General features: G+C 56.2%; 39 protein-coding genes and 1 other RNA gene (2 of these 40 only partly in view). 17 read left to right on the top strand and 23 right to left on the bottom strand.

Going from position 1 to position 57,671, the window contains the following annotated elements:
• The 9 genes from Poly24_RS13150 to Poly24_RS13110 all read right to left on the bottom strand — a co-directional run.
• Nucleotides 1-702, bottom strand: partial view of an HNH endonuclease gene (locus Poly24_RS13150; RefSeq protein ID WP_145095824.1) — the 5' portion only. 360 nt of this gene lie to the left of the window's left edge; the window shows 702 of its 1,062 coding nt (coding positions 1-702); it begins with the start codon at nucleotides 700-702; its stop codon lies beyond the left edge, outside the window.
• Nucleotides 699-1,085: an HIT family protein gene (locus Poly24_RS13145; protein ID WP_145095821.1), complete on the bottom strand. Its 387-nt coding sequence runs from the start codon at nucleotides 1,083-1,085 to the stop codon at nucleotides 699-701. Before Poly24_RS13145 ends, Poly24_RS13150 begins: the two co-directional genes overlap by 4 nt.
• A 254-nt stretch (nucleotides 1,086-1,339) precedes the next feature.
• On the bottom strand, nucleotides 1,340-1,870 hold the full coding sequence (locus tag Poly24_RS13140; RefSeq protein WP_145095818.1) for a hypothetical protein: 531 nt from the start codon (nucleotides 1,868-1,870) through the stop codon (nucleotides 1,340-1,342).
• Nucleotides 1,857-2,708 (bottom strand): zincin-like metallopeptidase domain-containing protein, encoded by an 852-nt coding sequence (locus Poly24_RS13135; RefSeq protein WP_145095815.1) that lies wholly within the window; start codon nucleotides 2,706-2,708, stop codon nucleotides 1,857-1,859. Before Poly24_RS13135 ends, Poly24_RS13140 begins: the two co-directional genes overlap by 14 nt.
• Nucleotides 2,709-3,022: 314 nt before the next feature.
• The gene (locus Poly24_RS13130) at nucleotides 3,023-3,259 is read right to left on the bottom strand and encodes a hypothetical protein (protein WP_145095812.1); all 237 of its coding nucleotides are present in this window, start codon (nucleotides 3,257-3,259) and stop codon (nucleotides 3,023-3,025) included.
• Between the two features lie 126 nt (nucleotides 3,260-3,385).
• Nucleotides 3,386-5,281, bottom strand: coding sequence for a hypothetical protein (locus Poly24_RS13125; protein WP_145095809.1), 1,896 nt, complete (start codon nucleotides 5,279-5,281; stop codon nucleotides 3,386-3,388).
• 84 nt (nucleotides 5,282-5,365) lie between these two features.
• On the bottom strand, nucleotides 5,366-5,581 hold the full coding sequence (locus Poly24_RS13120; RefSeq protein WP_145095807.1) for a hypothetical protein: 216 nt from the start codon (nucleotides 5,579-5,581) through the stop codon (nucleotides 5,366-5,368).
• Between the two features lie 75 nt (nucleotides 5,582-5,656).
• A complete protein-coding gene (locus Poly24_RS13115) occupies nucleotides 5,657-5,986 on the bottom strand; it encodes a hypothetical protein (RefSeq protein WP_145095804.1) in 330 nt (109 codons plus the stop codon).
• Between the two features lie 768 nt (nucleotides 5,987-6,754).
• Nucleotides 6,755-7,621, bottom strand: a complete 867-nt coding sequence (locus Poly24_RS13110; protein ID WP_197452545.1) for a DNA methyltransferase — start codon at nucleotides 7,619-7,621, stop codon at nucleotides 6,755-6,757.
• A 71-nt stretch (nucleotides 7,622-7,692) separates the two neighbouring features.
• Between Poly24_RS13110 and Poly24_RS27400 the strand changes: the two genes are divergently transcribed.
• Nucleotides 7,693-7,974, top strand: a complete 282-nt coding sequence (locus Poly24_RS27400) for a transposase (protein ID WP_231753174.1) — start codon at nucleotides 7,693-7,695, stop codon at nucleotides 7,972-7,974.
• Between the two features lie 53 nt (nucleotides 7,975-8,027).
• Nucleotides 8,028-8,864 carry an IS3 family transposase gene (locus Poly24_RS13105; RefSeq protein WP_231753175.1) on the top strand — a complete coding sequence of 279 codons (837 nt, stop codon included), beginning with the start codon at nucleotides 8,028-8,030 and terminating at the stop codon, nucleotides 8,862-8,864.
• Here the strand turns inward: Poly24_RS13105 and Poly24_RS13100 are convergent.
• From Poly24_RS13100 to Poly24_RS13080, 5 genes are all read right to left on the bottom strand, one after another.
• Entirely contained in the window at nucleotides 8,815-10,995 is a 2,181-nt protein-coding gene (locus tag Poly24_RS13100; RefSeq protein WP_145095799.1) for a DNA methyltransferase, read from the bottom strand. The two genes, Poly24_RS13105 and Poly24_RS13100, sit on opposite strands and share 50 nt — an antisense overlap.
• A gap of 125 nt (nucleotides 10,996-11,120) precedes the next feature.
• Nucleotides 11,121-12,062, bottom strand: coding sequence for a hypothetical protein (locus Poly24_RS13095; protein WP_145095796.1), 942 nt, complete (start codon nucleotides 12,060-12,062; stop codon nucleotides 11,121-11,123).
• Nucleotides 12,063-12,150: 88 nt separating this feature from the next.
• Complete coding sequence (locus Poly24_RS13090; protein ID WP_145095793.1) at nucleotides 12,151-12,567, bottom strand: hypothetical protein; 417 nt, start codon at nucleotides 12,565-12,567, stop codon at nucleotides 12,151-12,153.
• A gap of 401 nt (nucleotides 12,568-12,968) precedes the next feature.
• On the bottom strand, nucleotides 12,969-13,430 hold the full coding sequence (locus Poly24_RS13085; RefSeq protein WP_145095790.1) for a hypothetical protein: 462 nt from the start codon (nucleotides 13,428-13,430) through the stop codon (nucleotides 12,969-12,971).
• A gap of 57 nt (nucleotides 13,431-13,487) precedes the next feature.
• Nucleotides 13,488-13,838: a hypothetical protein gene (locus Poly24_RS13080; protein WP_145095787.1), complete on the bottom strand. Its 351-nt coding sequence runs from the start codon at nucleotides 13,836-13,838 to the stop codon at nucleotides 13,488-13,490.
• A 205-nt stretch (nucleotides 13,839-14,043) separates the two neighbouring features.
• Here Poly24_RS13080 and Poly24_RS13075 point away from each other — a divergent pair, with 205 nt between their 5' ends.
• Nucleotides 14,044-14,925, top strand: coding sequence for a helix-turn-helix domain-containing protein (locus Poly24_RS13075; RefSeq protein WP_197452544.1), 882 nt, complete (start codon nucleotides 14,044-14,046; stop codon nucleotides 14,923-14,925).
• Between the two features lie 429 nt (nucleotides 14,926-15,354).
• On the opposite strand, the gene Poly24_RS13070 is transcribed toward Poly24_RS13075, so the two are convergent.
• Together Poly24_RS13070 and ssrA are read right to left on the bottom strand one after the other, a co-directional pair.
• Nucleotides 15,355-17,073 (bottom strand): helix-turn-helix domain-containing protein, encoded by a 1,719-nt coding sequence (locus Poly24_RS13070; protein WP_145095781.1) that lies wholly within the window; start codon nucleotides 17,071-17,073, stop codon nucleotides 15,355-15,357.
• A gap of 172 nt (nucleotides 17,074-17,245) precedes the next feature.
• Nucleotides 17,246-17,626: a transfer-messenger RNA gene (ssrA, locus tag Poly24_RS13065) on the bottom strand.
• A gap of 376 nt (nucleotides 17,627-18,002) precedes the next feature.
• Between ssrA and Poly24_RS13060 the strand changes: the two genes are divergently transcribed.
• The gene (locus Poly24_RS13060; protein ID WP_231753608.1) at nucleotides 18,003-19,523 is read left to right on the top strand and encodes a phytoene desaturase; all 1,521 of its coding nucleotides are present in this window, start codon (nucleotides 18,003-18,005) and stop codon (nucleotides 19,521-19,523) included.
• A gap of 15 nt (nucleotides 19,524-19,538) precedes the next feature.
• On the opposite strand, the gene Poly24_RS13055 is transcribed toward Poly24_RS13060, so the two are convergent.
• Nucleotides 19,539-20,375, bottom strand: coding sequence for a ThuA domain-containing protein (locus tag Poly24_RS13055; RefSeq protein WP_145095778.1), 837 nt, complete (start codon nucleotides 20,373-20,375; stop codon nucleotides 19,539-19,541).
• Nucleotides 20,376-20,640: 265 nt separating this feature from the next.
• Between Poly24_RS13055 and Poly24_RS13050 the strand changes: the two genes are divergently transcribed.
• The 3 genes from Poly24_RS13050 to Poly24_RS13040 all read left to right on the top strand — a co-directional run bounded on the left by Poly24_RS13050 (nucleotide 20,641) and on the right by Poly24_RS13040 (nucleotide 23,395).
• Complete coding sequence (locus Poly24_RS13050) at nucleotides 20,641-20,997, top strand: hypothetical protein (RefSeq protein WP_145095775.1); 357 nt, start codon at nucleotides 20,641-20,643, stop codon at nucleotides 20,995-20,997.
• A gap of 86 nt (nucleotides 20,998-21,083) precedes the next feature.
• Nucleotides 21,084-22,379, top strand: a complete 1,296-nt coding sequence (locus Poly24_RS13045) for an alpha/beta hydrolase family protein (RefSeq protein ID WP_145095772.1) — start codon at nucleotides 21,084-21,086, stop codon at nucleotides 22,377-22,379.
• Between the two features lie 74 nt (nucleotides 22,380-22,453).
• Nucleotides 22,454-23,395: a putative 2-dehydropantoate 2-reductase gene (locus Poly24_RS13040; RefSeq protein ID WP_145095769.1), complete on the top strand. Its 942-nt coding sequence runs from the start codon at nucleotides 22,454-22,456 to the stop codon at nucleotides 23,393-23,395.
• 46 nt (nucleotides 23,396-23,441) lie between these two features.
• On the opposite strand, the gene Poly24_RS13035 is transcribed toward Poly24_RS13040, so the two are convergent.
• On the bottom strand, nucleotides 23,442-24,713 hold the full coding sequence (locus Poly24_RS13035) for a lactonase family protein (RefSeq protein ID WP_145095766.1): 1,272 nt from the start codon (nucleotides 24,711-24,713) through the stop codon (nucleotides 23,442-23,444).
• 240 nt (nucleotides 24,714-24,953) lie between these two features.
• Here Poly24_RS13035 and Poly24_RS13030 point away from each other — a divergent pair, with 240 nt between their 5' ends.
• From Poly24_RS13030 to Poly24_RS13010, 5 genes are all read left to right on the top strand, one after another.
• Entirely contained in the window at nucleotides 24,954-25,676 is a 723-nt protein-coding gene (locus tag Poly24_RS13030) for a class I SAM-dependent methyltransferase (RefSeq protein ID WP_145095763.1), read from the top strand.
• 164 nt (nucleotides 25,677-25,840) lie between these two features.
• Complete coding sequence (locus Poly24_RS13025) at nucleotides 25,841-27,679, top strand: AAA family ATPase (RefSeq protein WP_197452543.1); 1,839 nt, start codon at nucleotides 25,841-25,843, stop codon at nucleotides 27,677-27,679.
• Nucleotides 27,676-28,314 carry a 4Fe-4S single cluster domain-containing protein gene (locus tag Poly24_RS13020; protein WP_197452542.1) on the top strand — a complete coding sequence of 213 codons (639 nt, stop codon included), beginning with the start codon at nucleotides 27,676-27,678 and terminating at the stop codon, nucleotides 28,312-28,314. Before Poly24_RS13025 ends, Poly24_RS13020 begins: the two co-directional genes overlap by 4 nt.
• Nucleotides 28,311-34,556, top strand: a complete 6,246-nt coding sequence (locus tag Poly24_RS13015; RefSeq protein ID WP_145095755.1) for a protein kinase domain-containing protein — start codon at nucleotides 28,311-28,313, stop codon at nucleotides 34,554-34,556. The genes Poly24_RS13020 and Poly24_RS13015 overlap by 4 nt, the downstream gene beginning before the upstream one ends.
• The gene (locus Poly24_RS13010) at nucleotides 34,553-35,917 is read left to right on the top strand and encodes a coiled-coil domain-containing protein (protein ID WP_145095753.1); all 1,365 of its coding nucleotides are present in this window, start codon (nucleotides 34,553-34,555) and stop codon (nucleotides 35,915-35,917) included. Before Poly24_RS13015 ends, Poly24_RS13010 begins: the two co-directional genes overlap by 4 nt.
• A 191-nt stretch (nucleotides 35,918-36,108) precedes the next feature.
• Here Poly24_RS13010 and Poly24_RS13005 read toward each other — a convergent pair whose 3' ends face one another.
• From Poly24_RS13005 to Poly24_RS12995, 3 genes are all read right to left on the bottom strand, one after another.
• Complete coding sequence (locus Poly24_RS13005; protein WP_231753607.1) at nucleotides 36,109-37,038, bottom strand: DUF1559 family PulG-like putative transporter; 930 nt, start codon at nucleotides 37,036-37,038, stop codon at nucleotides 36,109-36,111.
• 216 nt (nucleotides 37,039-37,254) lie between these two features.
• A complete protein-coding gene (locus Poly24_RS13000; RefSeq protein WP_145095746.1) occupies nucleotides 37,255-37,623 on the bottom strand; it encodes a hypothetical protein in 369 nt (122 codons plus the stop codon).
• Nucleotides 37,624-38,135: 512 nt separating this feature from the next.
• Nucleotides 38,136-38,720 carry a peroxiredoxin family protein gene (locus tag Poly24_RS12995; protein ID WP_145095743.1) on the bottom strand — a complete coding sequence of 195 codons (585 nt, stop codon included), beginning with the start codon at nucleotides 38,718-38,720 and terminating at the stop codon, nucleotides 38,136-38,138.
• 415 nt (nucleotides 38,721-39,135) lie between these two features.
• Here Poly24_RS12995 and Poly24_RS12990 point away from each other — a divergent pair, with 415 nt between their 5' ends.
• The 5 genes from Poly24_RS12990 (at nucleotide 39,136) to Poly24_RS12970 (ending at nucleotide 47,098) form a co-directional block, all read left to right on the top strand.
• Nucleotides 39,136-39,618: a MarR family winged helix-turn-helix transcriptional regulator gene (locus Poly24_RS12990; protein WP_145095740.1), complete on the top strand. Its 483-nt coding sequence runs from the start codon at nucleotides 39,136-39,138 to the stop codon at nucleotides 39,616-39,618.
• A gap of 182 nt (nucleotides 39,619-39,800) precedes the next feature.
• Nucleotides 39,801-41,081, top strand: a complete 1,281-nt coding sequence (locus Poly24_RS12985) for an efflux RND transporter periplasmic adaptor subunit (RefSeq protein WP_231753641.1) — start codon at nucleotides 39,801-39,803, stop codon at nucleotides 41,079-41,081.
• A complete protein-coding gene (locus tag Poly24_RS12980) occupies nucleotides 41,078-44,224 on the top strand; it encodes an efflux RND transporter permease subunit (RefSeq protein ID WP_145095737.1) in 3,147 nt (1,048 codons plus the stop codon). The genes Poly24_RS12985 and Poly24_RS12980 overlap by 4 nt, the downstream gene beginning before the upstream one ends.
• Before the next feature lie 7 nt (nucleotides 44,225-44,231).
• Nucleotides 44,232-45,518: a metallophosphoesterase family protein gene (locus tag Poly24_RS12975; protein WP_145095734.1), complete on the top strand. Its 1,287-nt coding sequence runs from the start codon at nucleotides 44,232-44,234 to the stop codon at nucleotides 45,516-45,518.
• Nucleotides 45,519-45,598: 80 nt separating this feature from the next.
• Nucleotides 45,599-47,098 carry a sulfatase family protein gene (locus tag Poly24_RS12970; protein ID WP_145095731.1) on the top strand — a complete coding sequence of 500 codons (1,500 nt, stop codon included), beginning with the start codon at nucleotides 45,599-45,601 and terminating at the stop codon, nucleotides 47,096-47,098.
• 29 nt (nucleotides 47,099-47,127) lie between these two features.
• On the opposite strand, the gene Poly24_RS12965 is transcribed toward Poly24_RS12970, so the two are convergent.
• Together Poly24_RS12965 and Poly24_RS12960 are read right to left on the bottom strand one after the other, a co-directional pair.
• Nucleotides 47,128-54,867 carry a hypothetical protein gene (locus tag Poly24_RS12965; RefSeq protein WP_145095728.1) on the bottom strand — a complete coding sequence of 2,580 codons (7,740 nt, stop codon included), beginning with the start codon at nucleotides 54,865-54,867 and terminating at the stop codon, nucleotides 47,128-47,130.
• Nucleotides 54,864-57,671: the 3' portion of an AdipoR/hemolysin III family protein gene (locus tag Poly24_RS12960; RefSeq protein ID WP_145095725.1), read on the bottom strand. It continues 831 nt past the right edge of the window; the window shows 2,808 of its 3,639 coding nt (coding positions 832-3,639); its start codon lies beyond the right edge, outside the window; its stop codon occupies nucleotides 54,864-54,866. The genes Poly24_RS12965 and Poly24_RS12960 overlap by 4 nt, the downstream gene beginning before the upstream one ends.

The raw sequence follows: 57,671 nt of genomic DNA, 5'->3' as shown, positions 1-57,671 counted from the left end.
ACACTGTCGATCCTGAACGTCGATTAAAATGTGTTTGTATGCTTCCAGCGATGACCGCTCTTGATCGAACATAAACGTCCCAAGGTCGGTCAGGTTTCCGAGATTGTTGGCGTTGAGCCTCTGAACGAATCTCACCCATGCTCCCTGAATCAGATCTCGCATCAGGCCGTAGAAAGCCCTGAAGCAGAAAGCCACACCGGGCTTCAGTGTGATCGTCTTTGTGGTCGTGTCCAAGTTGTCATACAGGAAATCGAGGCGTTCACTTCCAACAGTCTGCAACTTCCACAGCGGCATCTCGTTGACGACCCGTTTTACAGTTCCTTTCAATGAACGCCACAAGTCCGGTGCGGTTTGTTTGAATTTGAAAAGCGAACTACCGAAATCATCTTGGGCCTTAATGACTGTGGAGATGACCGCTGCCTGTCGTCCTGTGTTCTGCTGAAGAATAATCCCAGTTGACTGACTACCGCTTTGGAATGGCCTGCATTGTTGCCAATAAAGTTCGATGAACTTTTCAGCGATGTCTTTCACATCGAGATCCAAAGAACCCCCGGTATCATCGCCCTTGATAACGCACAAATCGGCAATGGCATGAAGCAGGGCAAACTTGTAAGAGGCCGTGAATTGACCCTCACCAAGCAACCGTTGGATATTTCTGAGGAAGAGAACCTGATCTTCAGGTGTTGGGGGTGCAACGCTCATTCGTCACCCCAGTAATTGGCTTTATCAGGGATGATCCATCGAACACCACCTCGTGGGTCAGGAACGTCATCATTCCATCGAGGAATAACATGGATGTGTGCGTGCATCACAGTCTGGCCAGCAGCAACGCCGTCGTTCAGGCCAATGTTATAACCATCTGGTTGAAACTTCTCCTGAAGCCGTTCCCGTGTTTCAGTTACCAGCCGCCACAATTCTGACTGGAGTTCAGGTTCAAGGTCAAAGAGGCTGGCGACGTGTTGATGATGGACAACAAGGGAATGCCCTTCGGACACAGGGAAGCCATCCCAAAGAACAACACCGGTTTCGTTTTGAAACCAGATATTCTCTGGAGCGAGTTCACAAAACGGGCATTTGCCATCCATCGGTTATTGTCCAATTCAACAAGTTGTCTCCGTCACACGAGATCCAGTCTATCTTGGAACACGCCAGTACAAAAGTTGGACTAGCGTTGATCAAACGATTGGGTCGCCGAAGACAACAGCTTCCAGTCCATCGCCTTCCCACTGATCGAAACCGGTTCAGGTGGTTTCGATCAGGAGAAGAGGAAGGAAATCATGCTTCGCCAAAATGATAATTTTGGATTGTTGCTTAAAGCGACCATCTTTTTGGCAGAAAGTTAGGCACTCAAGAACGCTCGATTACTGCGTCCAGCCTGTTCCTTGAAAATCTTCAGGGCCTTATCCGGGTCAGCAGCAAACGAAGCAAAATATTCCGGCAGAGTGGCATGGAACTTCCATTCCTCTATTTTCACAAGCTCCAATGATTCTTCAGGTGTGTGATCCTGAAAGAGCAAGATATCCATCAGCCATCTTGGTTTCTGCCAATCGTAATCGTAACCGACAACGACCGTATGGAAATTGCTTGAAACAAATCCCCAGTTAAGATTCGGATAGAGCTTTCTTCCAATCGCCCAACAGAAAGGGGCAATATTGTGGCAGCATCTCCTTGGTTGATACCACGATAAACAGCCCTCTCTTGGTCGCCGTCTTTCAAATTCCCCGTCTCCATAGCTGCACGGTGGATCACCTGCCTGATACTCCATGGTGAGCAGCTTCATTCCCAACGTCAGTGGCAACACCACTTCGAGGTCGTCGAGCAAAGGAACTATTTGTTTCCGCCAGCGGTCTGAAAAATCAAATCGTCTCATTTGTTTCACCTCGCTCACTGTTTGCCGCTGGTTCCAATGAGAGCCTTTCGGCTTCATCAAGGATCAACGCAACCGCATCGCAGGTGCGATCTAAGACTTCACCACATTTCTTCAATGCCTTGTCTGTGCTTTCGCCAGCAAACTGTTGGATGTAACTCCAACATCGGCCCAGATCGGCATCATGTTTGAACCCCAGTATTGTTAGGATCACTGAACTACCAAGTTGAGCCACGATTTCTTGACTTGGTTTACTGCTGCCTTGGAGCTTACCATTGCGGTGATCGGCAGCGTGAACCAACTCATGGCACCATGTAGATAAATCTTTGACTCCCAACGCAATCGATTGGTCATGACGATAGACGCCAGCGTAATTCGCACCAGATCCATTGTATGCTTCGACCGAAAGGCCCCAAGCATCAGCGACTTCTCGAAGCGGGAGATCATTTAGCCATGCTAAAACCTCCCGGTCACAACCTGTAATTGGCTTCCCCTCCGTCTGTTCGATTCCAAACACTGGTGTCCCCCGAAAACCGTAAACCATGATTCGATCCTCATCGTTCTTATCCTTAATCGATTTAGAAAGTGGTGAAAGGATTCGAATCGACTTCTCACCTTTCTTGACACGACGCTCGACTTTATCCCATTGCCGAAATCCCCGAGCCTCCGAATAACCGTTGATGGCGACAATGAGTTGATTCCGCCACGACCATTTCCGGCATGGTGATCCGTCTCTCCTGTTCACAATGACCCTCGCTATTGGGCCGGGAAGTGACTCTGGTGATTCGAAAGCACTGAGAATTTGTTTTGCGGCTTCTTCAGCCTTGTTCTTCATTATCATTGCTACTTCCTTGTAGTTTTCTGCGCACGTTCAAGCACAGTTGGTTCGGGAAACATATCAGCCAATTGAATCAGGCTGATGGCTCGTTCACCGACAGGGCGAAGGAGCGGGCGTTACAGAAAACGCCCAGTAAAAAGAAGTAGTTTTGCAGTTGCTCGTCAGTATCTTTCAGTGATGATTGTGGTTTTAACAAATCTGCGCTTTAAGGGCAAATTCTCTTGTCACCATCGTTGATCGTTAGCATGTATGAAATGTTTCAGCCCAAAAGTTGAACTCGCAGATTGTAAATTGGAGGTGGCATATATCCTTGACGGCTACCACGGCATACCCTTCCTTCCACGTTGCTCACTAAAGGCTCTGTGAGCCTCTCTGAACGCTTTCTGCCGCTGCCCATAATCTTCCAGCCTGATTCTTGGCGAGAGCCCTAGAGAGGCAAATTCAGCCTTCATGATGTCGTTAATTTGATCAACGTATTGTCTTGTGGTAAGAACAAAATTCAGAATGTTTCGATTTGTCCGTTCTGCTTGTGATTGCTTGTCTTCCTTGAACATGTTTTCTCCTTGTGACTTTAACTTTGAATTGTCTTTGGGGTCAAAAGATGAAGTCAGTCCGTACCTTCCCCGTCTTCTGTTCCAAAATTCGTGTTTCTGATTGTTCTGAAGGCCGTTGGTGGCTCTTTAGATGTCTGGACGAGGACCGTTTACCATGGCAGCCCCCAAATGATCAGAATTTTGGGAAACGGTTTGATACAGTGTATTAAGTAGCTTGTTGTTTCTATCTTTGTTTATACCTGCGATAAATTCAGAAAATGTTTTTCCTGAACTGAATCGTTTCCAGAGCTTCTTCAACTTGGTCTGTTCTTCTTTCCAACTGCCTGCTGGAAACGAACTACCGGAAACCCAACGCCAAGCTTTTCCAGTTTCATGGTTGCGATCATAAATCTTGATGATCCCCATTCGATCAAACATGTCCCTGACAATTTGAAAATAGGTCTGATTCCAAACTGCCCCATCAACAACCATATTCCAAATCTTTTTGAAGCGATTGGTTGGCACCGCTTTGTTCTCCAGTGGATCATCATTGAGGCAAAAATTGGCGACCGTTGTAAAAGTCTCGATGAATCGAGCAGGAACAAATGCCTTGGTCACGGTGACAGGAGCCGTCAAGGAGACTGGATCAAATGTTCGAACTAGACGTGTTTTGGCTTCCATGTTGATCCCACGACCAAACTTTTTTGAAACCCACCAAGAGAACTTCCCTGATTTCAGAACAACTGGCCTTGCATCATCGTTTCCCAACAATGCCGGATCAAAGCTGTCTTCGATGTAAGAAAGGATCTGGCCAACACGACATTGACGACGACTTTCGTTGTCATCCCAGCATCCTGAAAACAATCCGCTGTCCCTCAAATGCACCAAGGCATCTTCAAGCGAAGGGAATCGCTTATGCTGCTTGTAAAATTGTCGTGTGAAAGGAAGCAGGTCGTCAAAATTACGGGCGAACGCATCACCTTCAGCAAATCCATCACGGTCGGTTGAGGCAACTTCAGCCTTCGGTGCAAACCTTGGTTGCTTGGGGCTCAACGAGGGTTGGGAAGCATCAACATCTTCGACGACGTTATTGTAAACAGGGATTCGGATCTTGCCGTCGCCTCTGCTCTGTTCCGATTTGATCTTGTTGAACTCTCTGAGGATATATTCATCAGTGCCAGTCCAACCAAAACCACGCAGCTTTTTGGTCAACTGGTCGTTTGCATTGTCACGCTGAATAAAACGATTTTTTTGCTCCCAGCCTTTGGCAACAAGGTCAGGATCAAGGTCAGCCTCAAGCCGATCAACGACCTCTTTGACACGCCACAAAGGAACAATTGGGCAGGCATTGAAACGATCAAGCTCATCAAATCCCCAACCTTGCGATGAAGCGGTAAGCTTCGCAAGGTTTGTAAACGGTAATTTTGCAAGTTTGCCTGAGTTGTGCTTTGTGGTTATGGTCCCTTTGATTTCGAAGTCACAGAGGATCTGATTCTGTAGGAACCATCTCCCCATCACATCCTGCAACTGGTCAGCAACTTCATTGAACGCCTCAACAGAGTTGTACCTGACTTTCAGATACCCGTTTTCGCCTCTGGATGATCCTCGATAAAATGCTTCTGGAAAGATCGTTTGCAGGATCTCCAGCGAGTCTTTCTGGTCTGTTTGCCACAACTTGTGAGCGTCAAGATCGATGTACAGAAGCCCCAATCCACGGTTGCCGGAAGTGTATGCCCTTATCTCTTCACAATCGATTTGCTCTTGGACAAACTTTGGGTTGTAGATATTTCTGACAATATCGAGGTACGGGTTAAACTTGCTGCCATCTGGATAAGTCGGTTTTTCACCGTTCTTGTAACGGGCATGGAGTCGCCAGTCATCCTTGGTGATGACATGGATGTATCGGTCCAAGACTTTCAGGCCGGAATCAAAGATGTTGATGAACGGCTTGAAGGAGTCAAATGTTGCCTGAGCAAGTTCGTTGACCTCGTTTTTCTTTTTGCTTTCTTCAGAAGAATTACTTTTATCTTTACTATTATACATTGCATTCCTTTCCGACATGTTCGGATTGGCGACCGCCAGTGTTGGGATCACAACACTGGCGGTTTTTTTGTGCCAATCATTCGCCTAGTTGTCTTTCACTTTCTTGTAATAAGATTTCAGTTCATTTATTTCCCGAATGGTGTAATAAGCCCTTCGGGCAAATACTTTCGTTGGTTGAACAACACGTCCTTCCCAAACGTCTTTGTAAAACTGGTCCTGATCGATGCCGATCACTCTTGATGCCTCAGCCATATTAAACATCTCCAGTTTTTCTCTTCTTTGTTGTGGTGTCAGTCGCATTTTTCCCTCCTTACTTATGTAGTAATCCCGGCAGTTTTCTGAGCGAAGAATATTTGTTTTTTAGATCGCAGTCTTTCAAAATACGAGGATTTTCCAGTCGGACGTTTCCTGCGATGACCTTTCTTCAAATACATTGATCCCCTGTCTGACGGCCATTGAAAGCTCACTGTCTGTGACTGCAAATTCCGTTGCTTGAAGATTGGCTTCCATCTCCGCTGCTTGCTGTCGAGCCAATTGAAGGGTCGCCTGATTTCGAGCCAAGTATCCCTTTGGCAAAGTGGAGCTTGAGTTCACAGTTTTCAGGACTTGTTCAACTAAATCGCTTATCGCTTCTCGCAATAACCGCAGTCGGCGTCCATTGGCACAGCCGGGAAATTGATCTTCCATCATTTCAACTACATCCATGTCACGTTCCTAGTGTGAGTGTTGCTTGTTGATCCCAGTCACAACGACCTTGTTCTGGGACCGGGAGAATGGGTGTCGTAAAAAGACCTTCGGCAACAACTGGTTGCGAAGGCGGGGCGCACGAGTCACGAGGTGATGTGCGTTACCAACCGCTTCCATGAGCGAGTTGGGAGACGCTAATAGCGAGCGTCATCAGTTATGAAGAAGTAGATTTGGTGTAGCTTTGATCGGTAATTGTTTCGTTGAGGCGGGATTTTACAGGAACCAAAAAATCCCGTCAAATATTTTATTGGTCATCAAAAACATGACCGCTATTAACCGCTGCCAACTGGAAGATGCCGGTTATTAAGTGCCATCTTTCAAACTCAAAGTCGATGAGTAACAGTCGCTTGCCAGAGGTTTGTGACACAAAGATTTGATAATCTCAATCTTTGTGCCGCAAACTTTTCATCCGATGGGATTTTGTGTCACAAAGAAACGCTGGCGGGAGAGAAAGCGTTTTCAACCCGATGTGCGAAGTGATTCCTCGTTAATAGCGAGGTGTTGATAATCGACCTGAAGAGTTAGTGGGTATGAAACGAAAGCTGATCAGGCCAGCCCAGTGTCGATTTACAACAAGCATGTACATGGCAACCAAGAAACCGTTGTTTCAACAGCGAATCACGGACTGAACCCAAATGCCCTATTAACGAATGCAAAATTTGTTTTCGGACTTAGACTGGTCGCTATTAAGCGACCGAGGGAGCCAATTATCAACGACACTTCTGGTTACGCAGCAAGTGAGGCAGGCAATCCCCGATAGAACTCGTGGAGTTCGGGACTAATGGAAGCAAGCACGACATTGAACCCAAACTGTTTGCTCGACTCCATCATTTCATAAAGTTCTTTGATATTTTGCTGCGAACTTTGGCCGCCAAGGTCAATGCAGTCCTCCAAGATCACCATGAGTTCTTGTCGCAAGTAGAGCAACTCTTCCATATCTGCATCCTCCGAGTCGGTTGTGGTTTTTCGAAATTGAGCGATTCGGTCCTGCTCTTCAAGCAGTCGTGACTTTGCGGTTTGGCAATATCCTTCATCGAGGTCGATCCCGATCCCATTGACGCCCAATTGAGCCATCGCCGTCGTCGATCCGCCAACACCATTGAACGGATCAAGAACGGTCATGCCCTCCTTGATGCCATGCAATTTGATGCAGCGAACAGGAAGCTCCACCGGAAATGGGCAAGGATGCGACCATTTATCCTCACGGCTCTTGGTGCTGTCGTGGGGAATTGTCCAAATGGTTCCTCCACACCGGGTATCTTCAAAGTTCTTGAATCGATAGAGACCTGTCCGATGAGAATAGGGAACGCCAAGGGCAAGTCGGTCGATTTCCACGTCACCACGTTTGGTCAGGTGGTAAACATGTTCGTGGGTCGGCGTTAAGAATCGCTTGCCCGGCACAGGGCGAAATTGTCCATAGGACCGATCATTCACCGTTACGGATTTTGCCCAAATGATCTCGTTTTGAAGTTTGAATCGAAAACGCAACAATTCCACAACACGTTGTGCAAGCCATGGCTTCTGAGAAGTTCTTCCGACATTCAGAAAGAAACTGCCGTCATCGGCCAGCACTTTCTCAATCAAATTGAACACCTTGGAATGCTCCCCAAAACCTGATCCAGGTGTTATGAAAGTCTAGAGCCAATTCCGGCAAAGGATTTTCCATGAGCAAGAAACGACGACGACATTCACCCGAACAGATCATCAAGAAGCTGCGTGACGCGGATGCCATGCTTGCCGCCGACAAGAGCGTGGGTGAGGTTCTCCAAGCACTGGAAGTTAGCGAGGCCACGCTGAGCCGCTGGCGGAGCCAGTATGGCGGCATGAAGAGCGAAGAGGCCAAGCGTCTTAGGGCACTTGAGGAGGAGAACAACCGACTCAAGAAGATTGTGGCCGACCAAGCTTTGGATATTTCGATGCTGAAGGAAATCACCAAGGGAAACTGACGACCCCTCGATCGCGACGCGCGGCAGTAGCAGAGCTTCAACAGAAGTTCGCTGTGTCGCAACGACGTGCCTGCCGCGTGCTCGACCAACCGCGATCGAGCCAGCGATTTGAGGGGAAACCCAAAGACGAAGACGAGCGACTGACGAAGCGAATTCTTCACTTTGTTCGCGAGCGTCCTCGCTGGGGGTATCGACGTATCTGCCAACTTCTTCGCCGCGACGGTGAGACTATTAACAGGAAAAAAATGTATCGGCTTTGGAGAGCATCGGGGCTGAAGGTGCCACAAAAGCGTCGCAAAAAGCGTGCTACTGGCGTCCGAGGCAATGCATGCGACGTTCAAGCGGCAGGTTTTGTTCACGATGTTTGGAGCTGGGATTTCGTGCAATCGTCGACACTTGATGGACGAACGATTCGCTTCTTGAACATCGTCGATGAGTACACGCGGCAATGCCTGACGATCAAGGTCGGCCGCAGTATCACGAGCGAAGATGCGATCGACACGCTGGCTGAGCTGTTTGCAATGCACGGCGTTCCGAAACGACTTCGTTGCGATAACGGCCCCGAGTTCATCTCGACAGCGATCAAGCAATGGCTGGCAAAGATTGGCGTTGAGATCCTTTACATCGAACCTGGCTCGCCATGGCAGAACGGTGTCTGCGAGAGTTTCAACAGCCGGCTTCGTGACGAGTATCTGCATCAAACGGATTTGATCAATGAAGACGACACACGGATGAAAGCACGAGCTTGGCGGGAGGACTTCAACACCCAGCGCCCGCACAGTTCGCTTGGCTATCTAACCCCATCAGAGTTCGCGCATCGCAGTGCTGCTTCCGTTCGGCCTACGGCCTCACTCCAGCAGCACTGCGAATCACCCACCCCTGTTTCCTAACCCAATCTTTCATAACGCCTGGTGCAGAAAACTGGGGCATCCCAACCTCATCGAGCCAGTCGAGATAATGCTCATCATCTTTGTCGTCCTCGTAGCTATCGTATTTCACGCCAATGTTGTAAGGGATCGACGTAACCGCAACATCAACGGATTTTGGCTCAAGGCTCTTCATCAGTTCGAGGCAGTCGCCAGTCCGCACCTGAATTTTGCTATCGGTAGGCAAAGTGATCGAGGTTTCCTCAGCCTTGCGTTGTTCTTTTCGGCACTCGATTTCGGCCTGTCGGATCAATCTTGAAATTCGGGCCTTTGGCTTTTTTGCCTTTTCGACAACAGGCTGTCGTTTGCACTCGGGAACTTTTGAGAGTTTATGCGCATCGTTTACCGTGAGAATACCATTGCGAATTGCGTCCAGTAATTCGGGGGCGTTAGCCGCTGTTGACTTGACCTGTTCGACATAAGTTGAAGAACAATTGGCAATCTTAGCGGCGTGTTCACTTGCCTTTCCAAGTTCGTTAGCAGGAATTTGTTCGCCCTTTTTGCTGCGACCTTTTGATAGTCTTTGTCGCTCTTTGGCTTCCGCTTCTAATAGCGGTAATAAGTCGTAACCGAGTAAGGCACGCTGGCTGGCGCTTAAATGGCGTCGTTGAAGGTTCTTGCTGATGATCCATTGCACGGGTGATCCTTCACCATCCCACTCAACAAACTTGGGTTCAATGCCAGCGATCTCGCAAGCTTCAAGTCGATTACGACCGTCAAGTATTTCCCCGTTGTGGACCACGATTGGCTCCAACAGACCGTTCTGGCGGATGTCGTTGGCAAGTTCCCGAAGCTCAGTGCCTTGAAGCACGGGAAAGAGAGCGCAGGCTGCGTGGAAATTTGGATTGTCAAAGTCGATGTTAAATTCGTTCATGTTCGTTTCCTTTTTGTTTTTCGTTCTTGGTGTAATTGCCCCTGCGGAAGAATCTGAGCGGGAGTCGTCTCTTACCTTTGTTGGTGATGTTGATTTAACTGGAGATTTGGTTTCTCTCAGCCGCCGCTGAGCGGTCTTCACCCACTTGTCATCCATTTCGATGCCTGTTAGTTGATCCCAGCCAGCAGCCATCGCACCGACCATTTCCGAACCACTGCCCGAGTAAGGCACAAGCAGTCGCCTTGGCGTCGGTCGCTCAGGTGGAAGAATCAGTCGAGCAAGCGACTCGCACAGGTCAGTAGGTTTGACTGTTGGATGTGCGTTGTCCAAACGCTGTTTACCTTTTGCCTTTGCGACGTAGAAGAATCTTGACGCTCCACCCTCGTCGTCATAACCGTAAATCCCCTCGACTTGATTTATGAAGTGCCCCATGGTCCTTCCATTCCCGATGGTGCGTCCTGCGATTCGTTTCCGCCCCTTTCGTGAACGAGTGATTCCGCTTTGCTTGTCGAGCGATTCTGCCGCCACCTCATCGAGAAGGAGATTGGAGGGCCATCGCCCTTTATCGATTTGTTCGACTCTGTGGCCGGATCTTCCCCAGTTCGTCCGATCTTCCGTCCCATCGGGCAATCGTGGATAGGGAGCTTGGTGGCTGCGGGTCGTTTCTCCAGTCGTCCCAATTCGGCAACTATCAATGTCCAACCCACCGCAACCATGCCGTAGGGCGTTGTTGGCAAAAGTGCGTTCCCGTGGCCTCTGGACCAGAATGATCGGCTCCCAAGCAGGCTTGAGCCCAGTGCCGTATCCCTCCCATGCCCGTGCTTGCTCGGAACTGGGCATCCGCTTTTCGAGGTCTTTGCCGATGTTGTGGGACTTCGGAAGCCCCTCACCATAAATCCATGAAAGCGTGTCCCGAATTTCCCAACCGGCCTCTTCGATGTTGACCATCAAGCGGTGAAATGTCTTGGGATGCCCGAAAGCCAGCAAATGCGCCCCCGGTTTGCAGACTCGGAGAATCTGTTTGAAGACTTCAGTGGGCGGGAGAACTTTGTCCCAATCTTTCCCCATGAACTCCAGAGCATAAGGTGGATCGAATAACGCTCCGTCATATAGCGAGTCTTCCAACGTGGGCAATACGGTTTCGACATTTCCGTGGTGAACAGACCAGCGGCGGTCAGGTGCTTCGTAGCTAGGAGTATGGTTGCGGATATTGCTGTTCATGTGTGTTTCCTATTCGGTTTTTGAAAAGTGGAGGGCCTCTGGCTCGGTGCGTACCGGTAGCGGTCGGCCCTCCAAGGAGTCGTTTTTGGTTTAGGGAGTGAGTTAAAGATTCAGCGATCAGCGGGTTATGCGGCAGCGAATTCGGCGTCGGCCAGCACCTCCTTTCGACGGTTGTAAAACGTCGATTGCTTGAGACCGCTGATCTCCAACTGTGCTTGCCGGTCATCTGGGAATCTCCGCATTGCATCCCGAACCTTTTGCCTCTGGAGTTCGATGTCATCACGTTTGGACACCGAAAGAATCGGCTCCGAGGCAATCTTCTGGAGGCTGGTGCGAACGAGATCCCTCCAAGGCGTCTTTGATCTTCCGTGTTTGTCTTGGCGGAAGTCCTGCCATGCCTTGTTGAGATGTCGAAGGTCCAGTCGCATGTCGTAGGATCGTGTCTCAGCAATCACAAATTGGACAACTTCGAGACACTCTTCTGACGACAAGTCGGCATGGCCCTTGGCTGCAAGATGCTGCATAAATGCGGCGATCTCTTCATCCGTGGGTTCGTGTTCCAGCATCACCACACGACTGCCTAACGCTTGTGCCAGTGGGTCACGGCGAAGCGGAAGGTTCGAGATAGCAATGATGGCCCCTGAGAACAGAACTTGGATGTCCTGATCCTTCGATTTGTAAGTGACCTTCCTTGGCTGACCGGGCTTGCCATCCAATGCGGCCATCAGGATTTGCATCGCCTGATCGTTTTTGAATAACGACGGGATGTCATCCAGCACGATGACGTGCTCGGGATGTTCGGCGATAAAGTTGAACAACCCCATTGGCGTCATACGAGCGTTTTGAAGCGTCGAAGGTGCTTCCAGTCGATCCAGTTCCTTTTTGACCGTGAAAGTCTTGGAGGTTCCGGGCCTTCCGACGATGTAGAATCCCGATTGATAGCCATCGGCAACTGACACTACACGGTCACGGATTATTTGCACCTTCTGCTCGAACGATTCGAGCAGGTCTTGGTGCGTTGGCTGCCCGAGGGCAAAGGTGCCGTTGTTACGGCTGTGAGTAATCATAAATTTCTCTCTTTAGGTAGGAACGAAACTGTCATGTCCATACTGGACAAGTTCACGAAATGGTTTGCTGCAAAGATGACTGGCGTAGTTAATCAGCGATGTATCTTTGACGGGATTGACTCTTGATCCGAAAGTCGGAGTTGAGGCGAACTGGGGGCGTATTCAATCGATGGAAACCCGATGGCAACGACCACGAAGCTTCAGGATTTGCGTGTAGCCATATCAGGAACTTTCGAATTTCCGAGATGTGATTTTCCGCTGTCATCGATGCGATTGGACTGTCTGAATTCTTTGCAAGTGGCTGAGATCGCCAGTAATCGACTAGCGAATGAACCTTGGCTTGATCCAGCGAAGAAAGCGGTATGTCGGCATGGACTTCCTTTAGTCGTCGCACGAGATTTAGGCGGCGGACAGACCAAGCCGGTGAGGCGACTGATCCCAGTCTGATATGATCTGAATAGGCATCGAGCATTGCGTGAAGTGAAAGCTGTTCAACTTTGTTCATTGTCTTCTCCTTTGAGTGCAGTGAAGAACGGACGCAAACAGAGTCCGCCTCCGTTCTCTCCGAAGATGACGGGCGACTGGAGCACCAAGTCGGCGCAGACCGGTAGACAGAACATCCAAATGGATTTTTATCGAAGGGGGTGACTCCGCAGCGGTGCGGGATCAAGCCTCAAATTGAAGGCGAAAAAGCCATTCGAGGCGGTTGAGAGATTGACAATTGGTGTTTTCCAACCTGCTCGCAATAATGATATGGCACATTTCTTGGGCAGTCCAAGCTAAGCCGGAAAATTGTCTTGACCGGACCATGGGAACAAGTGGTTGACGCCAAAAGCGAAGGGCCTCGGCTTTCAAGCCGAGACCCTTCATGACTGCCAAGTTCATGTCAATCCTCTTCAGGGGCGGTTACGCCGTTACTTCATACCCCATTTCGTCGAGGTACTCGTTCAGTTTTTCCTTCATGGGATTCACCTTGCCACAAGTGATGTCGAACCAGACATCCCAGACGATGAGGTCCAAGAGAACCTCGTCATCAGAATCCACCCATAGTGCCCATGTGTAACCATCTGGCCCTAGACCGAACTCGAAGATTCGAATGGCAAGGCTATCGAGCCTCGACACAACTTGAGCGACCTCTTTTCGGGCACGGACATCGGAAGTAAACGAGTCGTTGCCAAATATTAGGCACTCTCCTTCGCCCTCTGGAAACTCGTCGTCGTCGATCAACCATGCGCCTCGATGCACGTTCATGTGCTCTCGATACATTTTCGTTGCCATCAGATTGCAGACTCCGATTATGTTTGGCCGTTGGATGCGGTCCAATAAGGTCTTTTCGGTCTTGGTTAGTCGGTATTGTTTGGTTTTCATGTGTGGTTTATTCCTGCTAGTTCGTGATTTTGTGTGCGGCTTTTCTGCGGCCATGTGTTAAGCGGTCTCGAAAACTGGGAAGCTGGCGAGCTTGGACTTCGGCCCAAGATCTTCGATGAATCCTTCGACGTTCATGATGTCCTCTTCGATGTTGGCTTCTCGGTACGAGAAGCATTCGCCATCGTGGTCGGCCCAGTAGTTGAGGTACTCGGACAGCGGTGAAGGGATCTTTTTGGTTTGCTCGATTGGCGGATCATTGCCGTCAACAAACTTTGAGCACTGGTCGTGAACTTGTTCGAGCCAATTTCGAAGCTCACCCAACGTCCCCTTGGGGCGTTTTTCAAACCAGAATCGGAAGTCGTGGCGGAAGTAGCTTTGCTGTTTTTGATCTGCATCTGTCGTTGCCATGTGGCGTTCTCCTGAAAACGGAATTGAAGCTCGGAGGCCCAACGTCGGGCGTCATCGAGATGGCTGACCGGGCGGCGAATTTGCCTTGCTGGCCAACCACGGGCTACAAGCAGGTGTTATTTAACGAAAGCGGGTATCTGCTGTACTTTCTGCTACAATGCGGTTTTGCTCGCCTTTGGTCCCTACACTTTCTGCTACAGACTCTATGGACGCCGAAATCTTCAAGGTGAATCTGAGGGGCTTGCTCGAAGCTAGGGGCATGTCCCTACAAGAATTGGCCGAGCGTTGTGGCGTCGGGTACCAGTGGGTCCGCAGGGTTTGCTCACGGGGGCTCACACGAGTTGAAGGTCGCAACCGAGATCAGTTGCAGGCGATCTGCGTACTGTTCGGCATCAGCCCGGTTGAGCGACTGTGGAGCCCTGATCTGCACGCAGGTATGGGAGAGGCGGCTTGGTACGGGGCCAAAGTCGAGGAGATCTTGAACGAGACTCGTTCAGTGACCGACTTCGAGGGCTTCGTGGACATGTCTGAAGATTCCATCATCGAGATGGTTCAGGTAATTGATCGGTTGCACACGGCTCTGAAGAGGAACCAAGAGAAGCTTGCTCAACTGCATGAGAAAAATCTGGATCATCGACGTGAGCGGGGAGATCCTTGCCCAACACAAACATCTAACGACGTGGAGCAGCTACGGAAGGCATCGGAATATTCAGCGAAGCTCAAGCAGATCTTCCGCACTCAATCCCATGAAGACAGCTATTGGGAACCGATGGCGTTGGATTGCATTGACATCTTGTTCTACAAGAAAGAGTCACGGCGAATCGCATCGATCTTCCGAGACAGTCATCTACGGATGTACGAAGCTTGGATCGCCTATTTCGATATGCGAGAAGAGATGGAAGACGCCATCGCTTTAGCTTTGGGAACTTACCCTGCCGATCAGGTGCGATCTTGGTTGGAGAGTCATTCGCCTTCTGACGATTCGGATGCTCGTTGGGATTCGATCCGAGAAGGCATGGCTGCGACAGAACGGGACGAATTGAAAGGATTATCCACTCACGGCGGCAATACTGCTGAGGGCGAGTAGTGCTTTATGGACGATGGCTGACCAAAGCTTGGCTCCACAGAGCTTTCATTTGGCCACAATTGAGTCACAGCGAAACGCCGACTCGCAGGGATTCTCGATCCGCCGTACAAGTCCGAACGGTCACGGCTGTACCTTGGGCGATTCGAGCACGACGAGTTCTATGGCTGGCTGAAGAAGCAGCGGGCTGGATGGGCGCTGTCGATGAATGGTCCCGATCCAGACTCGGATGGCAGAGACTTTGTGCCTGAAATTTACGATGAGCGATTTGAGCTACAAAATGGAACCAGTGCGGTCAGGCGATTGAGCGGACGGGAGACGCCTTCAGTCACAGAGTCGTTGTTTGTTCGAACAACCTGCGATCCATGACCGGTGGCGATCCTGAACTGAAATGTGGAATGCAAAATTTGGAATTCTGGAAACCGTAGCGAGTCATTGGGATATCCGCTCTTTTTCTCGGTAAACGGTCGCTGCTGAAACTCCGCACTCCGTGGCGATCTTTGACGCAGGAGTCTTGGAATCAAGCATCTCTTGAATCTTGCGACGTACATTGAGCGGAATATATTGCTGAATGGGGGCAGCGGTGGGATCTTCAGGCGATGCCTGAAAAACTGGTTCGAGGTGATTTCGGGCTGACCGCATCAGGTCGTGAAATCTACCGAAGGGCTTGTTCGTATAGCAGTCGATGAGTTTGTCGCCTCGATAAGTGCTCCCGTGGGCCAAGCAGAGGGAAGCCATTTCGCTTGAATGGCGAATCCTAAGAATGTTCGGCAAAGTGTCTCGCAATGTGCCGAATGCAAGCCTTCGGAATTCAGGATCGCTCTTTTGAACTCGCTTGATCAACCGATTGAAGGTGTTTGTGAATTTTGCTTGAGGGTTCTTGTTGTGTTGCACGTTGTACCACGGCGTACCTTTTTCCGAGACAAAAATTAGCTCGCTCCCAATTTGGCGAGATCGCTCAAGTCCCCACTGGACTAGCTGGACGGTCTCAGGCCACAGTAACCATTCACCGAAGACACTTGTTTTGGGACGCAGGTAGCGGATAAATGAATCTCGACTCGTGGATTCAAAACCCAGCCGGTCTTGAAACTCATGTTTATGAAACAACAAGATGTCCTGAGACTTGAGCCGCCCAAGTTCTGCTGCCCCCATTCCGCAATTCAGTCCGATGAACAAGAACAAACGCTCAAGCACGGTCGCATTACGATTGAGTTCAGCAAGCTCCTGAACTGAGTACACGTCTTTTTGCACAACCGATAGCCTCTGGGCAAACTCCTCTTCAGTTGGGCTGATAGCCCTGTCAAGCGTTGTGAATCCCCTTGGCAATTTCCATGCAAACTCATCGCTTGAATCGAGCCATTTGAAAAAGCGATCCAATTCCTTGCGGTGGTGCCGAGCCGTGCTGACCGCAATTGGCGGCCCGTCGAACTTTCCCGACTTGCGATTCTTGACTGGCGGACGTTGGCACCAGAAACGAAGCATGTCTTTACACGCATCTCGACCTAACAAGGAAAGCGGAAGATCGTCGTGCCGCTCCTTGAACCGGTCTATCATTTCCAGCCTCCGATGACCGCTTTGTTTCAATCGCTTTGATTCCGGCCATATATTGCGGGACTTCACATCGTCCTCAGCGTATCGATCCAACGCTTCATGCAATGTTCCCGCAATGAGCTTCTGAGGCAGTTTGACTATGGGTGGCAAAGCTCCCAGTTCTTTGAGCCGATCCTGAAGTTGACGCACTTCATCGGCCACAAGCTGCTCGTTGCTTTCGCATCCAGTTGCGTAGATTTGAAGATTGGTTGGTACAAGATCCAAGGACGGAAAACGCTGGCGTTCGACCTCAAGCATCTGCGCATACTCGGCAGCAGGATCGTCGGCTTCAAGAAAATGCGACTGGAAGGGGTACTCGATTTGACGTTTCCCTTTGGCCACATCTTGAGCGAAGTCGAGGGCAAGAGGAGACCAAACGTCCTCGCCGTTGACGGCCACGTTTTCGTCCCACAGTTCGAATAACCGATTCATGCGGCGGTGAGCTTGAGCTTTGTCTGTGCCGAGGTTGAACCTTGGCTGCTTGCCATCAATTCGATATCCGAGATATGGGCGATAACGCCCCTGAGAATCGGGCTTGAGTATCCTTTTTCGGATGGGCATGGGGGGCCTCCGGTGCAAATTGCCAAACTGCCAGAATTCGCTATCTGACACAAACCGTGCCCGTATCTGACACGGTATCTGACACATGCTACCGAGAATAAAGCCGTCACGCCAAGGGATCAGCCGCAAGTCCAATAAAAAAGCCACTTTGCGACGAATCGCAAAGTGGCTTTAGTGGAGGCGGCGGGAATTGAACCCGCGTCCCGCGATGCATCCACGGCACCGTCTACGTGTGTAGTCAAACTATTTATGTCTCCTCGAGGAAGACTATTCGCTTACCAAGGCGCTGCCTGACAGGCTCCCCGGTTCGCTAACTCGAATCTTGTTTAACTCTCCGCGTCTCGAGTAGGACGGCGAGCGATCCAGAATTGTGACGGATACAGAAGACGACTCTGGCGGTCATCTAAAGATCCGGGCTACCTGTTCTTAGGCGGCCAGTGCGAAACTTTCGTCTGCAACTAAAAATTGTGATCAGCTTTTTACGTGGCCAACTGATCAACCACGACACGCGAGCACGCGCTTCTATTCATCCGGTCGAATCCAGATCGCCCCCTTCTCAGAGGACCTCTTGGATGGTCAAACCGCAATCACAAAAACTGCGTTCCAACCGTGACGCAGCTCTGCCGCCACGGGATCGCTCCCGCAACACGCTCGCTTGCGTCACGCCCGAATTCTAGCTTGTTTTCCTCCCAAGGCAACGCCGATTCGAACAAGTTTGTTCCGCCGCAATGGGTGTATCCTCTTCCGCCCAATTGACTTACGCTTGTCGTCGAAGTTGGGCCCGCCGCGGTTTGGCCCGCTGGACGCTTGCACCAATGGAAGCGGGCTCGGCCGGGAGACGCGGTCCGACGGGGTGGCAACAGGAGCTGGCGTCCAACGCGGACGAAAATGGAAAGCTATCGAGTGCGGCTGCGTTAACAAGGAATTTCGTGAAGCGAAACGTTGTGATTATCGGTGCCGGGCCGGGCGGTCTGGCGACGGCGATGCAATTGGCTGCTGCCGGACTGAACGTGACGGTTGTCGAGCGCCGCGGCCAAGTTGGCGGAAGGACCTCGGCGATCGAGGCCGATCGGTTCCGCTTCGATCTGGGACCGACCTTCTTCCTGTACCCGCGCGTGCTGCGCGAGATCTTCGCTTCGGTCGGCCGCGACCTCGACACCGAGGTGCCGATGCGACGACTGGAGACTCAATATCGACTGACCTTTGGCCAAGGGGGACAGCTCGACGCGTCGAACGATCTCGAAGCGATGGATCGCCAGATTCGCCAGTTTGCACCAGAAGATGCCGGCAAGTTGAAAAAGTACCTGGACGACAATCGCGTCAAGCTGGCGCGGTTCCGCCCGATCCTCGAGTCTCCGTTCAGCTCGCCGCTTGACCTGTTGCGTCCCGACGTATTAAAGGCCTTCCCGCTGTTGCATCCGTTGACGTCGCTGGGGTCGGAACTGGAGCGATATTTCAGCGATCCACGGATGGTGATCGCGCTGTCATTTCAGGCAAAGTATCTGGGGATGTCGCCGTTTCGCTGCCCGAGTCTGTTCAGCATCCTTTCGTTCCTCGAATACGAATACGGAGTCCATCATCCGATCGGTGGTTGCGCGGCGGTTAGCGAGCGGATGGCGGAGATCGCCCAGGCGATGGGCGTGCAAATTCGCTTGAACCAGCCGGTCACGGGACTGCAGTTTTCGGGACGGCGGGTGACCGGAGTGCAAACCGCGACCGAATCGATCGCCGCCGATGCGATCGTAATCAACGCCGACTTCGCCGCGGCGATGCGCGACCTGGTCCCCAACACGCTGCGGCGACGGTGGGCCGACAAAAAGCTGGCCGGCAAAAAATACTCCTGCTCCACCTTCATGATGTATCTGGGCGTGCGAGGCGAGATCGACGGACTGGCTCACCACAACATCCACATCGCACGCGACTACCAACAAAATCTCCGCGACATCGAGATCGACCACCGGCTGTCCGACGATCCTTCCTTTTATGTCCAGAACCCCGGCGTGACCGACCCGACGCTGGCACCCGAGGGACATCGCTCGCTGTACGTTCTGGTCCCCGTAAGTCACGAGCATCCGAACATCGACTGGGCAAAAGAGACGCCGCGATTCCGCGAACTGACGCTCGATCGCCTGTCGCAAATCGGGCTGCCCGATCTGCGCGACCGGATCGTCTATGAAAAGATCGTCACGCCAGCGGACTGGTCGGGAGAGCATAAGATCTATCGCGGGGCGACGTTTAATCTGGCTCACAACCTGGGGCAGATGTTGCATCGCCGCCCACAGAACCGGTTCGAGGAACTCGACGGCGTCTACCTTGTCGGCGGCGGCACGCATCCCGGCAGCGGGCTGCCGGTGATCTACGAGTCGAGTCGAATCTCGAGTCGGCTGTTGTTAAACGATTTGGGAATCGACACGTCCTTCATCGACGCGGCCGCGGCCACGTCGAATTGAACGAAAGACGAAGCGTTATTTCTTCGCAGCTTCGGTGTCCGCTTTGGCTTTTAATTCCTGAGCCGCCGAGAGTTCGGGGTTCGGCGTCGCGTCGCCCGGCTCTTGGCCCAACATCCACTTCATCCCGCCCAACAGCGACGCGAGATAGGTCTCGTTGGTCCAGACGTCTTCGCGATGCCCGAGGCTCATGTGCATCGCTTTGCCATCGCCATATTCCTTCACCCACAACACGGGGACGTGGTACGGTTCTTTCAATTCGGTCTTGGCCATGTTCAGGCTCATCAGCACGCGGACCTTCTCGGGCTGCCAATTTTTAAAGCAATAGATCTCATCCTTTAGCGTCACCTCTTCGCCCCAGGGCTTGCTGGCCGGATGTTCTTGATCGTGAACCTTAATCGTGACTGTCGATCCCGCTCCCCACGGATGCCCGTTGAAGGTGCCACCGATCATGTCCCAGTAGGGCTTATAGTTGTGAAACGTATCGGCGGCAGAGTGCGTTCCGATAAAGCCGTGCCCCTTCTGCTTCAACCAGTCGTTAAAGAAGTAGTCGAGGTCCTCTTCGGCGATCGGCAGGTCGCCGGTGGTGTAGAACAGAACGAGATCGTAATGCTGGAGTTTCTCTTTCGTAAAGTCGGCGGCGACATCCTGCGTGCAATCGGCGCGGAACAGGCCGGTGGACACACCCAATTCGGTGATGGCCCGTTCGGCCGGTGACAGCGGCATCTTCTCGCGTTTGACCGGACCGTGGCGGTAGCCAGCGCTCTGCGTGACCATCAACAAGCGAGCCGGTTCGGCAACCGCCAACATCGCCATCGAAGCGACAAGGCTGAAACAACAGAACAATCGAATCATCGATCGGGTCTCCAAAAAATTCAGTTTGAGTGTAGTTGGGGGAGGGTAGTTCAAGGCCCTCAGTTTAATCGCTCGCCAAAACCACGTCTGCGTCGCGGAGGAAAATCGGTTTCCGCGTCGGATCGCGATCGCCCAGGTCGCAGCAACTTCAATTGTCTCTGCAGATTCAATCCGCGAAAAACTTGGCTTTCAAGCCGCCGACGTGATAATAGTCGCGGGCGTCTGAGGCGTCCTCGTTATCCATAGATTTGAGGTTTTACGAACGATGAGTAAGCTGCGCTGCGAGGGCTGGTGGGAACAACAGGGGTTGGGCCGCCAGCCGATGGAAGATTTACAGATCGCGTTCCACGAAGGCCAGGTGTCGGGCAGCGGCCGCGACATCGTGGGAGCTTTTACGTTGAGCGGGCAATTGCAAGGCGAACGAGCGCTGCTGGTCAAGCATTACCTGGGCTCGCACCGCGTCGATTACCCCGGTTCGTTTGATGGGGAAGGGACGTTGCAGGGTCTTTGGAGCATCGACGGCTTTGGCGGCAAGTGGATGATTCACGTGGCACGCGATGCGGAGGCCAATTCAAATCGCGAGGTGGCGGAGATCCAAGATTGGCCGCCGGCGAAGGCGTAGCGCTGCGAACGCCCCGCGACTTGCATCGCCTGGGGATACCGAGCATCATGTGGGACTGAAATTCCCTTCTTGGAGATCCCGCATCGATGCCTACCACCGCAAAATCCACGACTCTGCAAATCGCAACGCTCTGCCTCGCGTTGACGCTTCCAACAGCGATGCTGTCGGCACAGCCCGCCGGCTACAATTACGACGAAGCGAAAGTTCCGGCCTACACGCTCCCCGATCCGCTGGTGATGGCCGATGGCACTCCCGTCACTTCGGCCGACCAATGGCCTAAGCGTCGCGCTGAGATCATGGACTTGTTCCTGCAAGAAGTTTATGGCAAGGCGCCAGGCAAACCGGAAGGGTTGCACTTCAAAGTCATCGAGCAGAGCGACGATGCGATCAACGGCAAGGCAACGCGGAAACAGGTTCGCGTCTTCTTCGATGCCGATGAAACGGTGGCGATGGATATTCTGATCTACCTGCCCAAGAAACTGGTCGACGCCAAGCAGCCGGTTCCGACTTTCCTGACCCTCAATTTCTTTGGCAATCATTCGATCTCCGACGACCCGGCGATCGTGTTGTCTGAGAGTTGGATGCGTTCGAGCAAAGAGAAGGGAGTCGTCGACAATCGGGCGACCGAAGCGAGTCGCGGAGCGTCGGCGAGCCGCTGGCCCGTGGAGTCGATCATCGATCGCGGCTACGGATTGGCGGCGATCTATTACGGCGATATCGACCCCGATTTCGACGACGGTTTCAAGAACGGTGTCCACGCTTTGTATGATCCGCCCGCCAAAGATGGCTGGGGATCGATCGCAACTTGGGCTTGGGGATTGAGCCGAGCGATGGACTACCTGGAAACCGATAGTGAGATCGACGCAAAACGGGTCGCTGTCTTCGGCCACTCGCGTCTAGGCAAGACATCGTTGTGGGCCGGTGCAACCGATCCGCGGTTTTCGATCACGATCTCCAACGATTCGGGATGCGGCGGAGCGGCGCTCAGCCGCCGTGCGTTTGGCGAAACGGTTGCTCGGATCAACACAAGCTTCCCGCATTGGTTTTGCGACAACTACACGAAATACAACGACAACGAAGGAGCGTGCCCCGTCGACCAGCATCAGCTTGTCGCATTGATAGCTCCGCGTAGCGTCTACATCGCCAGTGCCGAAGAGGATACGTGGGCGGACCCGCGCGGCGAGTTCTTGTCGGCCGTGCATGCCGCACCTGTCTACCAACTGCTGGGAACCGACGGAATCGGCGGCGAAACCGAAATGCCACCGATCAACAAGCCGATCATGCACACGCTGGGGTATCACGTTCGAACCGGCAAGCACACCGTCACCGACTTCGACTGGAACTCCTACATGGACTTCGCCGATCAGCGTTGGGTCAAATAGTCGCGGGCTAGGTGCGTCGCCTTTCGCTCCGTGAAAGGCGACCATCGGAACTGAACTTAGAAGCGAGCAATGGAATGTCGTCGAAGCGAAGTTATGCGATCATCGGTACCGGAGCGCTCGGCGGATACTACGGCGGTCTGATGGTTCGCGCCGGGCTGGACGTTCACTTCCTGTTGCGATCGGACTTCGATCACGTGCAGCAGCACGGATTGCGAATCGATTCGAAAAACGGCGACTTCCATTTGCCGCGGGTCAACGCCTACCGCAGCGCCGCCGAGATGCCGGCCTGCGACGTCACGATCGTGGCGATCAAGACGACGGCCAATGAACAACTGGCCGATATTTTGGCTTCCACGACGCGTGACGGCGGGGTGGTGCTGGTGCTGCAAAACGGATTGCACGTCGAATCCGATGCGGTCGCCGTCGTCGGACCTGATCGCGTTCTGGGCGGCTGCTGTTTCTTGTGCAGCAACAAAGTCGGTCCGGGACACATTGATCATATCGATTACGGCCGGATCGCGTTTGGTGAATACCGTGCCGATGGCTCGGTGCAACCGATCCGCGAGCTGACTCGCGCCATCGAAGCCGATCTACAAAAGGCGTCGATCCCCGCGGAAGCTGTCGACGATCTGATCAAGGTCCGCTGGCAAAAGCTGATGTGGAACATTCCGTTTAACGGACTGTCGGTCGTGTTAAACGCATCGACAGCCGAGATCATGAACCATCCTGCATCAGAAGCTCTGGCCGAACAGATCATCCGCGACGTGCGAGCCGCCGCGATGCAGTGCGGCAAGAAGATCGATGAAGCGTTTGTCGACAAGATGATGGACGATACGCGGGCGATGGTCCCCTACGACAGCAGCATGCGGATCGACTTCAAGCGAGGTCGGCCGATGGAAGTCGAAGCGATCGTGGGCAATCCGCTTCGAGAATTGCAACGCCACGGCGGCCATTCGCCTCGGCTGGAAATGCTGTATCAACAACTAACGTTCTTCAACCGGAACCAAACGGTCTAAACTGGCCTCGTTCGCCATGCAGCCTTGCGCAGCGCGAAACCAAAGCTCATTCGACTTTGGCAAGGTCCAAGAAGCTGATCATCGACGGATTGCCGACCGGCACGTATTGGTCGGTGAAGTCGAGCTTGCCGGTCTTTTTGTCGACCTTGAAGACAGTGACATGGTCGGCTCGCTGGTTGCAGCAATACAAAAAATTTCCGGTTGGATCGAAGTTGAAGCTGCGTGGATAATCGCCCCGCGTCCACTCTTCGCCTACGTAGCTCAGTTGTCCGTCGTCGCCGATCGCGAAGATCCCGATACTGTCATGAAGACGATTCCCGGCGTAGACAAATCGTCCGTCGGCGGAGACCAAGATCTCGGAGCAAAAATTGCTGCCCGTGAAACCGGGGGGCAGCGTCGAGATCGTTTGCCGCGGCGTCAAACGCCCCGCTTCGGGATCGTAGTCGAACAGGGCGATCGTCGATCCTTCCTCCTGGATCGAATAGAACCAGCGTCCTTCGGGATGGAAGTGGAAGTGCCGCGGACCGTCGCCTGGCGGCAAGTCGACACCGGCGGGATCGTTCGCGTGCAAGGTTCCCGTTTTCGCATCGAACTTCCAAACGTAGATCTTGTCCAAACCAAGGTCGACGTGCAGGACAAACCGCCCCGATGGATCCGCTTCGATCATGTGAGCGTGCGTCCGGTCGTGACCGCTGATCGCAAAGCTTCCCTCCGGCGCGTGAGTCGCTTTGGTGGGACCGATCGGTCCTTCGTCAACTTTCGTATCGCTCGCCTCGCCCAAACGACCGTCTTCCAAAATCGGCATCACCGAAACGGAGCCACCAAAATAGTTGGCGACCAACAGAAACTTCCCCGAGGGATGGATGCTGACGTAAGTTGGCCCCGCACCGCCGGCTGGTACTGTGTTCAAAAGTTTCAACTGGCCATCGGCGGGATCGATCGCAAACGCGCTAACCGTTCCCTGCTTGTCGGCTCCCACGCGGTCGGTTTCGTTCGCTGAGTAAAGCCGCGTTCCGGCCTCGTTGACGACCAAACAACTGGGACTGGTCCCCAGCGGATAGTCCCCCGCCGCGGTCAACGCTCCGGTCTCCCGATCGACGCGAAACGTATGAATGCCCCGCCCGTTCCCCGGCGGCAGATCAACTTGGGTCGGCAGCATGTCCTTCAATGGCGAACTGAACGTGCCGACGTACGCCATCAAAGGACGCTCCGTCGCCGCGGGATCAGCGGCTTGAAGACCGCCTGCCATGGGAAGTGCTCCCGCCAATGCCATCGATGTTTGCAGGAAGCGGCGGCGGGTGGGTGCGGAGTGCGTCATGGCTGTCTTGCTTCAAAAGGAGGGGGTATTTAGAAGAGTCATGGAGGGAAAAGCCATGATATTCAGACGACATCGTGGATTGCAACGCATAGAGTTGATCATCAAGCGAACCTTTGAGATGTTTTTCAAGTCCCTTGCCAGCGGCGGGCAGGGAAGCATATTTGCCCGCTAGCAGGGAAGCGACTAAAACGCCCCCAACTTCCAATATCACATAAGCACACTGGAAAGCAGGAGCAACGGATGAACTTTGAAGCAAAATCGTCTGTCGACGAAATTCGCCAACGGTTCGACAACGATGTCGAACGTTTTAGCGTTCTGGAAACCGGACAGACTGCGACGATCGACGCTCCGTTGGCGATGGAGTTGATAACACAAGCGGCAATCGCTTCGACACCGCAGATTCGCCGGGTGCTGGATATCGGATGTGGAGCGGGAAACAATACGATCAAGTTGCGGCAGGCGTATGGCAGTAACTTCGACGTCGATCTGCTGGACCTCAGCCAACCGATGCTCGATCGCGCCAAGCAGCGAGTTGCCGCCGCCGGTGCAAATTCGATCGAACTTTGGCAAACCGACTTCCGCGATGCGGCGTTGGAGCCCGAATCGTGCGACGTGATCCTCGCCGCAGCGGTCCTGCATCACCTGCGCAACGACGCCGATTGGCTGTCGACTTTCGAAAAACTGTTCCGACTTTTAACGCCCGGCGGATCGGTCTGGATCACCGATCTTGTCTCGCACGAAACCTCAAGCGTTCATCAGATGATGTGGGCTCGGTATGGAGAGTATCTCACTGGACTCGACGGCCCCGGGTATCGAGACAAAGTTTTCGCCTACATCGAAAAAGAAGACTCGCCGCGGCCGGTAACCTACCAATTGGATCTGCTCCGCCGCGTCGGATTTCGGCATGTCGAACTGCTTCACAAAAACTCCTGCTTCGCCGCCTTTGGTGCGGTGAAGTTATGAATGACTTGTTCGTGGCGATGGCGTACACTACCGGCACTGGTTGTTCCACCCTTCGGGCGGACGACGTTGCGGCCCGGTTTGCAATTTTAGGGGAGACGCGGGCGGACGAATTCCTGGTACGATAGCGGCTTTGAAGACTTTGGTTTGATGCCAGGATGCGCTGTATGGAATCGCCGCAAGCTTTGCCTCGATGGGCGTTGGATCTCGCTCGCTTTTTGCCGCTGAAGAGCCAGTTTTTGCTGAGCGGCAATGTGCGCGACCGCTACCCTTGGGCGATCGCCAACGAGCGCTACGCGCCGCTGCCGCTGACAAGTTTCCTGGCGGAACTGTTGCGCAGCCGCGGCATCGCCCACGTGCTGGCCTTCGATCCGTTGAACGGCTTCTCCGTTCCCTTGGTCAGCGGGATCGACATCGCAGCGGAACAGAAATTCTTCAGCGACCGATTCGATCTGAGGTGGAACGACAACCTTCACTCGCCCGCCAGTGTGGCGAGGTTCTTTGAACTGTTTCCCGACTTCGTACGGAGCGAACCCGAACCGATCGCGGTGCTCGCCGATTTTTCGTCCCGTTATCTGGTGCGCCCCGATTTACAGACCGACGACGAACACCATTGGTTCACCGCCTCGTTGATCCTCAGTTTAGATGTCGCCGCGCGCCCCTGCGGTCCCGACGCGAGTACGCTCTTTAATCCGATCGTTTGGATCGCCGATCAGGAAGGCGACCTACCGCCTTGGTTTGCCGTCGGCAATCCGCGTCTGCGACCGATCACGTTGCCCGTCCCCGATCGGACGACGCGGGGGCTGATCGCAAAGAGTCTGATTCCCGGAATCCCGGGCGCGCGTCAGGCCAGCGAAGAACAGATCGCTGCGGCGGAGCGATCGTTGGTCGAACAGACGCACGGCTTGATGCTGTTGGATATGATTTCGATCACCGAACTGTGTCGCAACGAAGAGGTCCCGATCGATCGCCTGGACGATGGCGTGCGTCGTTTCAAACTGGGCGTGACCGAAAATCCTTGGGCCAAGCTGGATCGCGAAAAGATTGCAAACGCCGACAGCTTTGTCGCTCGTCGATTGAAGGGGCAGGATCACGCGGTCACCAAGATGCTGGACATCATCAAGCGATCGGTGATCGGACTCTCCGGCAACGAAGGCCGATCGGGACGCCCCCGGGGCGTTGCTTTTCTGGCCGGCCCGACCGGAACCGGAAAGACCGAACTGGCGAAGACCGTGACGGAACTGTTGTTCGGCGACGAGAGTGCCTACATCCGCTTCGACATGAGCGAATTTGCGGCGGAACATTCCGACCAACGATTGATCGGCGCGCCTCCGGGCTACGTCGGCTATGACAGCGGCGGTGAATTAACCAACGCGATCCGAGAGAAACCATTCAGCGTGGTTTTGTTCGATGAGATCGAAAAAGCCCACCCGCGGATCCTCGACAAATTCCTGCAAGTCCTCGACGACGGCGTGCTGACGTCGGGCCGAGGCGAACGTGTCTACTTCTCCGAAGCGTTCCTTATCTTCACGTCTAACCTCGGCCTGTATCGGATCGATGATCGGGGTAAACGTGTCGCCAACGCGACACCCGCCGACGACCTGCAGTCGATGCAAGCGAAGGTCCGCGGCGAGATCGATCGTTTCTTTAAGCTGGAGATCGGTCGGCCGGAGATTCTGAATCGGATCGGCGAGAATATCGTCGTCTTCGATTTCATTCGCGAGGATGTTGCGGCCGAGATCTTCGAGATGATGTTGGCCGGGATTTCGCGGCAGGTCGAAAACGCGACCGGGCGGCCGATCGATATCGAAGATTCCGCGCGGCGTTCGCTGCAAGAGCTTTGTCTCGCCGACCTTTCCAATGGCGGCCGCGGCGTCCGCAATCAATTGGAGGCGCACTTCATCAACCCGCTGGCCCGGGCGTTGTTCGACGCTCCCGAATCGCCCGCGATCATCGTGCGGCGGATCGATCACCGCGATGGTTTGACAACGGTGGAGCTGGCGTGACGCAATCGATATCGATAAGCAGAATTCATTACCCGATCCATTCGCTGGGATTCGGCACCCGCGTTGGCGTCTGGTTTCAAGGCTGCCAGATCCAATGCCCCGGATGTGTCAGCCGCGATACTTGGGCAGCGGGAACCGACCCAATCAGCTTGGATCAACTGACGCAAACCCTGGCTCCTTGGACTGCCCAGGCCGATGGGCTGACGATTTCGGGAGGGGAACCGTTTGACCAACCCGATGCCGTCGCGGCTTTGGTCGATTGGTGGCGCACAAAAAACGTGGGCGATGTGTTGCTCTTCTCCGGCTATTCGGCGGAAGTACTTTGGACGCGGCATTCCGATATCGTATCGAAGCTGGACGTATTGATTAGCGATCCGTATGACGCCAAGCAACCGCAGACCCAACCGCTGCGTGGATCGGACAATCAACGAATGAACTTGCTGACGCCATTGGCGGCGGAGCGATATGCGAGCCTCGATGACTCGCCGGCCCTGGATCTCTGTTTCGATGACGATACGGTTTGGATCGCGGGAATTCCTAAGCCAAACGCGATGGCTGAAATTCGCAAGCGATTGGCCGCGATGGGCTTCGCCGCGGGAACGTCCGATCAATTGCTCGATGGTGTGCGCGGATGAGTTTGGTCAAGATTTGCCCCAAGTGCGGCCACCCCAACGATCTGGCGGAGATGTATTGCAGTGGCGATGGACCGAGCGGCAACGGCTGTGGTTTTAGTGTTGCCACGATTGCCGCGACGCTTCCCCATTCTGCACCTATCGCGGAGGATCACCTCGAGGAAACGGAACCTCAATCCCAACCTCCTCGCTGCGTCAACGGACACGCAATGTTTCCGGACGACTTGGTTTGCATTGAATGCGGCGGCGACGTGGCGGCCGAATCTGCGGAAGCACAGACCGAAGTAGACGCTTCGCTCGTTTTTGCCGATCGCTATCGCGTTGTGCAAACGCTGGAACCTGGAGCCGAACGGGCGGATCGGTATCTAGCCGAACCGATGCTCAGCAGCGAGCCGGCGGATCGGCAAGACCTGCTACTTATCAAGCACTACCCGATTGGAGTCGAACCCGACGAAGAGGTTCAGTCGATCTTGCTGTCGCTGGAATCACCACGTTGCGTTCGGTTGGTCGAGACTGGCCATCAAGATCGCCGCGCGTTTGAAGTCTACGAATCCTGCCAACACGAAACGCTTGCCGATCTCTCGATCGAAAGCTCGTTCGACGAAGCGTTTTGCCGTGACTTCGTCGATCAAATGGGGACGGCACTCAACGCTCTACACGACGCAGGCTTGCTGCATCGCGACCTGCAACCGGCAAACATTGGCTTGCGGACTTTGCAGCCGCTCGATCTTGTCGTGTCGAACTACAACGCCGCTGCGGTTGCGGAATTAGAAATTCACGTCGCACCAAATTCACGGACGTCGCGGTACACGGCGCCAGAGTGTTTTGCGGGAATCAGCACCTTCGCTTCGGATTGGTGGAGCCTAGGAGTGACCCTGCTGGAACGGCTCACCGGCGGCAGTTTGTTCGAAGCGATCGATGCACGCGCGTTCCAGTTGCTGATCCTAACCCGACCGGTCCCGATTCCCGAAGATCTCGACGACAACTGGCAGACGTTGTTGAAGGGATTGTTGACGCGCGATCATACTCGTCGTTGGGGGTATCAGCAGGTGAACGCTTGGCTGGCAGGCGAATCGGATCTGCAGCACTACTTCGAAAGCGATCTCGGAACCGAAGACAAAGGCGCCGCAATTTGCTTGGGGGACGAGACCTACAAGTCCGCCGCGCGTTACGCCTTGGCCGCCGCATCGCCCGAACATTGGCAAGAAGCCGTCGCACAGTTGGCCAGCGGTGAACTGGGGACCTGGTTGGCCGAGGGCAAGCTGGACGATCGCGCTCGAGAAAGCTGGGACGCGATCGTCGAAGACCACGCGTTGGGCAACGATCAACAATTGATGCTGGCCTTGTTGGCGATGAATGATCAACTGCCGCTCTGCTTCGACGGCGAGATCGTCTCGCCATCATCGTTTGCGGCGACGGCGGCTCGCAGCCTGAATTGGTTGCAGGGAACGATCGCGTCGCATTTGATGCGGATCAGCCGTGAGCTGTGGTTCGTCGACGTCGCCGAGCGACGCGAAGTAGCGAACCAGATGATACAGAAACGAGAGATTCCGACTGACCCGGCGAGATTCGATTCCCTGTCGCTGGTGGTCGCTCGTGAAACGCTTTTCGAAAAGTGGGCGCAGCGTCAGTCGGAATGGCCCGAGGCGCGGCACTCGGCGCTAGCCCATCTACTCTCGAAGAACTCGTTGGGAGAAGCCGACCTGTTGATCTTGCTGGCCGCTCCACTATCGGAATTCCGTTCGGCGGAAGACTTGGTAGATGAAGCCGAACGCGAAGCGAAAGCCGCTGGAATCGACGCGTGCTGGGATCGCGAAGCGGCGCGACTGGCTTTGCAACAAGGACGGCGGGAAGTTTTTGAAACTCTTGGCGATCGCTTGTCCGACTTCGTTCGCTGCGGTTATCCAATCGCGGATCAATGGGCCGACACGTTCCGATTCGAACATCGAATCTCACTGGCCAGAGCGTTGGCACTTTTATGTGTTCCCGATGACCGATGGCAGAAGCCGGAGGGGGGCGAACATTGGCGGTTGCTAATGGATTTCTTCCGCCGCAAGGTTTTATCGAGCGTCCAACGTGGGCCGTTGATGTCGCTGAAGATTGGCAAGTCATCGGCTCGGATCGATGTCGCTCAATTGGGCAGCGAAGTGATTCCGGCCGATTCGCTGATCGACGCGATCATCACAAACGATGGCAACCCATCACGCGTCGACCCGAGCGTGTTGGCTGGCGATCCGATTCTGCAACGGCGACTGCGTCGATTGCGGAACAATTGTGAAAACTACCAACGCGATACCGGGATCTCGTCGCTGCATTTAGGGTTTCCCTTCCTGGTCCGTCGAGATGTCGATGCGGGGCAGAGTCGACCACGGTTGGTTCCATTGTTGTTGTGGCCGGTGAAGTTGGATTACGCCGAAGGGCAAAACACATCGCTACGGATCGCCGCGGATCGCGATCAAGAACGCGTCCGATTGAATCCAGCGTATGGCGTTTTGTTGAGTCAAGAAAAGAAGCAGCGTTTTGCCGACGCGTTGCTTGAAATTCAGTGTCGCGATGCGATCACGGGAGAGCAGTTGATCGAGGTCCTGCAGCCGCTGTTCGCCGATTCGCACGAGCAGGTCCTTGCCGAATCGGCCCCGCTGCCAGCAGAGCCTTCGTTGCCGAAGGACGTTCATTGCCGTGTCGTCGCCAGCGGCGTGATCTTCCAGTGCGACTTTGCCGGCCAGGAACTAGCCGACGAATTGGACAAACTTCAAAACCTCCCGTTTGATGCCTCACCCGCGGCGACGTTGCTGCGGCTTGATTGCGTCCAAGATGTGGAACCGTCGCCAATCCCACCGACCGAGCAACGGTTTCTGGTCACCGAAGCCGATCCGTCGCAGGAGGCCGCGGTTTTTGCAGCCCGGAATCCGCCGGGGCTCTTGATCCAAGGACCGCCCGGAACGGGAAAGAGTCAGACGATCGTGAACATCGTCGCCGACGCGGTTGCTCGCGGGCAAACCGTCCTGGTTGTCTGCCAAAAGCAAGCGGCGTTGGAGGTGGTCGGGCATCGCTTGGAATCGTCGGGGCTTGGCGATCGAACCGTTTTAATTGGGGATCCATCGCGCGACCGAAAGCCGTTTCTCGCGAGATTGCGGGCGGAACTGGCGGAGCTTCGCGGGCAATTGGGACGCGAGTCGGCGGCTGCGAAACATCGGACACAGGCGGCAGAGGTTGGCCGATTGGAGGCGGAGCTCGATCGCATCCACGAAGCGATGATGCATCCTGTGCTGCAAAGCGGTTTGACCTACGAACAGGTCATCGCGGATCTGATCGAACATGGCAATCAGCCCACCACGGTTTCGGTGTCAACGCTCCGTCCGCTGTTGCAACCGCTAGCGATAGCTTCGGTGAAGGCGATCGCTCATCAGATCCAATCGCTTGCGCCGCTGTGGTTAGCAGCACGTTACGAAAACAGCAGGCTGCATGCACTAAAAAGGTTCTCCGCCGACCGGGAGACCATCGTCGCGGTGCAGCACGCATTGGATGCTTTTGTCGAGTGTGAACGGAAGCGACTCGAAGAGCTGGACGCAACGACGCGCGTCGTCGACATCAACCAGTTCGACATGCGTGCAATGGAAGGCTGGCTATCGGAGCATCAAACGGCTATCGAGGCGACATCCGAACCGACGTTGGCGACGACGGGAAAACTGGTCGACCTGTTTGAAAGTGGAGTTGCCGACGCAGAGCTCCATCGATTGTCCGGACTCGCCGCCGACGCTCAATCCAACCCGGCTCCCGAGAGTGAGTTGCGATTGCGTACGAAGCTCGCTCCGTTATCCGACGCCGAAATCGATGCATTGCACCATGACAGTCGAACGGTCTCGCGTTGGCAGCGTTCATGGCTGCGAAAGATTTGGCCCCCCTATCACGGCGCCGTCTCGCGGATTGCGCAGTTCTGCGGCTCCGACGCAGCGCAAGTTACCGAAGAGATCGCCGCAATCGGCGCTGCGTTGCAATACGAATCGGCGGCGCGGGCGGGCTGCCGCGGATACGAACAGGCTCGCATGCGGTTGCAGTTGGATGCTCCCGTGGTGAATCTCTCTTCGCAGCAGCTTGCCGACAAGGTGCGGTCTCTTATGACAAGCTTGCAGGATGCTAAAGCACTGATCGATCGGGGGAACAACTGTCCCTGTCGCGATCATTACCATCTGGCGTTTCAATCGGGGACTTCGAAGGCGATTCGTGAATTCTTAACTGCGGCGGGCCAAGGCGTTCGATTGGATCGATTGCGGAATGAGAGTCTCGAAACGCTGCAACCATTAGAAGCATGGTTCGAGACCGCGTGGATCGATCGCGTAACAGGTTTGCTGCGATTGGGAGAACCGACCAACCAGTCGACCGATGGCATCGTTGCCGCTTGGGATTCGTTAGCTGCGTTCCAAACGTTCCGCTTGCGATCGGATTCGATCTCTGATGTCGAATTGTCGGTATTGGCGGCGATGGCGCCGAAGCGAGAGGTTTGGGAATCGATGCCCCCGGAATCGGCTGGGGATTTGATGCGGCAAACGGTGCAGCGCGAGGCGTTGCTGGCGTGGCGTGCCAATGCAGAGGAACAATGGCCTTGGTTGTTGATCGAACGCGAAGAATTTGAGAGCAAGGTGGCACAGCTTCGAGACGGTTGCAAAGCGTTGGGCGACGCGGTCCGTCGCTTGGTGCCACAGCTGCCCGCGGTCGACAAGATCGCCCGACGCAACCGCTGGGACGACATCCTGATGTTCACCGGGCCGCGGGCGAAGAAGCTGCGTGAAACCGTCGACATGGGACGCGAATTTGGGCTGTATCAAATGCGGCCGATCTGGCTGGCCAATCCCGATACCGTATCGAGGATCTTTCCGTTGCAGCAGGGATTGTTCGACGTAGTGGTGTTCGACGAAGCGTCTCAATTGCCGGTCGAATACGCGCTGCCGGCGATCTACCGCGGCAAGACGATCGTTGTGAGCGGCGATGAAAAACAATTGCCGCCCGCTAAGTTTTTTGCCGCTGCGTTTGACGATGAAGATGAAACGCCAACCGACTTGGAAGGGGAAGAATTGGAGGATGCGATCGAGAGCCGCGGGAAACGCCGCGAGGTGAAAGATTGCGGCGATCTGTTGGAACTCGCCTCGCCGGTCTTCCCCAAGGTGATGCTGAACGTTCACTATCGATCGAAGTACCGCCAGCTGATCGATTTCTCCAATGCGGCCTATTACGAAAACGGCTTGAGCGTTCCGGTGCTGCATCCGCCAGAGAAGGTGGCTGAGTTGAAGCCGATCGAGTTTGTCGAAGTTGCCGGTGTGTATGAGAACCAATCAAACGAGATCGAAGCGGATCGGGTCGTCGATTCGATCCGAACGCTCTGGGCGTCGATGCCGATCGAGGAAACACCAACGATCGGCGTGGTGACGTTCAACTTGAAACAGGCCGAGCTGATCGAAGACAAACTGGAGCTGTTGGCCGAGCAGGACGACGCGTTTCGGCAAGCGTTGATGCAGCAACGGAATCGCGTGCAGGACGGCGAGCGTTGCGGTTTCTTCGTCAAGAACGTCGAAAGCGTGCAGGGAGACGAACGGGACTGGATGATCTTTTCGACAACGTTTGGCAACAACGCCCAAGGGAGCTTCCGACGCAATTTTGGCGTGCTCGGTCAACAAGGTGGCGAACGGCGGTTGAACGTCGCAACGACGCGGGCGAAACACCGGATGGTGATCTATTCGTCGATGCCACTGGAACGAATCAGCGATACTCGGCAAAGTCTGGTCGCCCCGCAAACGCCTCGCGACTACCTGCAAGCCTATTTGATGTATGCCAAAGCGGTTTCCGATGCTCGCTTCGACGATGCCACTCGGATTCTGGGGGCCTTCGGCCCACGGAGGTCCACGCGATCGTTGACCGATGCGCACGCGGACTCCTTCGTGATCGAAGTCCGATCGTTTTTGGAGTCCGAAGGCTATGTTGTAGAAAGCCCTGGGGCGAACGATGCGTTTCGGTTCGATCTGGCGATCCGCCGCCCCAAGGATGGCATGTTTGCGATCGCCATCGAATGCGATTCGCCACGCCATCCCGATTTGAAATACGCGCGGCACCGCGAGTTGTGGCGCCGCGATGTGCTCAAGGCAACTGTCCCCACGATCTACCGGGTTTGGTCGCGGATGTGGTTGGTCGACGAAACGACGGAGCGGAAACGATTACTCGAAGCGGTTAAGAAGGCGGTAGGTGAGGCATGAGTGGTCCCAAAGTTGTCGATGTTCGGGCGATCCGAGCCGCTCAAGAACGCGAGTTTCGCAAGCTGCGACATCAAATCGAAAAACAGTTTCGCAAGACCGAAGCGATGCTTGAAGCCACCGAGAACGAGACGCTTCGCCGAGTCTTCGATTCGTTGACCGCTTCGCTAACGCGCCTTGACGCCGACCGGGAAGCGACGGCATTGCCGCGATCCTTGGATGCGATACTCGATCAAGCAAACGCAACGTTGGAATCGGCGTTGCAATTGAAATCGAATATCGAAGAACAACGTGTCGCCTCGGTTGCCGAGCGTCTAGCTCGGCAGCGTTCGATCGAGGACGCAATCGCAGCGACGGTCTTGCGGCTCGAAACGGCAAACCTCGCGACGATGAAAGCGAATCTGTTGGCCAAGCCGGACGAGTTCCAATTGCAGATCGCATTGGACGCGTTGGCTACGGAATCGCAGCGGCAAGCTGACGCCGATTTGCAAGACGTCACCGATTCTTTGGCGGGATCACATGGAACGATTTCGGTCACCGATTGGCTCGCGGCGCAACCGGCTGAAAAATCGTCGGCGGACGAACGGTTGGAACAACTGGCGGCGAAGGTCTGCGTTCTCGACGGTCTTGGCGATGCTTCGCCATGGCTGACGCGGATCGCGGAAGTTCGCCAAATCGACGACGCCGCTCGACAGCGATTACAGACCGATTCGTTGATCATCCAGCTGGGCGAAGAACTCGATCGGCGGCGAGGGTTGGAACGACGGGCCGAGCTTCTCGACGCGTTGGACGCGGAACTGGCTGCGTTCGACACCTACGCGGATTCGCTGCGGCAACAGATCGAGCGTGCTCGCGGAGACGAAACTGCGGACATCGCCGAATTGCAAGCCGAAGTCGCCGCGTGGACCGAAGCGGAAGCGAAGCGGATCGATCGGGATGCGAGTCGCGCGGCGATCCTGTCGGTCCTGCAATCGATGGGCTACGACGTCCGCGAATCGATGGCGACCGGCTGGGCCGAAGATGGCAAGGTCGTCGTCCAGGCTCCGGGCAGCCAAGACTATGCCGTCGAGCTTAGCACGGTCGCTGGCGATCGATTAAAGACACAGCTCGTTCGTTTCGGCGAACCAGGTTCCAGCAACGCCATGCAGCAGCAACGCGATGTTGAAATGGAAACCACGTGGTGCAAGTCGCATGCGGAAGTGCTTGGCGCGCTGGACCGGCGGGGTTTGGAAACGAAGGTGCTCACCGCCCGTCCGATCGGATCGACGCCGATCGCCGTCATCCCCAAGACGGATGAACGGCGATCGCAAATCGAGACAACGGTCAAGCATCAGGAACGACACCAACAACCAAAGCGTCCGTGAATGGGATCGATCCGGTTGGAGTCGAGCCTTCAGGCGACGACCGAGCGATAGACATCGGATGAAGCCTCGACTCCAGTGCTCTTGCTGGAGTCGAGCCTTTAGGCGACCGAAGCGCACCTTAAGAAGTTCGGCTGAAGCCTCCACTCCAGCGCTGTCGGTGACGTCGAGCCTTCAGACGACCGATGCGTCCATCAAAACTCTCCGACCACTTCGCCACCGCCGCGTGTTCCCAAGGCGTTGTAGACAGCTTCCTCGATCGTTTCATTGATCGATCGGACCGAACCATCGGCGATCACAAACTGGCCGATCCCGGCATGAGGGGCTGACAACCCTTTGTCATCGGTGCCGAGCTGGTTGGGACGGAACTGCGTTTCAAACAGAACCATGTGCCCATGGTCGTCGGTCAGTTCGGTGATTTCACGGACCGCGGCCGACCAAGCGGTTTCGAAGTATGCGTGTCCGCCCACGGTGGTGCCGGGCAACGGACCGTTCGTCCGTTCGCCTAAGAACAGCGTGTTCGAGACACCATCGGTGATATCGCGAAACCGGGTCGCACTGTTTCGATAGAAGACGCCCCGACTTTGCAAGGGCGTATCGTCGAGGTCGACCGCTTCGGTGGAAGGGCCCCAGTTCGCGGCGTAGCTGCCCGCCGCATACTGTTCGATTGGCGACGCGCTGTCGTCGCGAACGACAAAGTTGCCTTCGGAGAATGGATCCGATGGACACAAGAAAACGGGAAGCGACTCTTCCCGGGGAAGACGGTTGCGAACATCAAACATCGGAATGTTGAAATCGAACTGATCGTGAAGGTTCTGTTGTTCGATTTGAGGCAAGATCAAACAGCCCCATGCAGCGCCCATCTGGTTGGCGCCGGCGCCGGTTGCATCGAACTTGTGCAAATAGCCCGGGGCCAACAATCCGAAAGTTGATTCGTAATTGTGGAGCCCAAGGGCGAGTTGCTTCAGGTTGTTCTTGCACGAGAACCGGCGAGCGGCCTCGCGGGCCTGTTGGACGGCTGGCAACAACAAGCCAACCAAAACGCCGATGATCGCAATCACGACCAACAGTTCAACTAAGGTAAATCCACGTGTGGGACGCGGGGTTCGGTAACTGGAAAACACGGATATCTCCTGAGTGGCCGCGGGTGGGCGCAATTTGAGCGCACCGCCGTTAGCGGCTTGATTCTAAAAACGAGGTTCCGAGCGAACCTGTGAACTCGCAAGCCGCAACATGCAACTTCGAAATGCACCGTCAGCGCAACCGTCCAACCAAATGTTAGGACGGATCGGAAAAGGGAAAGAAACTATGGCGAGAGATGTTGCTTCGCGTCTAAAAAATTAGGCAACGAAGAACCGGAAGCCAGAGAACTCAGGAGGCGGAACGACAGGGGCGTCGCGCGAACGACTTGCACAGCCGATTTCAGGATCGTGCAGAAACGAAGATCCATCGTCCGGAATCACCCTCGTCGGCACCGGTAGCGGACCGCCGATCAAGAAGCAGAGGTTCAGCCACTGGGCAAACGTCAACGCGGAGCCTATCTCGGTCGTCTGGCCGCCAACGGTTTGCGATGGATAAGCGATCGTCCGGTCGGCATCATCGGCCGGCGCGGGGCTACTGAAATCGGGAAGCACCCATTCGAAGCCGAGAAACGAAATGTGGACGTGCGAGGCGACCGAGTGGATTTCGGTCGCAGCTTCCGATTTCATCGAGTCGGAGTGGGATGAAGCGGACGAGCCATGAGGATGGGAGTGCGGATGGGAATGATCGCGGTGGACGTGGTGATGACCGTGATCGTGCGGATGGGCATGCGGCATCGAATGGGAATGCGCATGGTCCCCCCCGTGATGCGTATGTCGAACGCCGGGAGTCAGAAACGATCCCGCTGCGATCAGCAGGATCAAAAAACTACCGACAACCGCGTTAAGCCAACGGCGTCGCGTCATTCTGGCGGGAACCATCCTTCAAATTCAAACTTCAACAGCCGAAGTTGGCTGTTCCAACATCGGCCTACTGCACACAATGAAGTCCGTGATGGGACTCGATGCGTCAAGAATTCATATTCCCACGCCAGGGAACCAAGCCGATTGAGAACCTGCTCATTCCGCGAGGCACAAAAAACGCGGGACCTTGGCGTGCCGTTGGCGTGGATTCGCCAACGGTTGGTCCAAAGATCCGCTACGCAGAACCACGCCGATGCTGATTCTCGAACGAACCGTTCTTATAGCGCTTCGAGAACTTCTGCGGCTGAAGCGCGACCGCGATGGGTTTCGCTGATCTTAACGAACTGGATCTCGCCCGATTCATCGAGGACCAGCGTCGTTGGATAGGCTGTCTCGCGCGGCGCGTCCCAACGCAGGCCGTAGGCATCGGTGAAGGTATAGCCTGGATCCAAGAGGAAGGTGAGCGGCGTGGGAAGCTTGGTCCCTTGCAGAAATTCGCCAGCGCGTTGATCGAGCTGCGATTTCGGACCGGGATAGATCAACAACACCTTGGCGTTCTTGGCAGCAAACTTGCTTGCGTTTTTGACAAAATCGCCTACCTGCGCCGAACAGGCGGGGCACTGCTTACCGGGAAAACCTCGCAAAACCACCACAACGACCTTGCCATCGGCGTTCACGTCGCTCAATTTAACTTCGCCCGACAGCTCTCCGCCGACGGACTTCAGTTGAAAGTCCTTGGCGGTTTGGCCAACCGCCAGCGTTTTCTTGGCGGCCTGCACGGGGGCGGGCGATTCGGCCTGCACGGTTGCAGGAATCAAAACCGCAATCAGAGCCATCATCGTCATTTTTTGCAAGATTTGCATGAACTTCACACCTCGTTCATTGAGAGTTGGGGGGACGGCAAACAGCGAGAACCCGAGGCTTGCCGATGACGTATACTGCCCATAGATTGTGACTGTACCGGTCGACCATGTGAAGCCAACGCGACTCAGGTCATCGAAAAATCAATTCCCTGTCGCCCCCTGGCGATCGCGTGAATTGACAGTTGGCAACCTGCGTTGACAGCCGATCGCTTAACCCCGCCCGATTCCGACCTCCCCACCGAAGCCGATTGAGTCACGTCCCAGCCCCCCCGCGTTTGGCCCACCTTTGGATTCGCAAGGTGGCGTTTCGCTGGGCCAATGCAAAATGGAACGCTTGGAAGTAACTCTTGACGCATAATATCTCACTAGTAAGCTATTGACAGATACACGTCCTTGCAATCAGTAAAAAGATCGCATGAAGCTGCAGGAAGAACTCCATCGTCCCATCCCGTTTGTCTCGCTTCAGCAAGAAGCGTTGCTAAACCTGCTGCGCATTGGCGACCAGTTGGAAGTTCGACTGTCTCGTTACTTTCGCGAGCACGGGCTGACGCTATCGCGGTTCAACGTGTTGCGGAATCTGATATTGGCCGACCGGCCGCTGACGTGTGGCGAGATTGGCGATCGGATGATTCAAGTCGTCCCGGCGATCACTTCGCTGGTCGATCACTTGGAAAACCAAGGTCTGGTGCAGCGAGAGCGATGCGATGAAGATCGCCGCGTGGTGCACGTGCGGATCACCAAGGCGGGCCGAAAGCTGGCCGACACAGCGATGAAACCACTCAATGGCATGGAGACGGACCTGTTTGCCAAACTGAATTCGACGGAATTGAAGAGCCTGATTGGGCTAGCGGAAAAGGTAAGGGAATCGTTTGTCGAATACGACAAACTGCCCTCTTAAATCAAAATATTTGGGGAATTGGAGACAACGTGTCTAAATCGTTGACGAATCGGGAATCGCGACTCTTTTGGAGTTTCGCTCCCGCACGGCACCCAATGCCGCTGCAAGTGGCGTTTCTGTTCATGCTGGCCGCGGTATTGGTTACCGGTTGCAAAAAACAGCCTGCGGGAAAGCCTCCGGCGATGGTGCAAACCGTGACCGTGGCATCACCGGTCACGAAACAAATCGTCGAATGGGATGCGTACACCGGCCGGTTGGAAGCAGTCGATTTCGTCGAGATCCGGGCCCGCGTTGGCGGATATCTTCAGTCGATCTATTTTGACGAAGGGCAAGTTGTCCAGGCGGGCGATCTGTTGTTCACGATCGACCCGCGTCCCTTCCAGGCCGAACTCAACGCGGCGAAGGCGCGACTGCGACAATCCCAATCGCAGTTGAAGCAGACCGCAGCGATGATCAACGAGGCGAAGGCTCGCGCGTTGCAGTCCGAAGCCAAGTTGGAGCTTGCCAGTTTGCGATACAAGCGAACGCAAACGCTGACACGACAGAGCGCCGCGTCGCAGGAAGAGCTGGACGAACGCGAAGCCGAATTCCTGCAAGCCAAAGCGGACATCGAAGGCGTTCAGGCAGGAATTAGTTCCGCCGAAGCAGCTCATGCCACCGCCGAGGTCGCGATCGAAGTCGCACAAGCTGGCGTGGAAACAGCGGAGCTGAATCTGCAGTACACCCAAATCACTGCTCCAGTGACCGGACGGATCAGCCGTCAGTATGTCACCGAGGGGAACTTGATCGCCGGTGGTTCGTCGACCTCGTCGCTGCTGACCACGATCACATCGATGAACCCGATCTACTGCGTCTTCGACGCCAACGAACAGGACGTTCTGAAATATTCTCGACTGGCACGATCAGGTGAACGCGAGAGTTCCCGGGTTGCCAAAAATCCGGTTTTCTTAGGTTTGGTCGATGAACAGGGGTTTCCGCATCACGGGCACATGGACTTTGTCGACAACCGATTCGACGCCAACACGGCCAGCATGCGTGCCCGTTGCGTCTTTCCCAACGAAGACAATCTGTTGTTGCCCGGTATGTTCGGCCGGATTCGCATCCCCGGCAGCGCGGCAAAACAAGCGGTTTTGATTCCCGATTCGGCGATTGGTACCGATCAATCGACGCAGTATGTCTATGTGGTTGACGGCGACATGATTAAACGGCGAGCAATTAAGACGGGGCCGATCGTCGACGGGCTGCGGGTCATCCGCGAAGGATTGGTCGGCGATGAAACACTGGTCATCGAAGGCCTGCTGCAAGCACGCCCCGATCTGAAAGTGAAGACCGTCGAAGGAACCATCGAAGTCGTCGAGGACGGACTGCCCGACGATTACCAGCCGGTACCGCCGGAAGAATGGATCTCACCGACTCCCGATAAATTGCCCGTGGCGGTCGCTTCCGGTGAGGTGTCCTCATGAAATTCCCTCACTTCTTTATTGAACGACCGATCTTTGCGGCAGTCCTGTCGTTTTTGATCGTATTGGTGGGTGGAATCACCTACCTAACGCTCCCCGTCTCCCAATATCCGAGCGTCGCCCCGCCGACGGTTTTGGTCCGAGCGACCTATCCCGGTGCAACACCGCAAGTGATCGCCGATACCGTGGCGACACCGATCGAACAGGAGATGAATGGCGTCGACGACATGTTGTACATGGAATCGTCGTCCAGCTCCGATGGCACGATGCAGCTGACGGTGACGTTCAAACTCGGCACCGATGTCGATGACGCTCAGGTCCTGGTTCAGAACCGCGTCTCGATCGCGGAGACGCGTTTACCCGAACAGGTTCGCCAGATCGGGATCACGACGCAGAAACAGATTCCCGACATGTTGATGGTCGTTCACTTGAACTCTCCCGACAACAGTCGCGACCAGCTATACATCAGTAACTTCGCCTTCCTCCGGATTCGCGACGCGCTGATGCGGCTGGACGGAGTCGGTGAAATCCGTATCGCGGGCGGTAACGAATACGCGATGCGGGTCTGGCTGGACATCGAAAAGATGACCCACGTCGATCTGACCGCGGGCGACGTCGTGGCGGCGATTCGCGGCCAAAACGTCCAGGTCGCCGCGGGCGTGATCGGGCAGCCGCCGAACGACGACACCGGCGATTTCCAATTGAACGTGACGACTCAAGGACGCTTGATCGAAACCGAAGAATTTGGTGACATCATCGTCAAGCGAGGCGATGCCGGCCGTGTGACTCGGCTACGCGACGTGGCGCGAATCGAACTGGGAGCTCAAGACTATTCGCGGCGCAGCTACCTCGATGGCAAGCCAGCCATCGCCGTTTTGATCTATCAACGCCCTGGAACCAACGCGGTCGACACGGCGAATGAAGTCAAGCGCGTGATGGCGGAAATGGGCGAAGACTTCCCCGACGGAATGGGCTACGAAATCGCCTACAACCCAACCGACTACGTCGAGGAGTCGATCAACGAGGTTTTCGAAACGCTGTTGATCACCACCGTGTTTGTTGTCTTCACGGTCTTCCTGTTCCTGCACGGATGGCGACCGACGATCATTCCCGTGATCGCGATTCCGATCTCTTTGATCGGTACGTTTGCCGTGATGCAGTTCATCGGCGTGACGCTCAACACGTTATCGCTGTTTGGATTGGTGTTGGCGATCGGTATTGTTGTCGACGATGCGATCGTGGTGGTGGAAAACGTAGAACGTCTGATCGCCGAAGGGCTCTCGCCCCGCGAAGCGACACACAAGGCGATGGACGAGGTCGGTTCGGCTCTGATCGCAACGACCCTTGTTTTGATCGCGGTCTTTGTGCCGACGGTCTTTGTGCCGGGAATCAGCGGCCAGTTCTATCAGCAGTTTGCCCTAACGATTTCGATCTCTACCGCGATTTCAACCTTCGTATCGCTGACGCTCAGTCCCGCCCTGTGCGCGCTGTTGTTGCGTCCCAAAGGCGAGGAAAAGCATGGGCTTTCGAAGTTGGGACACGTCACCTTCGGATGGTTCGCTCGCCTGTTCAATCGAACGTTTGATGTCACCAGCAACGCCTACGCCGCCGTGATTGGTCGGCTTGTGGAAAAGAGTGGCTTTGCCATCGTGCTCTATCTTGTTCTGCTGGTTTGTACCGGGCTCAGTTTTGGCTTAGTGCCAACGGGCTTTATTCCGGATCAGGATCAAGGTTATGTGATCGTCAGCATCCGTTTACCCGATGGTGCGTCGTTGTCGCGGACCGATGAAGTGGTCAAACGCGTTGCCGAAATTGGAGGCAAGATCGACGGTGTGGCACACGCTGTCGGTATCGCGGGACTCTCGGGTGCGACATTCACGATCAGTCCCAACGCGGCGGTGACCTTCCTGCCACTTGAAGACGCGAAGGAACGGGCGGCGCGAGGGCGTGGTATCCACGAGATCGTTGCCGACATGCGGCGAGAGGTTTCGAGCATCAACGAAGCTCAGATTTTCATCATCCCGCCGCCGCCTATTCGCGGTATCGGCCGTGGTGGTGGATTTAAGATGTATGTCCAAGACCGCAGCGGCGCGGGTGTCGAAGCGCTGAACGAAGTGACGGGCACGATGTTGGCCGCTGCCAACCAGCAGCCCGGCGTCGCGCAGGTCTTCACCAACCTGCACATGAACGTTCCGCAAGTCTATGCCGACGTCGACCGCACGAAGGCCCAGATGTTGGACGTTCCGGTCAACAACATCTTCGAAGCGCTGCAGATCTATCTCGGATCGGTCTACGTCAACGACTTCAACTTCCTGGGGCGTACCTATCGGGTGACGGCGCAAGCCGAACCGGAATTCCGCGACGATGCCAGCGATATTTTGCACATGCGAACCCGCAGTGCTGGCGGTGCAACCGTTTCGCTGGGTTCGGTCGTGAACGTCTCGCAGGTCGCAGGTCCCGACCGTTTGGTCCGCTTTAATCTCTATCCGGCAGCCGATTTGAACGGCACCACGGTTCCTGGATTCAGTACCGGACAATCGCTGCAAACGATGGAGGAGCTTGCTGAAGAACTGCTTCCGCCGGGCTTCGGTTACGAATGGACCGAAATTGCGTTTCAAGAGAAGCAGGCCGGCAACACGATCGTGTTCCTGTTCCCCTTGGCGGTTTTGTTCGTCTTCCTGGCGTTGGCCGCTCAATACGAGAGCTGGTTGTTGCCGTTGGCGATCATCCTGATCGTGCCGTTGTGCTTGCTGTTCGCATTGGTCGGCGTCTGGTTCCGCGATATGGACAACAACATCCTCACCCAGATCGGCTTTATCGTATTGATTGGATTGGCGTGTAAAAACGCGATTCTGATCGTCGAATTTGCCAAGGCGGAAGAGGATGCGGGCAAGGATCGTTTCGAAGCCGCGGTCGCCGCCTGCCGGTTGCGTTTGCGTCCGATTCTCATGACCGCGTTTTCGTTTATCCTGGGTGTTGTGCCGTTGTTGATTGCAACCGGTGCTGGTTACGAAATGCGCCGTGTGCTCGGAACCGCCGTCTTCGGCGGGATGTTGGGCGTGACGCTGTTTGGTCTGTTTTTGACTCCAGTCTTCTACGTTCTGCTGCGTCGGTTTGGCAGGAAACGGGTGGCTGAAACCACTTGAGGTTCGGATGGTTGATCGACGTCAGTTTATCGGTTCGATTCCCGTTAGCGCGATGGCGATCTCCGCGATTGCGCTGGCTCGCCCCGCAGCCTCCCAGGATGCGGCGGCGGAAGATTCGCCGAGCGATTCGTTGATCGCCAGTCCTCCCGTGGTGCAAAACCCACGCGGCGACAGTTTTGGCGTCAGCATCGCCGTCGATCAGCTGGCGACCGCTTGGGTTGAATACGGCCTGGATCGCGATGACCTGAAGTTCACAGCGATCGCCAGCCAGCACGGCTTGGTCAGCGCGGATGATCGGGCGTTGCACGTTCGCGTGCAACACGACCACCCGTTTCCGGTGGGCCAACCGATTTTCTACCGCGTCGTCGTCCAACCGCTGGCATATAAATACGCTTACGTTTTACAGCGGGGCGAGCCTCAGGCGACCGACGTCTACGCGTTGCGGTTGCCCGATCCCGGCGCCAAGCGAGTGCGAGTCGTCAGCATCAACGACACGCACGAAAATCTGGAAACGATTCGCCAACTGCACGCTCAGATCGAAGCGTTGGCTCCCGACCTGCTGATCTGGAACGGCGATACCTGCAACGACTTCGACGCGTCGGATCAGCCGGCTCAGATTATGCTGAACCCGGCAAAAGACCGAAGCGTGTCTTGGGCCAGTACGCGACCTCTCGTCTTCAGCAACGGGAATCACGACGTCCGCGGCCAGCGGGCTCGCGAAACGATCGACTGTTTTGTCGGCTGCCCCGAGTCTTCCGAACTTCCCTACAACCAAGCCCTTCGCATCGGGCCGCTGGCGCTCGTGACGATGGATACGGGAGAAGACAAACCCGATCGCCATCCGGTTTTCGCCGGCACGGCAGCTTATGAACCCTACCGATCGCGTCAGGCGACGTGGTTGCAACAGGCTGTCAATCAACCCGAGGTCCGCGACGCTCCCTTCAAGATCGTTGCCTGCCACATCCCATTGCGCGGACTCCCTGGCCAGAACGACGGCACGACGCTCGAAGGCTACGCCAGCTTCAGCGGCTTTGGCGCCAAGTTGTGGTTGCCAACACTTGTCGAAAGTGGCTTCCAAGCAGTCCTCTCGGGACACATGCACCGCGACCGCTTGGATCCCGCGAGCGAAGAGATGCCGATTCTGCAATTTGTCGGCGGCGGGCCGACCGCAGAAAAAGCGACGCTAACGATCATCGATGCCGAGCAAAACGCAACCGATCCGTCGATGGAGATTCGGATAACCGATCTAGGCGGGAAGGTGTTGCACCAGCACACTTGGGACGGCAAACGATAGGCGATCGAGCTTGCTACAATGGCGTCGCACTTTTGCGCCAACGTACGCTCATCCCTCTCCTCGCTTTCAAGTGTTCCGATATGAAAAGCAACTCGACGCTTCTCGTCGCGACCCTCTTCCTGTTCGCGATGTCTACCGGCGAGAACCTGAACGCCGCCGATCCAAACGTCCCTCCCAACATCGTCTGGATCATTCCCGACGACATGTCGGCGGAGTTCTCCTGCTACGGCGAGACGGCGATTGAGACGCCCAACGTCGACAGTTTGGCAACGGCCGGCGTGAAGTTCACCAACGCCTACGTGACAGCTCCTGTCTGTTCGACTTGTCGATCGGCCTTCATCACCGGGATGTATCAAACCAGCATCGGGGCGCATCATCATCGCAGCGGTCGCGGGGCGGAGAAGATCGAATTGCCAGATGGCGTTGCGATGGTCCCCAAGCTGTTTCAAGAGGCGGGCTATCACACATCGATCACCGGTTGGCCGATGAATGGCAAGCTCGGCAAGACCGATTACAACTTCCAGTGGGACAAATCGATCTACGACAGCAACGACTGGGGCGATCGAAAGCCGGGGCAACCCTTCTTCGCGCAGATCCAAACTCAGGGCGGAAAGCTGCGAGGCAAAGACGCTCGTGGTTGGGAAAAGATCGCCACGGCGGCGGAGAAGCAACTGGGCAGCCGGACGCCGATCAGCGCTGTCACATTGCCACCTTATTATCCCAACCATCCCGACATCGTCCGCGACTGGGCGGCGTATCTCGATTCGGTGCGAATGACCGATACGATGGTAGGCGAAGTTGTCGCGAGACTTGAATCCGAAGGCGTCCGCGGCAATACGTTGATCCTGTTCATGACCGATCATGGGATCAGCCACGCCCGCGGAAAACAGTTTTTGTACGACGAGGGCTTGCATGTGCCGTTGGTGATCGCCGGACCGGGAATCGCAGCGGGAACCGTTCGCGAAGATCTCGTCGAACACATCGATATCGCCGCGCTGTCGCTTGCTGCTGCAGGGATTCCGATTCCCGCGAACATGCAGGCTCGCGACATTTTGGCGGCCGCTTACCAACCGCGAACGGCGGTCTTTGCCGCCCGCGACCGCTGCGACGAAACCGTCGAACACATCCGTTCGGTGAGGACTGAGGATTTCAAATACATCCGCAACTTCCTGCCGAACCGACCTTACCTGCAGCCCTGTGCTTACAAAGACGCCAAGCAGATCTTGATCGCGTTGCGGCAGTGGCACGCGGCGGGGAAGTTGAACGCGACGCAAGAGCTGCTGTTTCGGGAAACTCGCCCGCCGGAAGAGCTCTACGATCTGAAGAGCGATCCGCACGAGATCAACAACCTCGCCGACGATCCCGCGTTTGCAGAGCAACTGAAATCGCTGCGTGACCGACTGGATCAATGGATGGAGACAACGGACGACCAGGGACGGCAACCGGAATCGACAGCGATGTACGACAGCGACATGGCGGTCTACGTCGACTCGGTGCAGCGGCGTGGTACTGCCGAGTACCTGCAGGCTCTTCAGAAGAACATCGCACTGATGAAACGTTGGGCTGCCGAAGGGAAGTGATCATCGTTTGGTGGAGCCATGCACTTTTCTCACTTACACGACCGTGTGCGAGCCCGGCGACGAACCAACGTCGTCGCGATTAAAAATCCGCCTAACATCAGCCCCATCGCGGTTAAACGAACGCCGCGGCGGAGCGACGACGACGGGATCGCTTGGGCAGTGATCTCGATCTCGCCGCGGGGAGCCGAAAAGAAATACTCCTGACCACCACGTTCCAGCGGCAATTCGGTCTCCAGACTCGCCAAATAGACGTTGCTCGCGATCGCTCCTGTCGCCGGTGGCAGATTCATCTGATCGCCGAGCTGCATCCCGCGTTCAAACCCTTCGCCCGCTTCGGACAATCGCTCGGTACGCGCTTCAACTGCCATGCCCATTCCCATCTCCATGCCAGCAGTGGCGGGGCGGCGACCGCCCCCTTGATTCGCATACGTGGAAGGCTGCGCCGCGACCGGTGGAGCGTTGGGCCCCGCGGCAAACGGATCGGCAGAATTACCGGGCTGAACCCCAAACATGTCGCTGGCTGGGGATTCGTTTAACGCCCTGTCCGCTGGCATCGCCTCATACGCAAACCCGCCTCCACCCATTCCGCCGCCGTTGGGCGAGATCGATCGCTGTGGCGAAGCGGTCGATGCTGAAGGACTTTGTTCACGCTGCAGCTGCTGCGAATAGCGGCTGACGTCGTCGCGCATGCCACCGCGAACTTGCGCTGCCGGGCGAGGCGTCGTCGGTTGAGCGTCGTCGAATCGCAGCGCGGGCAGTGCTGATTTGTCGGCACTGCGATTTTCTTCGCCCTTGCGTTGCGATCGCGGATCGGTCTGCAGACGGGGCGTTTGCTTCGCTCCCTTCGCTTTGGCGTCCTTCCCCGGCGCCGGTTCTTGGGGCATCGCTAGCCCGTTTTGCGCAAACCAATCGCGGTTGAAGGTTTGCGATTCACGTCCCTCCGCTTCGTTGCCAGCCGTGCCCGCCCGGGAAGCTGAAAAGTTGCCAAATTCTCCCAACTGATCGACCACTCGTCGACTGCGCGAATTGGCACCGCGGTCGAAGTAGGACTGCAGTTGATCGCTGTTGCCGACGCTCAACCTTTGATCGGCCTTGCGGCGGTTCTCGACCACCTGTTCGGCAGCCTGCTGTTGCGTGATGGTGTTCAGATCCAGTTCCTTCTGAACCGCTTCGCTCCGCTGGTAGAACTCGGCGTAGTCGTTTTGATGGGCTTCGACGATCCGCCCCAACTTCTCTAAGTTCGTCTCGGCGCGGACTTTGGAGTATTCGTTTTTGCTGCTCAACGCACTGGAGAGCATCCGGAACTGTTGGGTCAGATGTTTCAAATCCAACGCCCGGTAATCCCCTTCGTTATCGACACGTTGCATCGTGCCGTCGAATCCATACCAACGATGCGACTTGGGCAGCAGCAACCGCACCTGACTGATCTCGACGTGGATGTTGGTCGTATGAACCAGCGGGAACTCGACCCGCGAACGGAGCCCGTTCAGACCGATCGCTCCGCCATACTTCAGCACGACGCCGTAATCGGTATCCCCTTCGGCAGTTTTCACCAACGGAATCCGCACGCTTTGCTTACTCGATCCCCCGGGGACCAACGTCGGTTTGACTGGTTCGCCCGCGACGCTGGCGGTCCACAGTCGAGCATCCCGCGGCAGTTCGATTTCCAAAAACTGTTCGGTGTCGTTGTTGATCCGGTACTCGACCGCAGCGCGATAGGTGCCGGCGTCGTCGACGACCAACACCGTTTCCGCTTTGCCAATGCTCGCTCCGGCGGTGCGAACTTCAGCCCGTTGATTTGTGCGAAACCCAAGCTGCGGCGCGGGGGCCGATTCGTTGACGACAAAGGCATCGCCAAGTGAAGCTCCCAAGACTTCGGCCAACACGCGTCGTTGGCTGTGCAATCGACCCAGCGGTTCCAATCCGATCAGTTCGTCGATCACGACTTCATCCCGACCGTCGTTTTCCAAAGTTACAAAGCGACCGATCGTTTGGCCGGTTTCCAAAATCGGAATCGGGATCGTTTGCGGCGCGTCGTCCAACAGCCGCGTCTGGCGGACCAGGGCGCGAACCTGTCCCATCAAATCGTCCTGCAACTGGATCGTTACACGGACGTACTCGGGACGTTCGGGGACCGCAGCGATCGTCTTGCGTCGCAGCGACGCTTGCTGGATCGTGGCGTCGGCCAGCCGTGCTGGCAGCAGGAACGAATACTCCCGGATTCCAGCTCGCGAAACATCCAACGCGATCACGATCAATTCTTCGATCGCACGCTGGGTTACGCGAACGTTGGTGAATGTCCGCCCCTTCACGATCGCCTGCTGTGGCGTGACGCGAATCGTTCCCGAATATTCGGGCAGACGATACGCGATCGCCAGCGTCGTCGCCCGCCGTTGATCCGCTTGCAGCCACTGATTCACATTGCCTCGCAGCGTTGCGTTGCAGTTCTGCAAATCCGCAGCCACCGCCGAATAGGCGGGGTCGATCTGGATCGCAATTTCTCCCTGCTGTCGCTGCACGTCGAGAACCTGGATCGCGGGGAGCGCGACATCTTGTTGCGGATCGTCGCGAGTTGAACCACCGCGGATGACGACGGCAAAATCTCCTTCCAGTCCTTCCGCCAAGAAGATCGACATCCGGCGGTGCTGTGGATCGCCATCGATCGTTGTCGCCGACCATTGGTAATCGCAAGGCGCTGAAACGTCATCGATCACAAAATCTGCAGGCAAACGAAGACGCAGTTGATGCGTCGGGCGATCGTGAACCTGCATCGCGATGCGACACTCCACATCCGCCTTCCGCTCGGTTATCCGCAGGATGGTTTGCAGCGTCGCCGCGCCGCGTGCCTCGATCGGCGCGGCGGTCAACGACAACGTAAACGGTGTCGCGTTGAAACGGTACGCTTGGAATGGTCGAATCCCCAACGGGCTTTCATCGTAATGCGCGACCTTCAACAACGCGGCGATCTGTTTGGCATCGATGTCGGTCCGCGCCAACCCAACGGTTTCTTCAGCGACCACGTCCAACAAAGGACTTCGCCGAATCTGGACGATCCCGGTATGCAGCATCGCGCCGACGACACCGACCGCGGGCGTCTGCAGCGTTCTTGCTTGGGCGCCCGTCGCAGTGGGCTGAGACAACACGATGGCAAACGCTTCTTCGCCGACAGCTTCCTTTAACAGCGTCACGTCGACGCGTTGTCGTTTCTCCTGCTGGGCGACCGACCAATCGCGAACGTTGGCTCCGTGAACCCCTTGGATTTGGAAGCCGCTTGGAACTTCTAGCGACAGTTCGCTGCGGCGGCTGCGTGGGAAGGAGAGTTTCAGTTGCCAAACGACGCGCAGCCCATCCTCCTGCACATCCATGACGGCTGCGGATTGAGCGGTCAAACTCTCGTCGACTTCTCCCAACGCAACTTGAGGCCGCCACTGGATCGCGATCCGTCCGTCGGAATTCAGCGCCGCGACGATCGATTCGTCGGCCGCGGCGGTCTCATATTGCTCACGATCATTGACGCCGGTCAAACGAACCTCGGTCCCCGCCGCGGGGACGACGACTTCCATCTGCGCGGCCGCGGCAGCGGGAATTCGTCCCGCGGCAACACGCCAGCCTCCCGTTCGCTGCAGATTCAACCGGACCGCAAATTCAAAAGTGTGTCTTCCCTTGCCTTCGATTTCGAGCGTCATCAGCGAACGGTCTGGGGCGGTTCGTCCAGCCGCTGGGACCGCCTGCTGCGGCACCTGCTTATCGCCAGCTTCTGCCGTTGGCTTCGCAGCGACCAACCGCATCCGCGCCGGCTTGCCGTCCAGTTGCGCTTGCTCAAAAACGACCCCTTCGATCGGCAATGGAACCGTCACCGATTGGTCGCTGAACAGATCGATCAGCAATTCCCCGCGAAGCATCAGGAAACCGTCGCCATCGAGCCGCGTCTGGTACTTCGCTCCGGCAAGTGCATATTCGGCGGCGACCTGCGGCTTGTCGATCGCTTTGTCGGGGAACGCCTGATTCCACAATTGCACATACGTCTTGTAAGGAACCAACACTTTTTCAGCTTGCCGAAAACCATCCGCTCCCGCGTCGGCCTGGTAGGGAACGATCACCGCTCCCTCGGGTAAAGTGATCGGACGCTCATCGGCTAGCATCGACGCAAGCTTTTCCAAATCGATCGCGTTAGGCAACTCAAGTTTGGGATCAGCTTGAGCTGATGCGGTGGAACTGCTGCTCAACAGAAGTCCAATCGCCAACAGGCAGGTCGCGACGACGGGGCCCTTCACGACGCAGCGGCCCCAGCGGAAACAGGCGACGCCGAGATAGAAGATTCCCAGCAGGAAAGCGGTTTGGCAGGCCATTGTCGCCGGTCGCGAGAGTTCCCGTTCCAACCCAGTTGCCACGGGGATCAGGTTCGCAAAAAAGAGGACTCCCAACACATAGCAGAAGTGGACAAACGAGCTGCGGCCGGTCAACAACAATCCGACCAACGCAACCAGGATCATCGTCGCCAGCCCCAACAGATACAAGCGATGCGAATCGACGATCGTCGCATCGACCTGCGGCGCCGCTCCGAGACTAGTCAATGTCACCCGCTGTCCCGTCGTCGGCCGATCGACCTCGATTTCCAAACTCCCAACACCCTCGAGCGCCCACGCGATCTGCGGTTGCTTCGCTGCTTTTGCCGCCGGAGTTGGCATCGCTTGTTGCATCGGAGCGCCGGCCGCGGCAGGTGCGTTGTCAAACAGATCCGCTGCCGCGTCGGAATCGATCTCCATGGCTGCCTTCAGTTCAACGCCTGAGTCGACTTCGATCTCATTCATCGGCAACGCGACCTCCCCCGGCGCAGCTGTCGCATCCGCGAAATGCAAAAACCCGCGACTCGCCACCGCCCGCGAAGCGGGAAGAATCGACAGCGCGTTGCGAAGTGGGAGCGGCTGGTTGGCCGCAGACCCGCTGCGCACCGTCCCCGCTTCGTCGGCGATGACATACCCGGCTGGAAGTTCGAGATGCCACTTCAAGTCGGCGACGGGAACCTCTCCCGCTCGGCCGCCCGAATCGTCGCGCAAATACAACCGCGGCGCATCGCTTTGAAAGCGACCGTACGCGCCGGTCGGATGAATCGGCGTTGCATAGACGATTTGCAAATCGCGGATCGCCCGCGCGTCGCCCTCGGGCAGACCGATCAACAGGCTAGTTCCCTGCTTCTGCGGCTTCGCCGATTTCCCGTCGACACGGACCGACCACAACGTGGCTCCCGTCGGCAGAACCGCCTCCAAATACGAGGCCTTCGTTCGCAGATGGTATCGCGCCGCTGTTTGGCTGCTGCCGTGCGTTCCGACAAGCGTCACCAATTCCGCTCGCTGCACGATCACCGGCGGCAAGCCATAGCCATCGCGGCGGAAGACATCGACGGCGATCGTGCCCGGATCGCCCAAGAAACCAAACGCTCCCAACAAGCGGCGTCCGACCAGGTAATCCGCTCCCGCCAATTTGCCGACATCGACAGGCCTCGCTTCGCCTGGATCGATCTGCACGTCCAGTTCGCCATGCCCTTCGACAGCCACCAGCGCCGTCTGGAATCGCACGCCGTCGGCTCGCGGAATCGGCAAGACCAATCCCTTCGGCTGATCGTCGGCCAAGCGATCTTGGAAGTCGACGATCAATCGACAGACGCCAAACGTTGGGGCGGCCAATCGCGCCGTCCACAATCGACCGGTCTCCGACAGTTCGCTCGAAAACTCTTTCACCACCGCCCCATGGCTGCCTCGGATGTTCAACGTCTCAGGAGCCTCCGCTGGCAGGAAAAACGAAAGCGATCGCGCGCCGGCCTGCGTCACGTCGTAGACGATCTCGCTGTGCGTGAAGATCCCGTCGGGCTGGACTTTGAAAAACGTAAAGCTCTCCGCGGTGATGCTCGGTTGCAGTCGATCGACCGCCAATTTTGCCGACCACTGCGGTTGATCAAACTCAAAAGCGAGATCGCTTTGCACATCGTTCAGCCCAAAGGCTCCCTTCTGCTTGTCGTCCAGCGGAACCAGTTGATCCAACGCATCGGGCTGGACCGTCATGTCGTCGATCGCTCGAACCGCGATCGCACCAATCGACGACGCGACATCGATCAATTGGAAACGAGGGAATTCGACCGACGTCGACTGCCACGGGTCGAGCCACTTGTCGGGCGTGTGGACCGCGCGGAACCGGATCTCCGAACGCTCGCCCGATGCGATCCCGTGCTCCAGTTGCACGCGAACGACTTGCCCGGTCGCGTCCTGTTCCGATTCGAGCGGTTCGAATTCCAACGGCTGCTGCGCCGCGTCGGTGACTTCCGTGACATGCCATTGCGGCGGAACGCGGAAGCGAATCTGAAACAGCTTTTCCTGGGTCGGTGAGACGGAAAACTGGCCGCGAATCGCATGGCGTTGCTGGCTGAGCGTTAGCAACAGGTTGGTGCTCGCATTGACCGTCGCTGGCGGCCGCCGAAACGCGGCCGTTAATCCGTATTCACGTTGTGCCGCGTAATATGCGGCGACGGGGCGGATCAGCGGTGCCCCCGGTTCGGCTTCGAAGACGCTTGGCGGAATCGCCGAGGTGATCACAGCGGTATCGATTGGGATCAGTCCGTCGGGCTGCAGACTCTGCAGATCCAAACGTCCATCCAACAGCACGCCGACGACCGATGCAACGCCAGCGACATCGAGCGGTACCAATTGCGGTGCGGTCCATTGCGTTCCGTCGGGATCGATCGGATCGCCTGTCGATTTCTCCGCGGTGATGCTGAAGACCTCGGTTCCGCGAGCGGATTGTCGCAGCGAGACGATCAAAACCGCCTCGCCTTCCTGTTCGCCGATTTCAAACTTACTCATCAGCGGCGAATCGACATGCGTCACATCGAACCCGGCGGGCATCGCAAACCGAAACTCCGTCGCCCCACCATGCAATACTTCCATCGACACTGTCGCATGCAAGCGTTGGTAGCTTTCGGTCACCTCCGCCACCAAGACGCTTCGCGCCACGACAACGCTCTGCTGCCGCATCTGTCGATTTCCGATCCCCATCGCCAGTTGGTTGATCCCCGGCGAGATCAACAACTGCAGCCGCGAACGATCGGCATCCGCATCGTAGCTATGGCTGACGACCTGCGTCGAATCAGCCATCTGAATATTACCAGGCCCCGACAAATAGAAGGAGGTCGCCGGCGGCGTCGGCAGCTGAAGCGTGAACGTTTGCTGAGTTGTGGTGTTGTTGAGTGCGGCGACCAAGCGGAGCTTCAGCGTATGGCGGCCGATCCCTTCGACAAACAGCGTCGGATCGCCCGATTCCCCTTTGCCGATCGCAGCCGGTCGATCATCGAGAGTCGCCTCCAACACACCGACTTCCTTCAACGACAACGGAATGACTTGCAGCCCCGCCCGTAAGACATCGATCTCGATCGCTGCGTCGATCATTACGCGGCCGGTCTCGACAGTCGCTTCGTAAGTCGCCGACAAGACCGTCGCCGCGGTGGGCGTCTGCGCCAGCGGCGTCTGTTTCGCTTGGGCGATTAGATCATCGTACTGTTGACGCGTCAGGAAGACGTGGTTGGTGTTGCTTTCCAACAGTACGTTCAGGTCTTCAAAAGGGACAAAGATCTCCCGAATCGGCACTTCCGAGTCGGCCTTTGTATTGGGCGGTTCCGCCGCAAAGGTCGCTCCCATTCCCAACATCAGGATCGGAGCTAGGACAACAAGCCGGGCGATTCGGCGGCAAGAGACCGCGTTGGTCGATAAGTAAAGATTCATTGGGCACCTCCCGCGCGGCGTTGGCTCCAACCAAACAATCCTCCTTGTCCAAACAGCCCGCTTGGTTTGGTCGGTTCGGTCGCCGACATCGCCATCGTCGGTTGCGGTGTTCCGCTCGGCGGGGTATCGGAGGAATCGGGCGGCAGCGGCGGACGAGGTGCTTGCTTATCGGGGGGCGGCGATTGACCACCGACCGGACCGCGGAACCAACGCATCAATCCCATCAGAATCCAAACGGCCAACACGAGGAACAACGCCAGGAATAGGACGCTGTCGAACAACTGCAGCGACAGCGAGGGGAGAAAGACGCTGCTGAAGACCAATCCGAACAGCGCGATGCCGACGGCAAACAACCGCACCGTCATCGACTGAGTGACCAGGATCACTCCCGGCACCGCGATCAACAGGAAGATCGCCGCATCGAGCATATCTTTGGAGATCGATGTGACACGCAACGCACTCGCTTCCCCTTGCGGCGGCCCGGCGGTGCTGAACGTGTAGAGCAGACCTTGGGTTTGGAAGTCGCTGGTCGGCGAACTGGCCATCGCAATCCCATCGGTCACCCAGGCGACAAGTTCGTTGTCGTTTGGATTGTTGTAGCGGTAACCGGCCAGCTGGCGACGCCACCGTTCTTCCAGATCGTTGTCCCACGGACCGCCCGTCCCCACAACGGCTTGATCCTTCGGCAGGTAGACGCACAGATAAACCTTCTGAACCGCCGGATCGTTGGGGAATTCGGGCAGCGGCAGATGGCGTTGATCGCTGGCGACCGCATACCGCAGCTCCAACACAAACGCCTGATCGGGCGATTGATCGGCCAGCGGGATGTAATATTCCCCGGCGTCCCCCCGTTCCAGCGGAACCGGGCGGCCATCAATTCGCAGCGGGTTTTGGTTGAAACCTTTGCCCGGATCAAACGCCGCCGGCAGCTTGACCTCCAACCGCTGACGGGCACTTCGCATCCGATACAACGCTTGCACCGACGTCTGACGATCGGCACCGACCACCATCCGCAGGACCGCCCGTTCGATGCTTGTGTGTTTGACGTCTTCCAGTTCATACCGCGTCGCCGTGATCGTCAGCTTCCAGTCGTCGTGGAATTCGAACGCCCGCGCCGCCCCGGGAACGCGGATCGAATCGATCAGATCGGTCTGCGGATCGATCGGCCGCAGCCCCACCGATTCCCCTTTGGGCCGCACGTCCAACGTCTCCGCTTTACCGATCACGATCTGCCCCCACGCGCGATCGACTCCCGCCGGACGCAGCCACGGCAGCGCAACATCTTTGCTTTGCCCAACGCCCAGTCCCGCAAGCTTCTCCTCCCAATGAAGTCGGATCTCGCGACGCCCCAACAGTTCCGTTTCGCCGCTGAATTGCCACGCTTGGTAACCCTCAGGCACATCGTCCGGCTGCGGTTGCATGACCACATCCTGCACCCCTTCGGTCGTGTTGCGAATCTGGCTTGCGATCGCCGTGGGAACGTCGATCCGCAGCGTCTTCACGCCGCTATAAAGGATGTCGAAAAGGAACCGGGCCTTGTATTGGACAGCTCCCGCGGTGACGTCGGTTTCCAACAGCTGACGGACCGTGATCTGCGGCTTGCGTCGCTGAGTTGCCAGTTCCAGTGCAACGTCTTGCTGTGCGTAGGCGTACGCGAGGATCGGCCGCGCCGCAGGAAAGCGGCTCGCTTGACTGACCGGCATCCCCACGCTGGCATCCCGCAGCGCGATCGGTTGCAGTCCCGTCGCCGTCGGATTGGTTCGCAAGCTTTCGGGTGCGTAGACGATCCATTTGCCGGTGACCATTTCGACGCTGTCGCGAGCCACGCGCGGCAGCGGAATTTTCAGGTCGGACGCTTCGCCGGTGGGGGCTCGCAGATTGGGATCGTCCAGCCGCCGCTGCATCTCGATCGTCAGACAGACGTCGCCGATCGCTTTGGCCGACAGGTTCACGATCAAGCGACCTTCTCGATCGCTGCTGAAGTGGTGCGTGTCGTATTGAGCGGCAGTCGCATCGCCAGCCGCCAGTCCGCGAACCGATCGGATTTCGTAGTCGGTCGGGACATCAAAGGCCAATTGAAACAGACCCGAGCGGCGGATGTTGTATCGTGCGGTCAATGCCAACGTGATCTGTTCGGGCTCGACAAAGGCTTCGACCCACTGCGTCGCTTGAATCTGCGGTTGAACCTTTTGCAGTTGCAGTGTCAACGTCGTCGGCAGCGAGGAGAATCGATAGGCAAAGTCCCAGCGGCCTTGTTTTAGTTCTGCTGGCAATTCGGCGGCGTCGATCTGCAGCAACCCCGTTCGCGTCGTCACCTCGCCTCGCAGCGATTCAGCCAACCGGACGACGACTTGGCCATGCTGCCGGCCGACGCCCAGGGCTCGCACCAGCGGCGCCTGCAGCTCCGATTGCTCGACATCTTGATTGCTGAACCGTTCCAGTTCGACCAACACCGTTTGGCTTCCTTTGGCCGGCTGGAACAATTGGACCGAAATCTGTTGCACCTCGCCGTCCGCTTCGACTTGCCAGCCGCGAACGTTGGCATCCAGCACGCCCGTTACTTTGTAGCCTTTGGGAACCTCGATTTGCAGCTCGGCCAGTTCGGCGCGGCTGATCGAGTATTGCAGCCAAGTGCTCGCCCGCACGATCCCTTCTTCGATCGTTAGCTGCTGCCGCGATTGAGCTGTCGCCAGGGCCGCCATCCCGCTGGCCCCTTCGCTACGCGGCGTCCAGTCGATGCGGACGCTGGGGGCGGCGCCGACAAAAGCCAGCACCACCGTCTCGTCGGCCGCTGGCCGCTTTTC

The organism is Rosistilla carotiformis (assembly GCF_007753095.1).
Taxonomy (GTDB): domain Bacteria; phylum Planctomycetota; class Planctomycetia; order Pirellulales; family Pirellulaceae; genus Rosistilla; species Rosistilla carotiformis.
This window is presented reverse-complemented; position numbering and strand designations above follow the sequence as displayed.

Excerpts from the sequence above, each read along its gene's own strand:
- Poly24_RS13145 (WP_145095821.1), bottom strand. The coding sequence starts at position 1,085 with ATGGATGGCAAATGCCCGTTTTGTGAACTCGCTCCAGAGAATATCTGG.
- Poly24_RS13140 (WP_145095818.1), bottom strand. The coding sequence starts at position 1,870 with ATGAGACGATTTGATTTTTCAGACCGCTGGCGGAAACAAATAGTTCCT.
- Poly24_RS13135 (WP_145095815.1), bottom strand. The coding sequence starts at position 2,708 with ATGATAATGAAGAACAAGGCTGAAGAAGCCGCAAAACAAATTCTCAGT.
- Poly24_RS13130 (WP_145095812.1), bottom strand. The coding sequence starts at position 3,259 with ATGTTCAAGGAAGACAAGCAATCACAAGCAGAACGGACAAATCGAAAC.
- Poly24_RS13125 (WP_145095809.1), bottom strand. The coding sequence starts at position 5,281 with ATGTATAATAGTAAAGATAAAAGTAATTCTTCTGAAGAAAGCAAAAAG.
- Poly24_RS13120 (WP_145095807.1), bottom strand. The coding sequence starts at position 5,581 with ATGCGACTGACACCACAACAAAGAAGAGAAAAACTGGAGATGTTTAAT.
- Poly24_RS13115 (WP_145095804.1), bottom strand. The coding sequence starts at position 5,986 with ATGGATGTAGTTGAAATGATGGAAGATCAATTTCCCGGCTGTGCCAAT.
- Poly24_RS27400 (WP_231753174.1), top strand. The coding sequence starts at position 7,693 with ATGAGCAAGAAACGACGACGACATTCACCCGAACAGATCATCAAGAAG.
- Poly24_RS13100 (WP_145095799.1), bottom strand. The coding sequence starts at position 10,995 with ATGAACAGCAATATCCGCAACCATACTCCTAGCTACGAAGCACCTGAC.
- Poly24_RS13095 (WP_145095796.1), bottom strand. The coding sequence starts at position 12,062 with ATGATTACTCACAGCCGTAACAACGGCACCTTTGCCCTCGGGCAGCCA.
- Poly24_RS13090 (WP_145095793.1), bottom strand. The coding sequence starts at position 12,567 with ATGAACAAAGTTGAACAGCTTTCACTTCACGCAATGCTCGATGCCTAT.
- Poly24_RS13085 (WP_145095790.1), bottom strand. The coding sequence starts at position 13,430 with ATGAAAACCAAACAATACCGACTAACCAAGACCGAAAAGACCTTATTG.
- Poly24_RS13080 (WP_145095787.1), bottom strand. The coding sequence starts at position 13,838 with ATGGCAACGACAGATGCAGATCAAAAACAGCAAAGCTACTTCCGCCAC.
- Poly24_RS13075 (WP_197452544.1), top strand. The coding sequence starts at position 14,044 with ATGGACGCCGAAATCTTCAAGGTGAATCTGAGGGGCTTGCTCGAAGCT.
- Poly24_RS13070 (WP_145095781.1), bottom strand. The coding sequence starts at position 17,073 with ATGCCCATCCGAAAAAGGATACTCAAGCCCGATTCTCAGGGGCGTTAT.
- Poly24_RS13055 (WP_145095778.1), bottom strand. The coding sequence starts at position 20,375 with ATGATTCGATTGTTCTGTTGTTTCAGCCTTGTCGCTTCGATGGCGATG.
- Poly24_RS13050 (WP_145095775.1), top strand. The coding sequence starts at position 20,641 with ATGAGTAAGCTGCGCTGCGAGGGCTGGTGGGAACAACAGGGGTTGGGC.
- Poly24_RS13045 (WP_145095772.1), top strand. The coding sequence starts at position 21,084 with ATGCCTACCACCGCAAAATCCACGACTCTGCAAATCGCAACGCTCTGC.
- Poly24_RS13040 (WP_145095769.1), top strand. The coding sequence starts at position 22,454 with ATGTCGTCGAAGCGAAGTTATGCGATCATCGGTACCGGAGCGCTCGGC.
- Poly24_RS13035 (WP_145095766.1), bottom strand. The coding sequence starts at position 24,713 with ATGACGCACTCCGCACCCACCCGCCGCCGCTTCCTGCAAACATCGATG.
- Poly24_RS13030 (WP_145095763.1), top strand. The coding sequence starts at position 24,954 with ATGAACTTTGAAGCAAAATCGTCTGTCGACGAAATTCGCCAACGGTTC.
- Poly24_RS13025 (WP_197452543.1), top strand. The coding sequence starts at position 25,841 with ATGGAATCGCCGCAAGCTTTGCCTCGATGGGCGTTGGATCTCGCTCGC.
- Poly24_RS13015 (WP_145095755.1), top strand. The coding sequence starts at position 28,311 with ATGAGTTTGGTCAAGATTTGCCCCAAGTGCGGCCACCCCAACGATCTG.
- Poly24_RS13010 (WP_145095753.1), top strand. The coding sequence starts at position 34,553 with ATGAGTGGTCCCAAAGTTGTCGATGTTCGGGCGATCCGAGCCGCTCAA.
- Poly24_RS13000 (WP_145095746.1), bottom strand. The coding sequence starts at position 37,623 with ATGAAATCGGAAGCTGCGACCGAAATCCACTCGGTCGCCTCGCACGTC.
- Poly24_RS12995 (WP_145095743.1), bottom strand. The coding sequence starts at position 38,720 with ATGCAAATCTTGCAAAAAATGACGATGATGGCTCTGATTGCGGTTTTG.
- Poly24_RS12990 (WP_145095740.1), top strand. The coding sequence starts at position 39,136 with ATGAAGCTGCAGGAAGAACTCCATCGTCCCATCCCGTTTGTCTCGCTT.
- Poly24_RS12985 (WP_231753641.1), top strand. The coding sequence starts at position 39,801 with ATGGTGCAAACCGTGACCGTGGCATCACCGGTCACGAAACAAATCGTC.
- Poly24_RS12980 (WP_145095737.1), top strand. The coding sequence starts at position 41,078 with ATGAAATTCCCTCACTTCTTTATTGAACGACCGATCTTTGCGGCAGTC.
- Poly24_RS12975 (WP_145095734.1), top strand. The coding sequence starts at position 44,232 with ATGGTTGATCGACGTCAGTTTATCGGTTCGATTCCCGTTAGCGCGATG.
- Poly24_RS12970 (WP_145095731.1), top strand. The coding sequence starts at position 45,599 with ATGAAAAGCAACTCGACGCTTCTCGTCGCGACCCTCTTCCTGTTCGCG.
- Poly24_RS12965 (WP_145095728.1), bottom strand. The coding sequence starts at position 54,867 with ATGAATCTTTACTTATCGACCAACGCGGTCTCTTGCCGCCGAATCGCC.